52 protein-coding genes and 1 pseudogene (1 of these 53 only partly in view) are annotated in these 55,794 nt (G+C 72.3%); 31 read left to right on the forward strand and 22 right to left on the reverse strand.

What is annotated here, in order from left to right; all coding sequences use genetic code 11:
• Positions 1-204 (forward strand): alpha/beta hydrolase (locus ACIPFH_RS15855; protein ID WP_401826921.1); only part of this gene is annotated, 204 nt, incomplete at its 5' end.
• Between the two features lie 109 nt (positions 205-313).
• Here ACIPFH_RS15855 and ACIPFH_RS15860 read toward each other — a convergent pair.
• Both ACIPFH_RS15860 and ACIPFH_RS15865 read right to left on the reverse strand, forming a co-directional pair.
• Positions 314-1,873, reverse strand: a complete 1,560-nt coding sequence (locus tag ACIPFH_RS15860) for a mucoidy inhibitor MuiA family protein (RefSeq protein WP_401826923.1) — start codon at positions 1,871-1,873, stop codon at positions 314-316.
• Positions 1,874-1,881: 8 nt separating this feature from the next.
• On the reverse strand, positions 1,882-4,038 hold the full coding sequence (locus ACIPFH_RS15865; RefSeq protein ID WP_401826925.1) for a DUF4139 domain-containing protein: 2,157 nt from the start codon (positions 4,036-4,038) through the stop codon (positions 1,882-1,884).
• A gap of 354 nt (positions 4,039-4,392) precedes the next feature.
• Here ACIPFH_RS15865 and ACIPFH_RS15870 point away from each other — a divergent pair, with 354 nt between their 5' ends.
• Positions 4,393-5,112, forward strand: a complete 720-nt coding sequence (locus ACIPFH_RS15870; protein WP_401826927.1) for a DinB family protein — start codon at positions 4,393-4,395, stop codon at positions 5,110-5,112.
• 119 nt (positions 5,113-5,231) lie between these two features.
• Here ACIPFH_RS15870 and ACIPFH_RS15875 read toward each other — a convergent pair whose 3' ends face one another.
• Entirely contained in the window at positions 5,232-5,825 is a 594-nt protein-coding gene (locus ACIPFH_RS15875) for a TetR/AcrR family transcriptional regulator (RefSeq protein WP_401826928.1), read from the reverse strand.
• Positions 5,826-5,967: 142 nt separating this feature from the next.
• Here ACIPFH_RS15875 and ACIPFH_RS15880 point away from each other — a divergent pair, with 142 nt between their 5' ends.
• The 4 genes and pseudogenes from ACIPFH_RS15880 to ACIPFH_RS15895 all read left to right on the forward strand — a co-directional run bounded on the left by ACIPFH_RS15880 (position 5,968) and on the right by ACIPFH_RS15895 (position 10,170).
• Positions 5,968-6,954 carry a patatin-like phospholipase family protein gene (locus ACIPFH_RS15880; RefSeq protein ID WP_401826930.1) on the forward strand — a complete coding sequence of 329 codons (987 nt, stop codon included), beginning with the start codon at positions 5,968-5,970 and terminating at the stop codon, positions 6,952-6,954.
• Between the two features lies 1 nt (position 6,955).
• Complete coding sequence (locus ACIPFH_RS15885; RefSeq protein ID WP_401826931.1) at positions 6,956-8,497, forward strand: flavin-containing monooxygenase; 1,542 nt, start codon at positions 6,956-6,958, stop codon at positions 8,495-8,497.
• A 15-nt stretch (positions 8,498-8,512) separates the two neighbouring features.
• Positions 8,513-8,845, forward strand: a pseudogene (locus ACIPFH_RS15890) (alpha-L-rhamnosidase); the annotation flags it as partial.
• Positions 8,846-9,018: 173 nt separating this feature from the next.
• The gene (locus ACIPFH_RS15895) at positions 9,019-10,170 is read left to right on the forward strand and encodes an acyl-CoA dehydrogenase family protein (protein WP_356247839.1); all 1,152 of its coding nucleotides are present in this window, start codon (positions 9,019-9,021) and stop codon (positions 10,168-10,170) included.
• Here ACIPFH_RS15895 and ACIPFH_RS15900 read toward each other — a convergent pair.
• The 4 genes from ACIPFH_RS15900 to ACIPFH_RS15915 are packed head-to-tail and all read right to left on the reverse strand — an operon-like array spanning position 10,164 to position 15,265.
• The gene (locus ACIPFH_RS15900; RefSeq protein ID WP_401826934.1) at positions 10,164-10,721 is read right to left on the reverse strand and encodes a PaaI family thioesterase; all 558 of its coding nucleotides are present in this window, start codon (positions 10,719-10,721) and stop codon (positions 10,164-10,166) included. The two genes, ACIPFH_RS15895 and ACIPFH_RS15900, sit on opposite strands and share 7 nt — an antisense overlap.
• A gap of 16 nt (positions 10,722-10,737) precedes the next feature.
• The gene (locus tag ACIPFH_RS15905; protein ID WP_401826937.1) at positions 10,738-11,712 is read right to left on the reverse strand and encodes an LLM class flavin-dependent oxidoreductase; all 975 of its coding nucleotides are present in this window, start codon (positions 11,710-11,712) and stop codon (positions 10,738-10,740) included.
• Positions 11,709-14,129: a GNAT family N-acetyltransferase gene (locus ACIPFH_RS15910; RefSeq protein ID WP_401826939.1), complete on the reverse strand. Its 2,421-nt coding sequence runs from the start codon at positions 14,127-14,129 to the stop codon at positions 11,709-11,711. The genes ACIPFH_RS15905 and ACIPFH_RS15910 overlap by 4 nt, the downstream gene beginning before the upstream one ends.
• Before the next feature lie 56 nt (positions 14,130-14,185).
• Positions 14,186-15,265 carry an amidohydrolase family protein gene (locus ACIPFH_RS15915; RefSeq protein WP_401826942.1) on the reverse strand — a complete coding sequence of 360 codons (1,080 nt, stop codon included), beginning with the start codon at positions 15,263-15,265 and terminating at the stop codon, positions 14,186-14,188.
• A 185-nt stretch (positions 15,266-15,450) separates the two neighbouring features.
• Here ACIPFH_RS15915 and ACIPFH_RS15920 point away from each other — a divergent pair, with 185 nt between their 5' ends.
• The 7 genes from ACIPFH_RS15920 to ACIPFH_RS15950 are packed head-to-tail and all read left to right on the forward strand — an operon-like array spanning position 15,451 to position 22,386.
• Positions 15,451-16,773, forward strand: a complete 1,323-nt coding sequence (locus ACIPFH_RS15920) for a phenylacetate--CoA ligase family protein (protein ID WP_401826944.1) — start codon at positions 15,451-15,453, stop codon at positions 16,771-16,773.
• On the forward strand, positions 16,773-17,492 hold the full coding sequence (locus ACIPFH_RS15925; protein ID WP_401826945.1) for a hypothetical protein: 720 nt from the start codon (positions 16,773-16,775) through the stop codon (positions 17,490-17,492). Before ACIPFH_RS15920 ends, ACIPFH_RS15925 begins: the two co-directional genes overlap by 1 nt.
• A 14-nt stretch (positions 17,493-17,506) precedes the next feature.
• The gene (locus ACIPFH_RS15930; RefSeq protein WP_401826948.1) at positions 17,507-18,418 is read left to right on the forward strand and encodes an SDR family oxidoreductase; all 912 of its coding nucleotides are present in this window, start codon (positions 17,507-17,509) and stop codon (positions 18,416-18,418) included.
• Position 18,419: 1 nt separating this feature from the next.
• Positions 18,420-18,863 (forward strand): Zn-ribbon domain-containing OB-fold protein, encoded by a 444-nt coding sequence (locus ACIPFH_RS15935; RefSeq protein ID WP_401826951.1) that lies wholly within the window; start codon positions 18,420-18,422, stop codon positions 18,861-18,863.
• Complete coding sequence (locus ACIPFH_RS15940; protein ID WP_401826953.1) at positions 18,860-20,008, forward strand: thiolase family protein; 1,149 nt, start codon at positions 18,860-18,862, stop codon at positions 20,006-20,008. The genes ACIPFH_RS15935 and ACIPFH_RS15940 overlap by 4 nt, the downstream gene beginning before the upstream one ends.
• Before the next feature lie 30 nt (positions 20,009-20,038).
• Positions 20,039-21,274 (forward strand): acyl-CoA dehydrogenase family protein, encoded by a 1,236-nt coding sequence (locus tag ACIPFH_RS15945; RefSeq protein ID WP_359123269.1) that lies wholly within the window; start codon positions 20,039-20,041, stop codon positions 21,272-21,274.
• Positions 21,271-22,386 (forward strand): acyl-CoA dehydrogenase family protein, encoded by a 1,116-nt coding sequence (locus tag ACIPFH_RS15950; RefSeq protein WP_401826956.1) that lies wholly within the window; start codon positions 21,271-21,273, stop codon positions 22,384-22,386. Before ACIPFH_RS15945 ends, ACIPFH_RS15950 begins: the two co-directional genes overlap by 4 nt.
• A 78-nt stretch (positions 22,387-22,464) precedes the next feature.
• Here the strand turns inward: ACIPFH_RS15950 and ACIPFH_RS15955 are convergent, their stop codons facing one another.
• The 7 genes from ACIPFH_RS15955 to ACIPFH_RS15985 all read right to left on the reverse strand — a co-directional run bounded on the left by ACIPFH_RS15955 (position 22,465) and on the right by ACIPFH_RS15985 (position 30,058).
• Positions 22,465-24,555, reverse strand: coding sequence for a protein kinase (locus ACIPFH_RS15955; RefSeq protein WP_401826958.1), 2,091 nt, complete (start codon positions 24,553-24,555; stop codon positions 22,465-22,467).
• 104 nt (positions 24,556-24,659) lie between these two features.
• The gene (locus tag ACIPFH_RS15960; protein WP_356247865.1) at positions 24,660-25,817 is read right to left on the reverse strand and encodes an acyl-CoA dehydrogenase family protein; all 1,158 of its coding nucleotides are present in this window, start codon (positions 25,815-25,817) and stop codon (positions 24,660-24,662) included.
• A gap of 22 nt (positions 25,818-25,839) precedes the next feature.
• Positions 25,840-26,397 carry a DoxX family protein gene (locus ACIPFH_RS15965; RefSeq protein ID WP_401826960.1) on the reverse strand — a complete coding sequence of 186 codons (558 nt, stop codon included), beginning with the start codon at positions 26,395-26,397 and terminating at the stop codon, positions 25,840-25,842.
• Entirely contained in the window at positions 26,394-27,305 is a 912-nt protein-coding gene (locus ACIPFH_RS15970; RefSeq protein ID WP_401826962.1) for an SDR family NAD(P)-dependent oxidoreductase, read from the reverse strand. Before ACIPFH_RS15970 ends, ACIPFH_RS15965 begins: the two co-directional genes overlap by 4 nt.
• 17 nt (positions 27,306-27,322) lie before the next feature.
• Complete coding sequence (locus ACIPFH_RS15975) at positions 27,323-28,489, reverse strand: CaiB/BaiF CoA transferase family protein (RefSeq protein WP_401826964.1); 1,167 nt, start codon at positions 28,487-28,489, stop codon at positions 27,323-27,325.
• Between the two features lie 32 nt (positions 28,490-28,521).
• Positions 28,522-29,301, reverse strand: coding sequence for an enoyl-CoA hydratase/isomerase family protein (locus tag ACIPFH_RS15980; protein ID WP_401826967.1), 780 nt, complete (start codon positions 29,299-29,301; stop codon positions 28,522-28,524).
• A 1-nt stretch (position 29,302) separates the two neighbouring features.
• On the reverse strand, positions 29,303-30,058 hold the full coding sequence (locus ACIPFH_RS15985; protein ID WP_401826969.1) for an SDR family NAD(P)-dependent oxidoreductase: 756 nt from the start codon (positions 30,056-30,058) through the stop codon (positions 29,303-29,305).
• Between the two features lie 85 nt (positions 30,059-30,143).
• Here ACIPFH_RS15985 and ACIPFH_RS15990 point away from each other — a divergent pair, with 85 nt between their 5' ends.
• From ACIPFH_RS15990 to ACIPFH_RS16015, 6 genes are all read left to right on the forward strand, one after another.
• Positions 30,144-31,286, forward strand: a complete 1,143-nt coding sequence (locus ACIPFH_RS15990) for an acyl-CoA dehydrogenase family protein (RefSeq protein ID WP_401826971.1) — start codon at positions 30,144-30,146, stop codon at positions 31,284-31,286.
• 106 nt (positions 31,287-31,392) lie between these two features.
• Positions 31,393-32,883 carry an aldehyde dehydrogenase family protein gene (locus ACIPFH_RS15995; protein WP_401826973.1) on the forward strand — a complete coding sequence of 497 codons (1,491 nt, stop codon included), beginning with the start codon at positions 31,393-31,395 and terminating at the stop codon, positions 32,881-32,883.
• Positions 32,884-32,911: 28 nt separating this feature from the next.
• Complete coding sequence (locus ACIPFH_RS16000) at positions 32,912-34,486, forward strand: AMP-binding protein (RefSeq protein ID WP_401826975.1); 1,575 nt, start codon at positions 32,912-32,914, stop codon at positions 34,484-34,486.
• Between the two features lie 4 nt (positions 34,487-34,490).
• The gene (locus ACIPFH_RS16005; RefSeq protein WP_401826977.1) at positions 34,491-35,642 is read left to right on the forward strand and encodes a thiolase family protein; all 1,152 of its coding nucleotides are present in this window, start codon (positions 34,491-34,493) and stop codon (positions 35,640-35,642) included.
• Positions 35,639-36,043: a Zn-ribbon domain-containing OB-fold protein gene (locus ACIPFH_RS16010; RefSeq protein WP_401826980.1), complete on the forward strand. Its 405-nt coding sequence runs from the start codon at positions 35,639-35,641 to the stop codon at positions 36,041-36,043. The genes ACIPFH_RS16005 and ACIPFH_RS16010 overlap by 4 nt, the downstream gene beginning before the upstream one ends.
• 17 nt (positions 36,044-36,060) lie before the next feature.
• A complete protein-coding gene (locus ACIPFH_RS16015) occupies positions 36,061-36,810 on the forward strand; it encodes a FadR/GntR family transcriptional regulator (RefSeq protein WP_401826982.1) in 750 nt (249 codons plus the stop codon).
• Positions 36,811-36,835: 25 nt separating this feature from the next.
• Here ACIPFH_RS16015 and ACIPFH_RS16020 read toward each other — a convergent pair whose 3' ends face one another.
• From ACIPFH_RS16020 to ACIPFH_RS16030, 3 genes are read right to left on the reverse strand one after another with little or no spacing between them, the layout of a single operon-like run.
• Positions 36,836-37,858: a TIGR03617 family F420-dependent LLM class oxidoreductase gene (locus tag ACIPFH_RS16020; protein WP_401826984.1), complete on the reverse strand. Its 1,023-nt coding sequence runs from the start codon at positions 37,856-37,858 to the stop codon at positions 36,836-36,838.
• Complete coding sequence (locus ACIPFH_RS16025) at positions 37,855-39,039, reverse strand: acyl-CoA dehydrogenase family protein (RefSeq protein WP_401826987.1); 1,185 nt, start codon at positions 39,037-39,039, stop codon at positions 37,855-37,857. Before ACIPFH_RS16025 ends, ACIPFH_RS16020 begins: the two co-directional genes overlap by 4 nt.
• 3 nt (positions 39,040-39,042) lie before the next feature.
• Positions 39,043-39,861: an enoyl-CoA hydratase/isomerase family protein gene (locus ACIPFH_RS16030; protein WP_401826989.1), complete on the reverse strand. Its 819-nt coding sequence runs from the start codon at positions 39,859-39,861 to the stop codon at positions 39,043-39,045.
• 80 nt (positions 39,862-39,941) lie between these two features.
• On the opposite strand from ACIPFH_RS16030, the gene ACIPFH_RS16035 reads away from it, so the two are divergent.
• Both ACIPFH_RS16035 and ACIPFH_RS16040 read left to right on the forward strand, forming a co-directional pair.
• Positions 39,942-40,796: a crotonase/enoyl-CoA hydratase family protein gene (locus ACIPFH_RS16035; protein ID WP_401826992.1), complete on the forward strand. Its 855-nt coding sequence runs from the start codon at positions 39,942-39,944 to the stop codon at positions 40,794-40,796.
• A gap of 195 nt (positions 40,797-40,991) precedes the next feature.
• Entirely contained in the window at positions 40,992-42,410 is a 1,419-nt protein-coding gene (locus ACIPFH_RS16040; RefSeq protein ID WP_401826994.1) for a glycoside hydrolase family 1 protein, read from the forward strand.
• Here the strand turns inward: ACIPFH_RS16040 and ACIPFH_RS16045 are convergent.
• Together ACIPFH_RS16045 and ACIPFH_RS16050 are read right to left on the reverse strand one after the other, a co-directional pair.
• On the reverse strand, positions 42,389-42,892 hold the full coding sequence (locus ACIPFH_RS16045; RefSeq protein ID WP_356247900.1) for a MaoC/PaaZ C-terminal domain-containing protein: 504 nt from the start codon (positions 42,890-42,892) through the stop codon (positions 42,389-42,391). The two genes, ACIPFH_RS16040 and ACIPFH_RS16045, sit on opposite strands and share 22 nt — an antisense overlap.
• A gap of 48 nt (positions 42,893-42,940) precedes the next feature.
• Entirely contained in the window at positions 42,941-43,762 is an 822-nt protein-coding gene (locus ACIPFH_RS16050) for an enoyl-CoA hydratase/isomerase family protein (protein WP_401826996.1), read from the reverse strand.
• Positions 43,763-43,869: 107 nt separating this feature from the next.
• On the opposite strand from ACIPFH_RS16050, the gene ACIPFH_RS16055 reads away from it, so the two are divergent.
• The 4 genes from ACIPFH_RS16055 to ACIPFH_RS16070 are packed head-to-tail and all read left to right on the forward strand — an operon-like array spanning position 43,870 to position 47,499.
• Positions 43,870-44,988 carry an acyl-CoA dehydrogenase family protein gene (locus tag ACIPFH_RS16055; protein WP_401826999.1) on the forward strand — a complete coding sequence of 373 codons (1,119 nt, stop codon included), beginning with the start codon at positions 43,870-43,872 and terminating at the stop codon, positions 44,986-44,988.
• Between the two features lie 32 nt (positions 44,989-45,020).
• Positions 45,021-46,199, forward strand: coding sequence for an acyl-CoA dehydrogenase family protein (locus ACIPFH_RS16060; RefSeq protein WP_401827001.1), 1,179 nt, complete (start codon positions 45,021-45,023; stop codon positions 46,197-46,199).
• Positions 46,196-46,711: a nuclear transport factor 2 family protein gene (locus ACIPFH_RS16065; protein WP_401827004.1), complete on the forward strand. Its 516-nt coding sequence runs from the start codon at positions 46,196-46,198 to the stop codon at positions 46,709-46,711. The genes ACIPFH_RS16060 and ACIPFH_RS16065 overlap by 4 nt, the downstream gene beginning before the upstream one ends.
• Positions 46,711-47,499 (forward strand): SDR family NAD(P)-dependent oxidoreductase, encoded by a 789-nt coding sequence (locus ACIPFH_RS16070; RefSeq protein ID WP_401827006.1) that lies wholly within the window; start codon positions 46,711-46,713, stop codon positions 47,497-47,499. Before ACIPFH_RS16065 ends, ACIPFH_RS16070 begins: the two co-directional genes overlap by 1 nt.
• Positions 47,500-47,864: 365 nt before the next feature.
• On the opposite strand, the gene ACIPFH_RS16075 is transcribed toward ACIPFH_RS16070, so the two are convergent.
• Positions 47,865-49,076 (reverse strand): CaiB/BaiF CoA transferase family protein, encoded by a 1,212-nt coding sequence (locus ACIPFH_RS16075; RefSeq protein WP_401827008.1) that lies wholly within the window; start codon positions 49,074-49,076, stop codon positions 47,865-47,867.
• 145 nt (positions 49,077-49,221) lie between these two features.
• Between ACIPFH_RS16075 and ACIPFH_RS16080 the strand changes: the two genes are divergently transcribed.
• From ACIPFH_RS16080 to ACIPFH_RS16105, 6 genes are all read left to right on the forward strand, one after another.
• Positions 49,222-49,737: a PaaI family thioesterase gene (locus ACIPFH_RS16080; protein ID WP_401827010.1), complete on the forward strand. Its 516-nt coding sequence runs from the start codon at positions 49,222-49,224 to the stop codon at positions 49,735-49,737.
• A gap of 4 nt (positions 49,738-49,741) precedes the next feature.
• Entirely contained in the window at positions 49,742-50,587 is an 846-nt protein-coding gene (locus ACIPFH_RS16085; protein ID WP_401827012.1) for an enoyl-CoA hydratase-related protein, read from the forward strand.
• A 93-nt stretch (positions 50,588-50,680) separates the two neighbouring features.
• Positions 50,681-51,133: a MaoC family dehydratase N-terminal domain-containing protein gene (locus ACIPFH_RS16090; RefSeq protein ID WP_356247918.1), complete on the forward strand. Its 453-nt coding sequence runs from the start codon at positions 50,681-50,683 to the stop codon at positions 51,131-51,133.
• A complete protein-coding gene (locus ACIPFH_RS16095) occupies positions 51,130-51,552 on the forward strand; it encodes a MaoC/PaaZ C-terminal domain-containing protein (RefSeq protein WP_356247920.1) in 423 nt (140 codons plus the stop codon). The genes ACIPFH_RS16090 and ACIPFH_RS16095 overlap by 4 nt, the downstream gene beginning before the upstream one ends.
• Positions 51,549-53,030: a class I adenylate-forming enzyme family protein gene (locus tag ACIPFH_RS16100; RefSeq protein WP_401827015.1), complete on the forward strand. Its 1,482-nt coding sequence runs from the start codon at positions 51,549-51,551 to the stop codon at positions 53,028-53,030. Before ACIPFH_RS16095 ends, ACIPFH_RS16100 begins: the two co-directional genes overlap by 4 nt.
• Complete coding sequence (locus ACIPFH_RS16105) at positions 53,020-54,147, forward strand: serine hydrolase domain-containing protein (protein WP_401827017.1); 1,128 nt, start codon at positions 53,020-53,022, stop codon at positions 54,145-54,147. The genes ACIPFH_RS16100 and ACIPFH_RS16105 overlap by 11 nt, the downstream gene beginning before the upstream one ends.
• Positions 54,148-54,201: 54 nt before the next feature.
• On the opposite strand, the gene ACIPFH_RS16110 is transcribed toward ACIPFH_RS16105, so the two are convergent.
• On the reverse strand, positions 54,202-55,383 hold the full coding sequence (locus tag ACIPFH_RS16110) for an amidohydrolase family protein (protein ID WP_356247926.1): 1,182 nt from the start codon (positions 55,381-55,383) through the stop codon (positions 54,202-54,204).
• A 160-nt stretch (positions 55,384-55,543) separates the two neighbouring features.
• Positions 55,544-55,794, reverse strand: partial view of a FadR/GntR family transcriptional regulator gene (locus ACIPFH_RS16115; protein WP_401827020.1) — the end only. Its footprint extends 553 nt past the window's final position; 251 of the gene's 804 nt are visible here — the last part of the coding sequence; its start codon lies off the right edge, out of view; the stop codon is at positions 55,544-55,546.

The following is a 55,794-nucleotide window of genomic DNA, read 5'->3' on the forward strand; positions in this document are numbered from 1 at the left end:
ATCACCGGCGAGGCCGATGTGCTGCGCGACGAGGGCGAGGCCTACGCCAACAAGCTCCGCGAGGCCGGCGTCCCCGTCACCGCGGTGCGTTTCCAAGGCATCATCCACGACTTCGTGATGCTCAACGCCCTGCGCCCGACATACGCCGCCGAAGCCGCCATCAGGCTGGCCGTCGGCACCCTGCGCGACGCCCTGCACGTCTGACTCTCCGTCGGCCCTCAGCCGGACGGCGTCCGCCCCGGCCCGGCGGCTGCCTGGCCGGGGGCGGTGCGCCGGTTCGCCGTGCCGGGGCGGGCCGCGACGGAGGCGGGAATCAGAGCCCGGCCACCTTGGCGCTTGCCGACAGCTCGTAGACCAGGGTGACGGTACGTCGGCCGCCGGGTGGGAGGGCGAGGTTCCAGCAGGCGATGCCGTCCGCGTCGACCGTGTCGGGAGCGGGAGAGCAGAACTCCTTGCGCAGGCGTACGTCCACCGCCGAGACCTCGGAGACCGGGATCCGTTCGCGGAGGGCGATCACCCGTTCGCCGTGTTCGCCGGGGGTGGAGAACCGGGACAGGTGGAGGCGGACGGTGCGGGTGACCACCGTGCGTTGGGTGATCGCCGCGGTGTCGCGCGTCTCCTCGGTGTCCCGGACGACCCGGTGGTCGTCGCGACTGCCGTAGGCGAGTTCGACGGCGGCGTGGGGAGCGGTGAAGTCCAGTGTGCCGCGCCCGGTGAATCCGCTGCCGCGGATGAGGTCGACGGGTCCGGCGAGCAGTGCGTGGCCGGACAGGTTGTCGAACCGCGCCACCTGGGTGACCAGCGGGGACAGCTCGGGTGCGCAGGAGTACTCGATGCTCGCGGTCGTGGTGAAGGCGGAGAGCGGCACACGGTGCGCGCGGCCGTCCGCGGGCACGAGCACCGGTGTGGGGGAGTGCAGCACCCGTACCTCGCCGGCGTCGTCCACTCCTGGCAGCCCGAGCACCGGGGCCGGACCGAGATCCGCGATCTCCTCCTCGCGCAGTTCGACGTCGACGGTGCGGCGCTCAGCGGCGGAGCGGTCCTGGAGCGTCAGCCGGTCCTCGCCCAGCCGGGGCGGATCGGTGGACAGCGCCGAGCGTGCCGTCGACAGCGTCAGCCGCACGTCGGACCAGTCCTCGCCGGTCCGCTGCCAGACCATCGCGTCGGTCTCCAGCGTGAGGGAGTCGCCGTCGAGCACGGCCCGGTAGGCGGGCCGCCACAGCGCACACGGAGTGAGGTGGCTGAGGCGCAGCCCGGCCGGCCCGGCGGCCGCGGCCTCGAGGGTCAGTTCGATGTGGCCGACCAGCTCGGCGGGCTGCTCCTCGGAGAAGTCCATGACCCGCCGAGCCTCACCGAGTTCGGATGCCATGGCCGCCAACCGGGCTTCCACGGCGCGCAGCCGCTCGCCGTAGGAGTCGCGCTCATCGTCCACACGGTCGAGTTCGCGCGTCCAGCGGGGTCCTTCGCTCTCGCCTGAGCCGGCGCCCTCGCCGATCTCCCGCAGCAGATCGGCGGCGAGTCGGCCGAGTGCGTCGACGCGCGCGTGCAGCCGGTCGCGCCGCCGCTCCAGGGCGAGCCGTTCCTCCTCCAGAGTGTGCACGCGCCGGCGCAGCTCGGAGTCGCTGTCGGTGGGCCGCGGCCCGCGCGGCGTCCAGCTGCGGACGATCCGCACGTCGAGCACGGTCGCCGGGTGTCCGGCGGTCAGCTCGGCGTGCAGCGTACGGTCGACGGCCAGCGCGCTGACGGGCCCGAGACGCAGCCTCTGGACTCCCGCCGTCAGGTCGAGCACGGTGGTGCGCTCGACGTGGGCGCGGTCCTCCAGGCAGGTGACGGCGGTGACGGGAAGGGGGATCGGCTCCGGTGCCGTGGACATGGGGTGTGTCAGCTCCTGCGGTTGCCGCCGGCCAGGGACTTGGCGGACGCGATACGGATCTCGTAGCCGCCGTCGAGGGCGGTCGTGGCACCGGCGGGCAGGTCGACCCGCCAGATACGGGTGCCGGGTGCGTGATGCTCCGGGCCCGCGCCGTCCTGCGGCGGTGCCGTCCAGTCGGCCCGCTCGTCGATCCGGATGTCCGCGTCGGAGGTGACCGGAACCCGCTCCCGGACCTCGACGGTGACGGGTCCGGCGAGCAGGTTGGCCAGCTCCACGTGGACCCGGTGGTCGAGCACGGTGGTGGAGTTGCGCAGACCCGCGGTCGACTCGTGCAGGTTCGTGCGGCGGGTGACCCGGACGCCCTCGGCCGGGCCGAGCCCGACCCGGCACACGCCGCCGGGGGCGAGCGTGGGCAGTGCGGTGGTCAGCAGGAAGTCGTCACCGACGGTGACCTCGACCGGACCGGCCAGCAGAGCCTGGTCGGTGGAGTTGGAGAGCACCAGCGTGGCGTAGACGGTCTGTTCCACGGACGGCACACAGAGGTACTCGGTGTGCAGACCGACCGGGATCTCGCCGACGGTGACGGTGTGCCAGGCGCCGTCCGAGGGAATGTCGGCGCGGGCCACGGCATCGAAGCGGTGGTCGAAGGAACCGGCCGACTCGCGGGGCCGCACGGCGTGTCCGGGCAGCGGCAGCGCGGCCACCCCTTCGGCGCGGCGGCGGTGCTCGGCCGCCACCGGGTCGAAGGCAGAGTCCGGGAACAGCCTGCCCCGGCGAGCGCCCGCCTCGTCGGGACCGCACAACACGAGCGCCGTGTAGTCGAGTTCGGCGCCGCTCGGCTGGGGCGGACCCGCCGCCGGGGCCGCTGTCGGCGCAACGCCGCCGGGAGCCGCGGGCGCCTTGGGCATCGGCGGTGCCGCCAGGCCCGAGGCCTGGGGCGCCATGGCCGCCATGGCCGCGGGAGCCGCGGGCGGCATGCTGCGGGCCCTCGGCCTGCCTCCCGGTCGTGCGGGGACCGGTTGCGCGAGGTCTCCCGTCGGGCTCCCGAAGACCTTCGGGTATGCGCTCTCGGCGCTGCCCGGCAGGGGCACGGGGGGCGGCGCGCCGTACCCCGGCGGCGCCGCGGTGAGCGGCTCCGGGTGACCCGGCGGTGTCGGCCGCATCGGCGGAACGGGTCCGGGCCCGGCGCCGGCCGCCGCGGCCACGGGACCGCTTCCGGCACCCGTCGGAGCGGCGGTCCCGGCCGGCCGCGGACCCGCCACGTCGTACCCGGCGAACAGGTCGGCCAAGCCCGTCGGCGGCTCGCGCCAGCCGGACGGCACGGGAGCGGGCTGACGGCGTCCGATCCGGATCGAGCGGATCCTGGGCAGGTCGGTACGGCGCCGTAGGTCTGCGGTGGCCAGGGCGACGCGCACCCCGGTCCAGTCCTCGCCGGTGCGCTGGGCGACCGAGGCGCGCAGCACCAGACGGCCACTGCTCTCGCCCTGACGGTGGGTCAGGCGGTAGGCCGGCACCCAGACCGCGCCCGGTACGCCGTACTCCAGCTCCACTTCCGCGTCACCGGCGCCGTCGAGGGTCAGAACCGCCGAGACCGTGGTCTCCACGTGCGCCGACGGTGCGTCGCTGGAGGCGCGGGCGAGCTGGTCGGCGGCGACGGAGAACGCGTGCTCGGCAAGGCCCACCGCCTCCTCCAGCTCGACGAGACGGGCGTGCAGTCCGGTCAGCCGCTCGTCGACGAACTCGGCGAGCTCCAGCCACGCGTCGACCGGGGTGCGACGGTGCGGGTCGTCCCGCTTGCGGGCCGGGGGGGCCGGGCGCAGCGCCCCGACCTCCTTGATCCGACTCAGTTGCCGGTCCCGCCGTCCCTGTGCCGCCGCGTACTCCTCGTGCAGCCGTTCCACCTCGCGCCGCAACGCGTCGGGGACGGCCGTGACGGTCGGTTCGGCCTCGACCTCCACCCGCGCCTCGGTGACGCGTACCTCGGCGGCGCCCGTGACGCGGGCCCGCAGGGACCCCGGGTCCAGCGAACGGGGCAGTCCCGACACCCGCACCCGGCCGTCCGGCGGCACACTGCCCCGGGCCAGACGGCGGCAGACCGCGCCCCGCGCGTACACCACCACCGAATCCAGGGTGGACCCCCACCGCTGTTCCGTCCGAGCCGTCATACGCTCCGCCCCCCGCCGAGTCCGTGCTGAGCGAAGCCTACGCCCGGCCGGTCCGCGCAGCCCGAAGAAGCCCCAGGCAGGGAAGGCCAGGTCCCGGCCCGGCCCCTGCCCAGTCCCGGCCCGGCCCCTGCCCAGTCCCAGCCCGGCCCCCGGCCCGGTTCCTGGCCGGTCCCCGTACCGGCGGCGGTCGCGATTCCCTTCACGCCGTCCATGGTCACGTGACAGAACGCTGCCACGCCGCCGTCGAACGGGACACCGTGGACCGCGGAAACCGGTGGCGCCCCGGGCGGTGAGCCGTTAACTTCCGCCTGAGCGCAGTGAGTCGGAAGGGCGCGGCCGCGAGGGGAGCCAGGCATGGAGATCGAGGGCCCGCGGACGGATCGGCTGGGCTTGCTGCTCGACCAGTTCGACCAGGCCAGGGAGATGGCCCAGGTGCGGCTGGCGGGGCTCGGTGACGAGGAGTACCTGTGGGAACCGGTGCCCGGGTCCTGGTCGATCCGGCGCCGGGGTGAGGCGCCGACGCCCAGGGCGTTCGGACCGGGAGAGTGGGTGCTCGACCTGGGTGCCGCGGACATCCCGGCAAGCGAGTACGCCGAGGTGGCCCGGCAGGCGGCCGGCGGGATGACCGTCGACAAGATCGCCGATGACTGGAGCGTGAGTGTCGAGCGGGTCGAACAGGTCCTCGCCCACACCGGCACTCCGGAGGCCGACGACGTGCCGGTCACGACCATCGCGTGGCGGCTGGGGCACCTGCACTTCCACTTCGCGGGCCCCTGGGAGTGGACCTTCGGTGAACGGCGCCGGGAACCGAAGCTGCTGGTCGACTTCACCCCCTCCGCCGCCCTGGCGCTCGAGCGGTTCTGGGCGGCGATCGACCGCTGGCGCGACAGCGTCGCCACCGTCACCGAGGAGCAGCTCGACACGGTCGGCTTCTCGCAGTACCCGTACAGCAACGACGCCGACCACCCGTTCGTCTCCGTACTGGCGGGGGCCAACCTCGAATTCATCCACCACATGGCCGAGATCGCGCTGCTCCGCGACCTGTGGCGGACCCGCTTCACCACTCCCGGGTAGGCCCGCGCCGACGGTGACCGCGCTGCCGGCCGCCCCGGGCGGCCCAGGAGAGCGGTCGACGGCGCTTTCCGGGCCTCGTCTGCCGCGCGTGATCAGGAGCGACGGCGAGTGCCGCGGCTTCACAGCTGCAGGTTCAGAACCAGACGCAGCGTGTCCGTGAGTACCGTGGTGGGGACTTCGGGGTCGGCCACCCGCTGGATTCCGAGGCCGATGCCCAGGCTGAGCAGCGTCATCGCCGCCTGGTCGGCGGGCATGGCCAACCGGGCGCCCAGTTCCCGGGCCAACGCGTCGAGAAGCTGGGCCAGCGCTTCGCGGACGGCGGTGACGCGCGCCGTGATCTCACGCCGGAGCTCGTCGTCATGACGGGCACGCGTGAGGAACTCGACCTCGAGCGTGGTCCACGCCTCGTCCCCGATGTGCGCTTCGCCCCAGGCGGAGAACGCCGCCAGGCGGACTTCGAACCGGTCGTCACCCGTGACGGAGTCCGTGAGCAGCCTCAGCTGTTCGGCACGGATGTCGTCGATGGCGGCGAGGCACAGATAGTCCTTGTTGCGGAAGTTCGAGTACACGGCCCCCTTGGAGTATCCGGCCGCTTCCGCGACGTCGGTGAGGGACGTGGCGGCGTAGCCGTTGCGCAGGAACAGGTCCCTGGCGGTGATGACGAGCCGCTCACGAGTGCGTTCCTGGCTCTCGACGCGGCTGAGGCGGGCCATGGTTCCGTTCCCTTGTCCGTCCTGTGCGGCTGTCCCGCGACGTGCGGAAGCTCTCGGATCCTATCCCCGGCAGACCTGTTCCCAGATTTCGGATACCGCTAGTATCCGGATCTCGTCGGTATCGCAAAGGGCGGAGACTTCATTGACCACGACCGGCAAGCGAACGACCCCTTCCCGAGGGCTGGTGCTGGGCTGCGGCGGAACTCTCGGTGCAGCCTGGACGATCGGCGCCCTGCACTCCCTTCAGGAAGCTCTGCGGTGGGATCCGCGCGAGGCGGACGTTCTGGTCGGCACCTCGGCCGGCGCCGAGGTGGCCGCCATGCTGGGGAGCGGCATCGGCGTGGCGGAGCTGCTGGCCGCACAGCTCGCGAGTGAGGAGGCCCCTCCCGAACTGCTGCGTCACTTCGCGACGCCGCCCCGAGGTGTCCCGCCCCGGCCCGCGGCCCTCCTCGGATCACCGAGGCTCGCGCGCAGGGCGCTGGGCGGCGCCCTCCCCGCACTGACCGGTCTGTCCGGCTTGCTGCCGCGGGGCCGCGGCGACGCCGCCTGGCTGGCGGCCGCCGCCGACTTCCTGGCGCCGGACGGAAAATGGGTCGCGCATCCCGCGACCTGGCTGGTGGCGACCGACTTCGACTCGGGCCGCCGCACGCTGTTCGGGCATCCCGACACTCCGCCGGTCGCCCTGCGGGACGCGCTCCGCGCATCCTGGGCCGTCCCCGGCTGGTTCCCGCCGGTGCGCATCGGTGGCCGACGCTATGCCGACGGCGGCGTCAGTTCCCCGGCCTCGGCCGACCTTCTGGTGCCCTGCGGGCTCGACGAGGTGTACGTCGTGGCTCCGATGAGTTCGCCCTCTCCCGGAAGGCGCGCGGGACTCGGCCGGGCCGAAGCGGTACTGCGCCGCGTCATGACCCGCACTCTGAGCGCCGAGTGCGCCGCACTGAGCGCCGTGGGCACCCGTGTGATCCGCATCGAGCCGACGGCCGCCGATCTGACCGCCATGGGCGGCAACCTCATGGACCCGCGCCGCCGCCCGGCGGTGCTGGAGACGTCTCTGCGCACGACGCGGGCGCTCGTCCGTGATCGCCTGCACGAGCCCGCGCCGCGTCCCCACCCGCGTACAGGAGCCTGACATGTCCCGACCCGACGGCACCAGCGCATCCGTCACGCGCGAGACCCACGAGGTGGAGGCGTTGATCATCGGCAGCGGCCTGTCCGGCATCGGAGCGGCTGTCAAACTGCGCGAAGCGGGCCTGCGTGACGTCGTCCTCATGGAGAAGGCGGACGAACTGGGCGGCACCTGGCGGGACAACACCTACCCCGGCTGCGCCTGCGACGTCCCCTCCGCCCTGTACTCCTACTCCTTCGCCCCCAATCCCGAGTGGACGCGGGCCTTCGCCACCCAGCCCGAGCTCCGCGCCTATCTGCACCGCGTGGCGGCCGCATTCGGGATCACCCCGCTCGTCCGCTTCGGCACCGAGGCCGTCCGTGCGCAATGGCACCCTGCCGAAGCGCGCTGGCACGTCGAGACCAACCGCGACCGCTACACGGCCCGATTCCTCGTCTCGGCCGCGGGCCCCTGGCACGAGCCGCTGGTCCCCGACATCCCCGGGCTGGCGGACTTCCCCGGTGAGGTCTTCCACTCCTCGCGCTGGCGCCACGACCACGACCTGGCCGGCGCACGGGTGGCCGTCGTCGGCAGCGGCGCCTCGGCCGTGCAGTTCGTGCCCGCCATCCAGCCCCGGGTGGCTCGACTGGACCTGTTCCAGCGCACCGCCCAGTGGGTCCTTCCCAAGCCCGACCACTATGTGCCGGGTGTCGAACGCCGCCTCATGCGTCGCTTTCCCGCGGCACAACGGGCCCTGCGCAACGCGGAGTACGCGGCGATGGAGACCCTGGGCATCGGATTCCGGCATCCGGCCCTCCTGCGCGCGGTGCAGAAGGTGGGCACCCTCCACCTCAGGGCCACGGTCCGGGACCCGCGGCTCCGCCGTGCGCTGAGCCCCGACTACACGCTCGGGTGCAAACGGCTGCTGCTGTCGAACGCGTACTACCCCGCACTGACCCGGTCCAACGTCACGGTCCACGCCACAGCGGTCGAGGCGGTCCGCGGCAACCGGGTCGTCGGCGCGGACGGCACCGGCGCCGACGTCGACACGATCATTCTGGGCACGGGGTTCCACATTCTGGACATGCCCATCGCCCAACGCGTGTTCGACGCCGACGGTGTCCGTCTGGACGAGCACTGGAAGGGCAGTCCGGACGCCTACCTGGGCACCACCGTCAGCGGATTCCCCAACGCGTTCATCCTCCTGGGTCCGCACCTGGGGACCGGGCACTCGTCGGCCTTCATGGTGCTCGAAGCCCAACTGGATTACCTGGCAGGCGCGGTGCGGCACTTCCGTTCGGCGGGCTGGGCCGGCATGGACGTCCGTCCGGAGGTCCAGGCCGCGTTCGCCGCCGAGGTGCGGCAGGCCCTTCCGTCCACCGTCTACAACTCGGGTGGGTGCTCGAGCTACTACCTCGACGGCAACGGCCGCAACAGCTTCAGCTGGCCCTGGTCGACGGGCCGGATGCGCCGACGGCTGGCCGAATTCGACCCTGAGGCGTACGACGTCACCCGGGAGAACTCCGGACGGCTGCCGGCGCGGTCTCCGGACGGCCCCCGGTCCTGACCGGCCGGCGGTGGGCGGAGCACCGCGGGAGACCGCCTGGCCGAACTGGTCGCCTCGGGCGGGCACACCATCCAGACCGGTTTCATCGGCACACCGCTCGCGACGCCCGCGCTCAGCGCCACCCATCACGTCGACACCGCCTACGCCCTGCTCCTCCAACAGGAGTGCCCCTCCTGGCTGTACGCGCTGAAGCACGACGCCACCACCGTCTGGGAACGCTGGGACAGCATGCTGCCCGACGGCACCGTCAACCCGGGCGACATGACCTCCTTCAACCACTACGCGCTCGGCGCCGTGGCCCAGTGGCTGCACACCACGGTCGCGGGGCTGAACCCCGCCTCGCCCGGCCCCCTCGACGGCATGAGCCGTACTCCCCGACGGCTCACGGCCGGGCCGGGCGCCCGGCCCGGCCCACCGGACGTGCAAACCGGCGAAGGTGCGCCTCTACTGCCACCACCGATCCATCAGCTAACATAGAATAATTAGATAGATGAATAGGCTGATGGTGGCGAGGAGTGGCCGTGGACTTCGGGCTGACCGACGAGCAGGACCTGTTGCGCGCGACGGCACGGCAGTTCGTCGCCGACGTGTGCCCGGCCGAGAAGGCCAAGCGGTGGGACGAGGAAGGTGTCGTACCGCCCGAGCTGTTCCGTGGGATGGCCGCGATGGGATGGTTCTCGCTGCCGTTCAGTGAGGAGGAGGGGGGCGACGGCGGGGGTCCGCTGGAGCTCGTCCTCATCGCCGAGGAACTGGGCCGGGCCAGTTTCGACGTGGCCATGTGCTACATCGGCGTGCTCATCCCCGGCATCACGGTGTTCCGGTGGGGCGACGAGGCGCAACGCGACTTCATCCGCGAGCAGGTGATGACGGGGCGCCACCGGCTCGCCGTCGGCCTCAGCGAGCCGGACAGCGGGTCCGACGCCGCGGCGCTGCGCACCACCGCCGAGGACCGCGGGGACCACTTCGTCGTCCGCGGCCAGAAGGCCTGGTGCACGGGCGGCGGGCTGCCCGACACGACCATCGCCACCTATGTGCGCACCGGCCCCCGTGAGCCCAAACACGGCGGCATCAGCCTGCTGCTCGTCGACCCCGCGACCGAGGGCGTGGAGGTGCGCCGGACGCCGACGCTGGCCCGGCACATCCTGGGCACCAACGAGGTCTTCTTCAACGACGCCCTGGTGGCGAAGGAGAACCTGGTCGGCCCGCGCGACGAGGGCTGGAAGGTGATGCTCTCCAACATCGAACTGGAGAAGGTGATCATCAGCGGCGGCTATCTGGGCGCGGCTCAGGCCACCCTCGACGAGATGCTCGCCTACGCCCGCGCCCGGCACGCCTTCGGGCGTCCGATCGGCACCTTCCAGGCGCTCGCGCACGCCATGGCCGACCTCCAGACAGAGATCGACTCCGCCCGGCTGCTCGCCTATCGCGCCGCCTGGCTGCTCGCCCAGGGCAAGCCGTGCACACGGGAGGGGTCGATGGCGAAGCTCAAGGGGTCGGAGACGTATGTGGCGGCCGCCCGGCTCGGGATGCAGGTCTGCGCGGGCCACGGTTTCTCGACGGAGAGCGTGATGAGCTTCCGCTACCGGGAGTCCATCGTGGCCACGATCTCCGGGGGCACCAGCCAGATCCAGCGCAACGGCATCGCCCGCAGCATGGGCCTGCGGTCCTACTGACCCGTCCCGTCCGTCTCCCGCTCGGCGAGGTCCGTCTGCTGCCCGGCGAGCCACGCCGCGTGGCGTGCGAAGTGGCCCGGGTCCCGGGTCACCCAGATCCCCGACGCCCTGGCCAGCACGGCACGCGTCGGCAGCAGCACCATCTCCCCCGCGATGTACCAGCGCGAGCCCTCCCGCCGCTCGACCCAGGCCCGCACCTCCAGCGGCCGTTGCACCGGCACGGGCTTGACGAAGCTCACGCTCAGCTCCGCCGTCACGCTCAACACCCGGTGCAGCAGGGGGAGGTGGCCGAGGCAGTCGTCCAGCACGGCCGCCGTCCAGCCGCCGTGCGCCACCTCGGGACCGCCCTCCTGGTCACGTGGACAGGAGAGTGCGAACCATGCCGCGCCGTCCTCGTCGAGCCGCTCGCGCCGCACGCCCAGCCGGCAGGCACCGGCGCCCCGGCACGCGCCGCACAGCGCCACACCGCCGGGGGTGCGGGGCGGCTCCTGGAAATCCGCCCCCGCCCAGTGGCCGGCCGGGGTCGCCGCCCCACCGCTCGTGCTCGTCATGCCGCTCCTCCTCGGGTCAGACATCGGCAAGCAGCGGGCGCAGCTTCCCGGCGATCAACTGGACCTGGCGGGCCACCATCTCCTCGGGCATCCCGGCCAGTGAGGCCCACAGGAAGACCCCCTCGACCGGCAACCCTGCCACGTACGCCCTGATGGCATCCGCGGTCTCCTGCGGTGTGCCGTACAGGAACTGGCCGACGCCGGTCGCGTCCAGCCCCGTCTCCCGCCACTTCTCGGGGTCGATCGGGCGGGGGGCGGGCCGGTCGGTTCCCTCCACCATGTAGCGGCGGTAGCTGTCCCACTGGTACGCGAGGTGTCGGCGCACCACAGGCCAGTCGGCGTCCGGGTCCTCCGTCACGAAGGTCGTGAACGAGCCCTGCATCCGGCCCGCCGACACGTCGTACCCGCTCTCGGCGAGCCCCTCGTGGTACGGCGTCAGCAGCGCGGGGTTGAGCGACAGCAGACCCGTGCCGAGCCGGCCGGCCCGCCGGGCGCCCTGCGGGCCCTGGTAGCCGAGCCAGATCGGCAGCGGATCCTGGACCGGGCCGGGGACGACGCGGGACTCGGCCCACAGGGCGCGGATCTCCCGTACCCGCTGGTCGGTCGTGGTGTAGCGCCTGGCGAGGTCGGCTCCGTACAGCCGGTACTCGGGCACCCGGTAGCCGGTGCCGAGCCCGAGGTCCAGACGGCCGTCGCTGATGATGTCGACGATCGCCGCCTGTTCGGCGATCTCGGGGGCCGCGTGCAGCGGTGCGGGGATGACCGCGGTGCCCAGCCGGAGCCGGCGGGTGCGGGCCGCTGCCGCGGCGGCCATGGTGAGAGGCTGCGGGAGATAGCCGTCCTCGAAGCCGTGGTGCTCGGAGAACCAGACCGAGTCGAGGCCGAGGCGGTCCGCCTCCTCGCACATCTCCAGCGCGAACCCGTAGACCCGGGACCAACTCTGCCGCCAGGCCGGGGGATTGCGCAGGTCGAAGTAGATGCCGACTCTCACGATCGGCCACCTCCCTTGGTGTGGTCCGCCAGCCGGATGGTCGCGTGGGTGACGGCGACCCCGTCCCCGGGCGGCAGCAGCCGTACCGGGCGCAGTTCCAGTGCCTCGATCTCGGGGAGGTCCTCGACCATGGCCGAGATCCGCAGCACGGTCTCCTCCAGGGCCGCGAGATCCACCCCACGGCCGCCCGCCCGGCCGTCCAGCAGCGGGGCCGCCCGCAGCGAGCGGACCATCTCCCGCGCGTCGCGGTCACTGAGCGGGGTGACCCGGTGCGCGACGTCCGCCATCAGGTCGGCGTAGTCCCCGGTGAGTCCGAAGGCGACCACCGGGCCGAAGACCGGGTCGGAGCGGACCGAGAGGAACGCGTCCGGCCCGGGGCCCGGGCCGGTGTCGCGTACGGCGATCCCGTACGAGTCGAGCAGTTCGGCGGCGACCGTCGCGGGCACCGGGCCCGGCGCGCGGGCCGCGAGCAGCGACCGGGCGCGTTCGGCGTCGAGGCCCGCCAGGTCCGGTACGACGCCTGCGGGCGTGCCGCGCCAGGCCTGGTAGGCGGCGGCGTGTCCGAGCGAGGAGGCCGCCGCCTCGGGGAACGTGTACGTCGGTACCACCAGGTCGCCCCGGCGCAGGACGTCGGCGACGCCCGCGCCGCCCAGGAAACTGGCCAGCACCGGTTTCTCGGGCCGGGCCGCCGCCGCGTCGAGGATCGCCGACGCCACCTCGTCGGGCTTGTCGGCCAGCGGTGGCATGAACAGCACGACGGCCGCGTCGATGCCCTCGTCGGCCAGGACGGCGTCCAGCGCCCGCCGGTAGTGCGCGGCGGTGGCCGTCGGCGTCAGATCGACGGGGTTGGCGACGTCCGCGCGGGGCGCGAGGGCGGGGCGGAGCGCCTGCCGGGTGCGCTCACCGAGCGGGGGCACCCGCAGACCGCTCGCCTCGCACGCCCCGACCGTCAGCGCCGCCGGGCCGCCCGCGTTGGTGACGACGGCAACCCGGTCACCGGGCGGGGGAGGCTGGTGGGCGAGCAGCAGCGCGACGTCGAACAGTTCCTGGAGGCTGCGGGTGCGGATCACGCCGGACTGGGCGAACAGCGAGCTCACCGCCGCGTCCGCGTGGCCCGGATGGACGGCGACGATCGGCTTGCGCGGCGCGATGCGGCGGGCGACACGGGCGAACCGGCGGGGATTGCCGAAGGTCTCGACGTGGAGCAGGATCACCGAGGTCCCCGGGTCCTCCTCCCACCACTGCAGCAGGTCGTTGGTGGAGACGTCCACGGCGTGCCCCACCGACACGAAGCCCGAGAACCCGAGCCGCAGCCGCTTGGCGAAGTCGAGCACCGCGAGCCCGAGCGGCCCGGACTGGCTGGACATCGCCACCCGGCCGGGCGTCGGGAGGGCGGGCGAGAAGGTCGCGGCCAGCCGTGCCGGGGGAGTCGTGTTGACCACTCCCATGCAGTTCGGGCCCACCAGCCGCATCCCGGACGCACGGGCGAAGCGGGCCAGCTCGAGCTCGGTCGCCCGTCCGCCGACGCCCGTCTCGCCGAAGCCCGTCGAGACGACGACCACGGCCCTGACGCCGGCGTCCGCGCACTCGCGCACGACCTCGGGCACCGCCTCGGCCCGTACGGCCACCAGCGCCAGGTCCGGCGGCTCGGGAAGGTCCCGGACGCTCGCGTACGCCCGCACCCCGGCGATCCGATCCGCTCGCGGGTTGACCGGGAACACGCTGCCGCCGAAGCCGCCCCGCAGCAGGTTGGCCACGATCTCGTGACCGATCGTCAGCGGGTCGCGGTTGGCGCCGATCACGGCGACCGAGCGCGGTTCGAGCAGCGGCCGCAGGGACCGTCGTACGGCCGTCTGCTCACGGCGCTCGGCCCGGGCCACGGCCTGGGCCTGCGGGTCGATGGCGATCTCGAAGTGGATGATCTGACCGGGCGGCCCGGTCTCGATCCGGTGGCCGGAGCCGGCGAACACGTTGATCATCCGGGTGTTGTCGGCGAGGACGTCGGCCTCCAGCACCCGGATGCCCCGCGCGCGGGCGGCGGCGGCGATGTGCTCCAGCAGCAGCCGGCCGAAGCCCTCGCTCTGGTGGTCGTCCCGGATGGTGAACGTGACCTCGGCGTGTTCCGGTTCCTCGGGGTCGCGGACATAGCGGACCAGGCCGGCGATCTCGTCACCGGCCAGCGCGACGAGCGCCAGCTCGTCGAGGTAGTCGACGTGGGCGCCGCGTCGGATGACGTCGTCGCGGGCACGGACCACCGGGCCGAGCGAGCGGTAGGCGAGGGTGGCCCGGGACAGCCCGCCGACGAAGGCGACCAGGCGGTCGGCGTCCTCCGGCCGGATCGGCCGGACGAACGTCGACCGCCCGGTCCTGACGAGCCCGGGCCGTTCCAGGTCCTCGGGGTACGGGGGAGCCGGCACGGGCGATCCGTCCGGGGGGTGCGCGCCGCCCGTGAGGTCCGTGTCGTCGGCGCCGTTCAGACGGCCGCCTCCTGGGGAGTCTGCTCCGGCAGGCCGAACAGTTCGTTGAAGGTGCCGCGCGTGACGCGGTCGCGGATGTCGTCGGACACGCCGTCGAACAGCTCGTGCAGCGTGGACTGGGTGTGCCCGTAGGTGCCTTCGAGGTGCGGGTAGTCGTCGCCCCACATCACGTTGCGGTAGCCGGTCGACTCGACGATCTCGACCGAGCTCTTGTCGTGCTGGAAGGAGGCGTACACCTGCTGTCTGATGATCTCGCTGGGCAGCCGGCTCAGTTTCGGCCGGACGAACATGCCGTGCTGGCGGTAGGCCTCGTCCATCCGGTCGCCGATGGCCGGCACCCATCCGGCCCCGCCCTCCGCGATGAGGATCCTGAGGTCCGGATGGCGGTCGAGGGCGCCGCCCGCGACCATGTGGGACACCACGCGCATGCCCGGGTAGGTCGTCTCCATGTAGTTGACGACCGCGCCGCCGGGCCCGCGGAAGACGACGTTCTGACCGCCCGTGCCGATGTGGAAGCCGAGCACCAGACCGGCCCGCTCCGCCGCCGTCCACAGCGGCTCCCAGCGGTCCAGGGCGTATTCCTCGCCCTCTCGTGTCGCACACGGCAGGAAGATCGCCTTGAAGCCCAGTTCCGCCACCCGCTCGACCTCGGCCACCGCGTCGTCGATGTCGGCCGTCGAGACGCAGGCGGTGGTGATCACGCGCTTGTTCTTGCTGAGGATCTCCGCGTGCGCCCAGTCGTTCCAGGCCCGTACGGTCTCCCGGGCGAGCTCTCGATCGGTGATCGACACGAGCCAGAACCCCATGGAGGGGAAGGCCAGTTGGGACCAGACGCCTTCCTGGTCGAGATCCTTCAGCCGGACCTTCAGGTCCCAGGCGCCCGGCGGACGCATGGCGTCCATGAAGTCACCGAGCTGCCGGTCGATGCGTTCGCCGTCGATGTAGAGCATCTCGTACTTCTCGCCGCGCTCGCTGCGCGGTGCGCGCGCGCCGAGCCGCGCGGGAAGCCGCTCGGTCCACACGTCGGCGGGCTCCATCACGTGGGAGTCCCCCGAGTTGACCCAGATCTTCGACATGCCGCTCCTTCGGGGCCAATGGATGTAATCAGTTAGCGATTTTAGTTGTATTGGTGAGCGAAGGGAAGGGCGGCGGGGTCCGGATCGACGGCGCGCCGGTCCTGCCGCGCGGCTAATCCGTCCAATTGGTTGACTGATTGCGCTGATAGCTGCAAGATCTGGGCACTGAGCCGCGAGGAGGCGCCATGGTCGAAGACAGGGACACCGAGGACAGGTACTTCGAGCCCCAGGTGGAGACCATGCCCCGGGAACAGCTGCGGGCGCGGCAGGAGGAACAGGTCCTGGAGCTCGTCGACTACGCCTACCGGAACTCGCCCTTCTACCGTGAGCTCTGGGACGAGCACGGGGCGCACCCGCGCGACATCCGGAACCTGGACGACTTCCGCGCCCGGGTGCCGTTCATCACCAAGGACATGGTGCGCGCCTACCGGACCCGCACCAAAGACCCCTTCGGCGGTCTGCTCTGCGTCCCGGTCGAGGAGCTGACCTCGGTCTCCTCCAGCTCGGGGACCACCGGCGACCCGGAGTTCTTCGCCGAGATCTGGCAGGACGCGCCGCCCCTGGTGACCGCGCAGGTGCGCGACCTGTGGGAACTCGGCCTCAGGCCGGGCGACCGGGTGCTGAGCCCGCCCGGCACCTTCCGCAACCTCATGGACCCCGGATATCAGGCCCTGGGCGCGGTGGTCATCGAGGTGGACACCTGGCTCGGGAAGATGCACGAGGTCGTCGAGGCACTGCGCACCTACCGGCCGGCCTACCTCCAGATGATGTACCCGCAGATGGTGGAGCTGGAGCACCTGGCCGAGAAGACGGACCTGAGGGAAGCGTTCTCCTCCCTCAAGGGCGCCTCCTGCGCCGGTCAGCCGCTCAGCCGGAAGATGCGCGAGCGGATCCGCGACGACTGGGGCATCGACGTCTACGAGTACACCAGCGCGGCCGACACCGGCACCGCCTGGGAGTGCCGCGAGCACGACGGCTTCCACCTCTGGGAGGACACCGTCTTCGCCGAGTGCCTGGAGATCGGCGAGCACGGCTGGCGCGACGCCGCGGAGAGCGATCTCGGCGAGCTGGTCGCCACCGACCTGGACAACCGGGCCGCACCGCTGATCCGCTACCGCAGCGAGGACCTGGTCCGCCTGTCCCGGGACCGATGCGGCTGCGGCCGCACCCACGCCCGGATGTGGGTGGCCGGACGGCGCGGCGACGAGACGCTGGTCCAGGGGCGCTCCGTGGTGCTGCGGGACATCTGGCAGGCGGTCGAGGACCAACCGGAGACCGTCGCGGGCGTCTTCCAGATCGTCCGGGACGGACGCGAGGTCGACGAACTGCGGCTGCGCGTGGGTTATGACCCCGTGCTCACCGCCGACGTCGACGCCCTGTCCGGACGGCTGGGCGCGGCCGTGCGCGAGCGGACCGGAGTCGAGCCGGTGCTCGACCTGCGCACCGAGGAGGACCTCTTGAAGACCATGACCAGCGTCGCCAAGTTCCCCCGGGTGGTGAAGAACTGATGGCCCGCGCCGACACCCTGGCCCGCGCCAGGAAACTCGACCGGCCCGAACTCGCCTACCTGGTGCGCTTCCCCACCGCCGACGGAATCCGGGACATGGAACTGACCTGGGCGGAACTCGCCCGGGACACCGACTGGGTCACCGCCCGGCTCCGGGAGCACGGCCTGGACGGCGGACAGCGGGCGCTGCTGACCGCCTCCGGCTTCGAGGGCTTCTGGGGGCACGCGGTGATCGGCGCCATGCGCGCGCTCAAGGTGACGTACGGCATCGCCGAGGCGATGGGCTGGGACCACCGCCGCACGGCGGTGTTCCACCGCGAACTGAACCCGCACGCCGTGATCGGCCTCTCCGCGGAGACCCTGGAGGGGCTCGCCGGCGCGGCCGACCTGGGCGAGATGTTCCGGTCGACGCCGGTGGTGCTGGCCCGGCCCGCGGCCGTACCGCTGCTGCGTGCGGTGGGCACGTCGGCCGCCCAGATCTCGGCGGTGGGTCCGGCCCTCGCGCTGGAGTGCCCCGAGAAATGTGGTGCGCACGTCAACGCCGCCGAATGGCGGGTCGGCGAGCGGGACGGCCGGCTGTTCGTCGCCGCGGGGGAGGGGCGCGCCTCGCTGCTCACCGAGACACCGCTCGGCCTCGCGGGCCGTGTCGTCACCGCCCGATGCGCCTGCGGCAGCGAGGACCCGCGAGTCCTGCTCGCCGGGGCCGACCGGCTTTCGTGATCAAGGAGTTGAGGATGTCCGAAGCAGTGGTCGACGGCCGGATCGTGGTCGTCACCGGAGCCGGCAACGGGATCGGCCGGGCACACGCCCTGGCGTTCGCCGCGCACGGCGCGAGGGTCGTGGTCAACGACCTGGGCGGCGCGCGTGACGGGGCCGGCGCCTCGGCCGGGCCCGCGCAGAGCGTGGTCGACGAGATCGTCGCGGCCGGCGGCGAGGCGGTGGCCAACCAGGACGACATCTCCACCTGGGGCGGCGCAGGCCGGCTCGTCCAACAGGCGGTCGACACGTACGGCGGCCTGGACGTGCTGGTCAACAACGCGGGCATCCTGCGTGACCGGATGATCGTGTCGATGACCGAGCAGGACTTCGACAGCGTCCTCGCCGTTCATCTCAAGGGCAGCTTCGCCACCGTGCACCACGCCGCCGCCTACTGGCGCGAGCGCGCCAAGTCCGGCCGGCCCAACGACGCCCGGGTGATCAACACCACCTCGCCGTCCGGCATCTTCGGCAACCCCGGCCAGTCCAACTACGGCTCGGCCAAGGCCGGCGTCGCCGGACTCACGATCATCGCCGCGGCCGAGCTCGCCCGTTACGGCGTGACGGTGAACGCCATCGCGCCCACCGCGCTCACCCGGCTCACCGAGGACATCGAGATGATGCGGCGTGCCGCCGAGGCACAGGACCTCACCCCCGAGGCCATCTCGCCGCTCGTGGTGTGGCTGGGCTCGGCGGCCTCACGCGAGGTCACCGGCCGGGTGTTCGGTGTCGTCGGCAACCGGATCACCGTGCTGGAGGGCTGGGTCAACGGCCCCGGTGCGAGCACCGACTCCCGGTGGACGCCGCAGGAGCTGTCCTCGGTCGTCCCGAACCTGGTGGCCAAGGCGGCTCCGAACGCCGACGCCCTCGGCAACCGGAACGGGGCGTGACATGACGACCACTCAAAAGCCCGTGGCCGAAGGCCTGTTCACCTGGCCGCCGACCGAGTCCGCGCCCCTGCGGCTCATCGGCTCCGAATGCGCGCGATGCGGCCTGCTGAGCTTTCCGGCCGCCACGGACTGCGTCCGGTGCGCGAGCACCACGTCCGAGGAGCGGCTCCTGGCGGACCGCGGCACGCTCTGGACGTACACCACCCAGGGCTTCCGCCCGCCGTCCCCGCCGTACGACGGCCCCGAGGCCTTCGAGCCGTACGCCGTCGGATATGTCGAACTCCCCGGCGAGCTGCTGGTCGAGGCACGTCTCACCGAACCCCACCCCGAGCGGCTCAGGATCGGGCAGGACATGCGTCTGACGTTCGTGCCCTACACCGTGCGCGACGACGGCACCGAGGTGGTCACCTTCGCTTTCGCCCCCGTGCAGGAGGAGACGTCATGACGGAAGCCGTCATCATCGGAACCGGGCTGCACCCCTTCGGCCGGTTCCCCGGAAAGCCCGCGCTGGACATGGGCGCGGACGCGGTACGGCTGGCGCTCGCCGACGCGGGGGTTAACTGGCCGCAGATACAGGGTGGTTACATCGGCAGCTACGAGGTCGCCAACCCGGACGCCATCGTCGGCCGGCTCGGCCTGACCGGCATCGGGCTGCGCGGGGTCTTCAACGGCTGCGCCACGGCCGGTACGGCGGTGGCGCTGGCCGCCCGGGCGATCGAGTCCGGCGAGCACGACCTGACCATCGCGATCGGCCTGGACAAGCACCCGCGCGGCGCGTTCGCCGCCGACCCGTCCGTGGCGGGCATCCCCTCCTGGTACGGGCAGACGGGGATGTTCCTCACCACGCACTTCTTCGGCATGAAGATCAACCGCTATATGCACGACCACGGCATCTCCCACGAGACGCTCGCGCGCGTGGCCTCCAAGAACTTTCACAACGCGGCCGGCAACGACAAGGCGTGGCGCCGCACACCCCTGTCGGTCGAGGAGATCCTCGCCTCCCCGGTCCTCAACCACCCGCTTCGCCAGTTCATGTACTGCGGCCCGAACGAGGGTGCCGCGGCCGTCGTGCTGTGCCGGGCCGACCAGGCCCACAAGTACACGTCCACCCCGGTGCGCGTCCGGGCCACCGCCCTGCGCAGCCGCAGGCTCGGGGCGTTCGAGGTGCAGAGCCCGGCCTTCCCCGTCGGAGAGCCCGTCCAGAGCCCGACCGTGGACGCCTCGCGGGCGGCGTACGAACAGGCGGGCATCGGCCCGGAGGACGTCGACGTCGCCCAGCTCCAGGACACCGACGCCGGGTCGGAGATCATCCACATGGCCGAGAACGGCCTCTGCAAGGACGGCGAGCAGGAGCGTCTCATCGCCGAGGGTGTCACCGGCATCGGCGGCCGGCTTCCGGTCAACACCGACGGCGGGCTGCTCGGCAACGGAGAACCGATCGGGGCGTCCGGACTGCGCCAGATCCACGAGATCGTCCTCCAGTTGCGTGGCACGGCGGGCACCCGGCAGATCTCCGGCACGCCCCGCGTCGGCTACACCCACCTGTACGGCGCGCCCGGCGTGTCGGCGGTGACGATCCTGTCGACCTGAGAGCCCAGGGAACCGGTTATGCAACAGGACATGCAGGAATTCGCCGCCGAGGTACGCCGCTTCCTCGACGCGCACGCGACGAAGGCCCCCGACCGCGCCTCCGTCCCCTGGGGCGTGGGCGACGACTCGACGGCGTACTTCAGCAGTCTGCCGCCCGAGCAGGAGCACGAGCAGGTGCGGCGGGCGCGGGAGTGGCAGCGGATCCGCTACGAGAACGGCTTCGGCTGGATCACCGGGCCGGTGGAGCACGGCGGCCGGGGCCTGACCTTCGTCCACGACCTGCTCTACGACGCCATCGAGTCCGAGTACGAGGTCGCCGACACGGGCGTGATCGGCGTGGTCGGCCTGGGCATGATCGGCCCGACGATCCTCGCCCACGCCCAGCCGCACCTCAAGGACCGCTGGCTGCCCGCGATGTACCGCGGGGACGCCATCGCCTGCCAGCTGTTCAGCGAACCCGGCGCGGGATCCGACCTCGCCGGCGTGGCCACCCGCGCGGTCCGGGAGAGCGGGGGAGACTGGGTCCTCAACGGGCAGAAGGTGTGGACCTCGGTCGCCCAGCACAGCCGGATCGGTCTCGCGCTGACCCGAACGAACCCGGACGCGCCCAAGCACCGCGGGATCACCGCGTTCCTGGTCCCCATGGACACCCCCGGCGTCGAGGTCCGGCCGCTGCGGCAGATGACCGGCGGCGCGGACTTCAACGAGGTCTTCCTCACCGACGTCCGCATCCCCGACGACCACCGCCTCGGCGAGGTCGACGGCGGCTGGGCGGTCGCCCTGACCACCCTGATGAACGAGCGGGCCACGGTGGGCAGCGAGGGCGCGGGTCCGGTGGCCGCCGCCCTGTCCCCCGACCACCTCTCGGCCCTCATGCGCGCCACCTGGACCTGGGACGACCGCGCCCTGCGGGCCCGCCTGGCCGAACTCCTCGTGGACGTGCTCGCCACCCGGCACCTCAACGCGCGGGCCCTGCGCGGGCTTCGCGCCGGGGTCGCGCCGGGCCCCGAGATGTCCGTCTCGAAGCTGCTCCACGGAGCGAACCTCACCCGCGCCGCGCACTTCGTGTCCGAGGTCCTCGGCCCGCGGATCATCGCCGACACCGGTCAGTGGGGCACGTACGCCTGGACCGAACTGCTGCTGGCCACTCCGGCGCTGCGCATCCTGGGCGGCACCGAGGAGATCATGAAGAACATCCTCGCGGAACGCGTCCTCGGCCTGCCCAGGGAACCCGTGACCACCGCTGCCAAGGAGGTGCGGCCGTGACCGCCGAAGAGTCCGAGCTGAGTGAACTGCGCGCTTCCGTGCGGGAGTTCCTGGAGGTCAAGTCCTCGGAGGAGGCCGTGCGCAAGCTGATGGAGAGCGAGCCGCGCTTCGACCCGGCGGTCTGGGCCCAGGCGGCCGGCCAACTGCGCCTGCCCGGACTGGCCCTGCCCGAGGAGTACGGCGGCGACGGCTTCGGCATGGTCGAACTCGGCGTCGTCATGGAGGAGATGGGCCGCGCGCTGTTCTGCTCCCCGTTCTTCGCCACCGTGGTTCTCGCCGCTCAGACGCTGCTCGCCGCCGGCGACGCGCGCGCCTGCGCGCGCCATCTGCCCGGCATCGCGGCCGGACGGACCACGGCCGCCCTCGCCGTGGCGGAGGACGACGGCTCCTGGGACCCTGCCCTGGTCTCCGCGCGGGCCCTGCCCGACGGGAACGGCGGGTGGACGGTGCGCGGCCGCAAGTCCTTCGTCGTCGACGGTACGACGGCCGACCTGATCCTCGTCGTCGCCCGGACCGTCGCCGGCCCCTCGCTGTTCGCCGTGGACCGGGAGGCGACGGGGCTCACGGCCGAGCCCATGGAGACGCTGGACGCCACCCGGGCCATGGCCCGGCTGACGTTCGACGCCGTGCCCGCGACACCCGTCGGCGCGGACGGGGCCGGCGGCCGTGTCATGGCCAAGGTCCTGGACATCGCCTCGGTGGGACTGGCCGCCGAGCAGGCGGGCGGGGCGCGCCGCTGCCTGGAGGCGAGCACCGAGTACGCCCGCGCCCGTCACCAGTTCGGGCGGCCGATCGGTTCCTTCCAGGCGGTCAAGCACAAGTGCGCGGACATGCTCGTCCAGGTGGAGCTGGCGGAGGCGTCCTCCCGCGAGGCGGCGCGGCTGGCCGCCGAGGACGACCCGGATTTCCCGGTCGCCGCGGCCGTGGCGCACGCGTGCGGCTCACGCGCCTACCTGTACGCCGCCACCGAGAACATCCAGGTCCACGGCGGCATCGGCTTCACCTGGGAGCACCCGGCCCACCTCTACTTCCGGCGGGCCAAGTCCTCCCAACTGCTCTTCGGCGGCCCTGCGGTGTACCACGAGCGTCTGCTGGACCGGCTGGGCATCTGAGAGCCGGGCGGGGCGCACGACCGGGGCGCGGCCGGCCGCCCCGTGCCGTAGGCGCCGCTTCCCCGCCCGCCCCTACCGTCAGCGCCAGGTCCAGGCCTGGTTGGTGCTGCCCGCGCAACTCCACGCCTGGACCCGCTGACCGTCCTGACCCGAACCGACGGCATCCGCGTCCATGCAGAAGCCGTCCGTGACGCTGACCAGGGTCCTGGCGCCGGACACGGCGGAGGTGCCCAGACGCCACCGTTGCGCGGCCTGCCCGTCGCACCGGGTGCCGCGGATCCCGTGACCGTTGCGGCCGACCCCCGCGGCATCCGCGTCCAGGCAACGGCGATTGCCCTGATTGACGACGACGTACTGGGAGGCCCGGCCCGGCACGGGGTACAGCGCCCACTTCTGATGGGACGCGCCCGTGCACTCCCAGACCTGGACCGTCTGGTTCGCGAGACTCGCGGTACCGCTGTCGGCGTCGAGACACCTGGCCACGTCGACGGCGTCGACGGACTCGGTCACCGTGACCGTGCCGGTGCGGACGGCACCGCCGGGTCGGCTGTACAGCAGTGCCTTGGTCTCGCTGCCGACCCTGCCGTCGGCGGTGAGGCCGGCCTCGGTCTGGAAGACCTTGACCGCGGCGAGGGTCTGCGCCCCGAAGCGGCCGTCGACCGTGACGTCCAGGCCGTAGCCCGCGAGGAGGTGCTGGAGCGCGGCGACGCACTTCCCGTCGGTCCCCGAGACGATCTCCGCGAGGCATTGAGCGGCCCTGAGGTCCAGCTTCCCGGCGTCGTCGGCGGCCGTCGTCCCGGACGGCGCGACGGTCGCGGCCTCGGACGCCTTCGCCGTGGGTGCGGGGGACGCCGTGTCGGACGAGACGCCGGGCGCCGGGGCCGGGGGCCCGCTCACGGCGGCGGGCGTGGACGTCGGTTCCGGTTCGGCCGTCGCCGGGGCGCCGTCCCGGCCCGGCAGCGCCACGGTGAGGCCTCCGGTGACCAGCGCGGCCACGGCCGCCGCCAGCACGATGTTCCTGCGGTGACGGCCGGGCGGAGCGGCCGTGGCGGTGACGGCGCCGGGCGGAGCGGCGGGCGGTTCACGGCGCCGGTCCGACGGCGGACCGTCAGGGGCGGGGACACCGGGCGGGGCGGAGCCGGGCTGCGGGGCGGAGGCGGCACGAGCGGCGGAGGCGGGACGAGCGGCGGGGGCGGGCCGTGGGGCGAAGGCGGGGAACGCGGTGGCGGCGGCCGACGAAGGGGACCGCCGAGGGCCCTCGGCGGGCGCGGACAGCTGGTGTCCGATGGCTGTCCGGAACACCACGTCCGGTGCCGGTCTCAGCTCGGGATCCTTGTCCAGACACTGGCGTACGAACGCGGCCAGTTCGGCGTCGACGGCCGCCACCTTGTCGAGGACGTCCTCGTGCGGTGGGTCGAAGGCGACCCGGTGCAGCACGTCGACGCCGGTCCCCTCGCCGAACGGGGCCTCGCCCGTGACCGCGTACGTCAGGGTGGAGGCCACCGTGAACACATCGGACGCGGCGGTCACCTCCTTGCCCCGTACCTGTTCCGGCGACATGAAGGCGATGGTGCCCACGTTCTGGCCGGTGGTGGTGATGGAGGTGCCGTCGGACGCCTGGACGATGCCGAAGTCGATGACCCGGGCGCCGTCGGCAGCCAGAATCACATTGGACGGCTTGAGGTCGCGATGCACGATCCCCGCCCGCCACATGGCCTCGATCGCCCGGCCCAGATCGGCCATCAGCCGCCAGGCCGCCTCGGCGCCCAGTGGCCCGCGCTTCTCGACGGCGTCCTCGAGCGTGGGCCCCGGTATGTACTCGGTGGCCACCCACAGCAGATCCTCGTCGCTGCCGCTGCCCAGCAGCCGCACGATGTGCGCCCCCTCGACGCTGCCCAGCGCGCCGACCTCCCGCGCGAAGCGCTTGCGGAACCGCGGGTCCTCCGCGTACTCGGGGCGGATCACCTTGACGGCGGCCGGCCCCGGGCCGCCCTCGGAGTTCCGGCCCAGATAGACGCGGCCCATCCCGCCACTGCCGAGCACCGAGAGGAGGACGTACGGACCGACCCGTACGGGGTCGCTCTTGCGCAGTGGCGACGGGAGCGGCGGTTCCATGCCGGCTGCCGTGTACGCGAGCGCGTGGGACCGACTGTGATGGGGGTCAGACATGGGAATTCCGGTCTCTCGCGTGACATGTGCGATGTGTGCGACTGGTGTCGGTCAGCGTGAGACTATCGCAACGTCTTTGCGGAAAAGGCGAGTTGGTGTTCGATTCAATGGCGTGCCGCCTCGCCCAGCAACGCCTTCGCGATGATCACCTGTTGGATCTGACTGGTGCCCTCGTAGATGCGGAACAGCCGGGCGTCGCGGTAGAAGCGCTCGACGGCGACGCCGCGCATATAGCCCGCTCCGCCGTGGATCTGCACCGCGCGGTCCGCGACCCGCCAGACCATCTCGCTGGCGAAGTACTTCGTGCAGGAGGGGCCGATCTTGGTGTCCGTACCGGCGTCGAAGGCGCGGGCGGCTTCCAGCACCGTGGCGCGTCCGGCGTAGTAGTCCGTCATCGAGTCGGCGATCAGGCCCTGGACGAGCTGGAAGGAGCCGATGAGCCTGCCGGACTGGCGGCGGGTGCGGGCGTACTCGACGGACTCGTCGACCAGCCGCTCGGCCATGCCCACGCACAGGGACGAGATGTGCACCCTGCCGTGCGCGATACAGCCCATCGCCGTGCCGAAGCCGCGGTTGAGGCCCTCCTCGCCGCCCACGAGAGCGGAGGCCGGCACGCGCACGTCGTCGAAGTACACGTCGGCGGTCCAGGCGCCGAACTGGCCCATCTTGTGGTCCTTGGGGGCCACGGTGAGCCCCGGGGTGCCCGCCGGGACCAGGAAGGTGGAGATGCCGCGCGTGCGCGGGGCGTCGGGATCGGTGCGGGCGAAGACCATGAAGACATCGGCGAGCGGCGCGTTGGTGATGTAGCGCTTGGCGCCGTTGATCACCCACTGGTCGCCGTCCGGGTACGCCTTCGTGGTGAGAGTCGAGGGATCCGAGCCCGCGTCCGGCTCGGTGAGCGCGAACGAGGCCAGCACCTCACCCGAGGCGATCCTCGGCAGCCAGTCCGCCTTCTGCTCCTCCGTGCCGCCGACCATCAGGACGTGCCCGGCGATGCCGTTGTTCGTGCCGAACATCGAGCGCAACGACGGGGTCGTATAGCCGAGTTCGAACATCAACCGGGCTTCCTCGTACATCGACAGCCCCAGCCCGCCGTACTCCTCGGGCAGCGCGAAGCCGAACAGTCCCATCTTCCTGGCGGCCTCGCGGATCTCCGCGGGCATCTCGTCCTTCTCGTCGATCTCCGCCTCGAGCGGTACGACACGGTCCCGGACGAAGCGCCGGACCCCGGACAGCACCGCGCTGAAGTCAGCCGCGTCCATGTCGACTCCCTTGTTGCTCTGATTACCCTTGGTGGCCTTGCTGGTCCTGGTGATCCGTCCTCGGGTCCGTCTGCGCCTCGTCCGGCTCCCGCGGCGGCCGATAGCAGACGGCCAGCAGCGTCGCCGCGCCCGCAGTGCCGAGTCCGGCCGCCGCCAACGCGGCTCCCACGCCCGCGCGTCGGCGGCGCAGCAGCCCGTCGAGCGAGTACCTGCCGTTGCCGAGCGCGGCCAGGGCGAGGGCGGCCCCGCCCACCACACCGACGTACTCCCAGCCGCCCTTGAAGACGAAGAAGCCCTTGCCCCGGTGGTCGGTGCGGGCCGCCACGGTCATCAGGCCGACGGCTGCCGCCGCGGGGAGCGGGTTGGCCGCGCCCAGGGCGATGCCCACGCCCGCCGCCATCTCGGTCCCGGCCGCCATCCGGGCGTGCGCCCCGGCCGGCCGCAGCCCGAGCGACTCGAACCAGCCCGTCGTGCCCTCGAGTCCGCCCGGACCGTTGACCTTGTTCCAGCCGTGCGCGAAGAGCATCGGACCGAGCGTCGCGCGCAGCACCAGAGCGGCGACGTCGGGCCCCCTCTTCACTGGCCGACTCCCGTGGCCCGGCCGGCGGGGGCGACCCCGTACAACCGCGGTACCGCGTCGACGAGTTCGTCGTAGCCGAGGGCCTCGCCGGACCGGCCGGGGTGGACACCGGCGACGGTCCAGCCCTCCAGCCGGTTCAGCCGGTTGCCCTCGATCCGCAGGACCTGGCCGGTCAGCCACGCCGAGCTGTCGGAGGCCAGATAGACCACGACACCGGAGGCGTTGGCGGGGTCGCGCGGGTCGAAGCCGCCGTCTGCCCGGAGGGCCGCGCCGACGGACAGCCCGTCCGTCATCCGCGTGGCGGCGATCGGTGAGATGGCGTTCGCGGTGACACCGTAGCGGCGCATCTCGAGGGCGGTGAGGACGGTGAGCCCGGCCACCCCCGCTTTCGCGGCACCGTAGTTGGACTGTCCCTGGTTGCCGAACAGCCCGGTCCCGGACGTCGTGTTGATCACGCGGCCGGCCACCCGTTCACCCCGCTTCGACGCCTCGCGCCAGTACGCGCAGGCGTGCCGGGTCAGGGCGAACGTGCCCTTGAGGTGGACGGCGATCACGGCGTCGAACTCGGCCTCGCTCATCGAGAACAGCATGCGGTCGCGCACGATCCCGGCGTTGTTCACCACGATGTCGAGCCGCCCGAACTCCGCGACCGTGGCCGCGACCAGCGCCTCGGTGCCGGACCAGTCCGTGACCGAGGCATGATCGGCGACCGCCCGGCCACCGCGCCCGGTGATCTCGGCCACGACCTCGTCGGCCGGCGAGTCACCGGTCCGTTCGCCGTGCACTCCCGAACCGAGATCGTTCACCACCACGGTCGCGCCGGCCTCGGCGAGCGCCAGACAGTGCGCCCGGCCCAGCCCCCTGCCACCGCCGGTCACGATGGCGACCTTGTCGTCGAGGATGCCCACGCCGTACCTCCTGAGCTTCATCTGTCGGGTCGGTTGAGTTCGTCGAGCACTTCTTCGGTGTGCTCGCCGAGGGTCGGAGCGCCGCCGCGCGGCTTGTCCTCGACGCCCCAGAAGCTGACGGGCGTCGCCACCGTCCGCAGCGGCGGCGCGTCGCCCATGCCGGGCTGTTCGACGAACGCCCCGACGGCCGCCGCCTGCGGATCGGCCGCCACCTCGGCCAGCGTCTGCACGGGCGCCCACCACACACCCACGGCGTCGAACCGCGCCGCCCACTCGGCGAGCGGCCGCTTCGCGAACTCCTCGTCGAACACGGCGATCAGCTCGCGTACGTGGCCCCGCCGCGCCTTGCCGGTCGCGAACCGTTCGTCGGTCGCCAGGTCCGTGCGCCCGAGCGCCTCGGCGACACCGGGCCAGTGGCGGTTGCCCTCCAGGCCGACCAGCCAGAACCAGCGGTCGTCGGCGGCCCGGTAGGAGTTGTAGAGCGGGGACTCGTGCTCGGTGCGGTGCCGGGTACGGCCGCGTCGGCCGAAGAAGTTCTGCAGGGCCAGGTCGTTCCCGTTGGCGTAGGTGCCGGACCGGAGCAGGGACACGTCCACCACCCCGCCCTCGCCGGTGCGCTCCCGGCGCAACAGCGCGGCCAGCACGCCCGCCACCAGGTTGGACGCGGCCGTACGGTCGCCGAGACCGGGCCGGATGCCCGGCGGCGGCTCCCCGGCCGGGTTGAGCATGGCGGCGATGCCGGGCCGGGCCCAGAACGCGGAGACGTCGTATCCCGCCCGGTCCCGCTCGTCCCCGGCCCAGCCGTACCCCGTCAGCGTGCCGACGACCAGGCGGGGATGGCGGGCGCGGAGTTCGTCCGGTGCGAGCCCGAGCCGCTCCAGGGCGCCGGGGCGCAGGTTGGTGACGAACACGTCGGCACGCTCCAGCAGCCGTTCCAGTACGTCCTTGCCGTCCGCGGAGCGCAGGTCGAGGACGATCCCGCGCTTGCCGCGGTTGTCGGTCTCGAACGGGGGCGCGCTGTCGATGTCCTGGCCGACGTGGCGCAGGGTGTAACGGTTGGGGTCGCCGGTCGGCGCCTCCACCTTGACCACGTCAGCGCCCCAGTCGGCGAGCATGGTGGCCGCGGCCGGTGCCGCCACCCACATGCCCAGCTCGACGACGGCAATGCCCTCAAGTGGCCGCACGGCCCACCTCCACATCTGTCGGGGACGGTTCGCTACTCGCCGCGGAACTCGCCCGGTCGGCGCTCACGGAACGCCTTCAGCCCCTCGGTGCGGTCCTCGGTGCAGAACAGCACCGAGACGGTCTCGCGCTCGTACGCGATCGCCGCCTCCAGGTCCATGCCGAGGCCGTAGTCGATCAGGCGCTTGCCCGCGGCGAGCGCCAGCGGGGCGCCGGCTGCCAGGCGGGCCGCCAGCGCCTCCGCGGCTCGGAGCCCGCCGCCGGGTTCGGCCAGTTCGTTGACCAGCCCCAGCGCGTGACCCCGTGCCGCGTCGATCGGCTCGCCGGTGAGGATCATCTGTTTGGCGACCGCCGGCGGCAGGAGACGCGGCAGTCGCTGGGTGCCCCCCGCGCCCGGCAGCACCCCGAGTTTCATCTCCGGCAGGCCCAGCAGGGCGCCCCGCTCGGCCACCCGCAGGTCGCAGGCGAGGGCCAGTTCCAGACCGCCGCCGTAGGCGAACCCGTGGACGGCCGCGACCGAGGGCTTGGGGAAGTCCTCCAGGAGCGCGAACGCCTCGGTCAGCCGCCCCACGAAGGCACGGAACTGGCCGGGCGCGGTGAAGGACTCGATCTCACCGAGGTCGGCGCCGGCCGAGAAGGCCCGGCCGGCCCCGGTCAGCACCAGGGCACGGACGTCGTCGTTGTCACGGAGGTCGTTCAGTGCCCGGGTGAGCCGCTCCACCGTCCCGGAGCCGACGGCGTTGAGCCGCTCGGGCCGGTCCAGGGTCAGTACGGCGATCCGGTCGCGTAGTTCGACGCGCAGCACGGTGCCCACCTCAGACCATCGTGAGGCCGCCGCTGACCGAGAGCGTCTGCCCGGTCACGTAGGCGGCGCTGTCGGAGACGAGGAAGGCCACCATGTCGGCGATCTCGGTGGGCCGGGCGACGCGGCGCAGCGGGATCGCCCGCACGGTCGCGTCGTACATCTTCTGGCTGTACTCGGCGACCTGACCGAGCAGCGCGGTGTCGGTCGGCCCGGGACAGACGCTGTTCACGGTGATGCCGTGCCGGGCGACCTCCCGGGCGAGCGCCTTGCCGAAGGCGATGACGCCGCCCTTCGTCGCGGAGTACACGGCCTCGCCGGAGGAACCGACGCGGCCGGCGTCCGAGGCGATGTGCACGATCCGGCCGCCGCCGCGTTCGATCATCGGGTCCAGGACGGCCCGGGTCACCGTGATCGTGCCGCGCAGATTGACGGCGATGATCCGGTCCCAGGTCTCCTCCGCGCTGTCGACGAAGCGGCCGACGACATCGACGGCGGCGTTGTTGACCAGCACGTCCACCGGCCCGAGCGTGGCCGCGACCCGCTCCACGGCCGCTCGTACGGCCGCGCTGTCGGAGATGTCCGCGCCCACCGCCGTCGTCCGTGCCGCGTAGCGCTCCGCGAGCCGGGCCGCGACCTCGCCTGCGGCCTCCGGGTCCAGGTCGCAGACGGCGACGGCGGCTCCCTGGGCGGCGAGCCGCTCGGCGATGGCCTCGCCGATGCCCCGCCCCGCTCCGGTGACGAGCGCCACCTTGTCCCGTACGCTCACGCGCCCTCCCTCGCCCGGACCTCGATACAGCGCTATCGTATAACTACTTCAGCTAAATAAGCGAGATGCATGAGCGGAGCCGAGTATGCGCCGTACGATCTTCACCGAGGAGCACGACCTGTTCCGGGAGACCGCCCGCACCTTCTACCTGCGAGAATGTGCCCCGCACACCGAGCAGTGGGAGCGCGACGGGCAGGTGAGCCGGGCCGCGTGGGCGGCGGCGGGCAAGGCCGGACTCATCGGCTGGCAGTTCCCGCAGGAGTACGGCGGCCAGGGGATCTGGGACTTCCGCTACAACGCCATCATGGCCGAGGAGATGGCGGCCACCAGCTCGGTCGGCATCGGGCTGGGCCTCCAGAACGACGTCATCCCGCCCTATCTGGCGCGCCTGACCACCCCGGAGCAGAAGGCCCGTTGGCTGCCCGGGGTGATCAGCGGCGAGACGGTCTGCGCGCTCGCGCTGTCGGAGCCGTCCGCCGGATCCGACCTCAAGGCCATCCGCACCACCGCCCGCCGGGACGGCGACGAGTGGGTGATCGACGGCTCCAAGACCTTCATCACCAACGGCATCCTGGCCGACCTGGTGATCGTCGCCTGCAAGACCGACCCGGACGCCGGTCACAAGGGCATCAGCCTGATCGTCGTCGAGCGGGGCGCCGAGGGCTTCGAGCGCGGACGCAAGCTCGACAAGGTCGGGATGAAGGCCCAGGACACCGCCGAACTCTTCTTCCACGAGGTGCGCGTGCCCGCCGGCAACCTCATCGGACAGGAGGGGCGCGGCTTCTACCACATGATGGGCAACCTGCCGACGGAGCGGCTCGCCATCGCCGTCACCTCGCTGGCGGCGGCCGAGCGCGCCTTCGCGCTGGCCCTGGAGTACGCCAGGACGCGTACGGCGTTCGGTCAGCCGATCGGGCAGTTCCAGGCGAACAGGTTCGCGCTCGCCGACGTCAAGGCGAAGCTGGGCGCCGCCCGGGTCTACCTGGACGGCTGCATCATGGCCCTGTTCCAGGGCGACCTGACGGCCGAGGAGGCCGCCGCCGCGAAGTACTGGACCTCCGAGACCGGCTGGGAGGTCATCGACCGCTGTATGCAGCTCTTCGGCGGCTACGGCTACGTCAACGAGTACGAGATCGCCCGGATCTGGCGGGACAGCAGGGTGCAGCGGGTGTTCGGCGGGACCTCGGAGATCATGCAGGAGATCGTCGGCCGGTCGCTGGGCCTGTGAGTCCGGCGGCGGGGGCCGGTGTCCCACTCATTGACTAGCTTCGATAAATAGGTTAGCTATTTAACCTGGATGCGCGGACGGCGCCGCCAGGTTCAGGGAGGCATCCGTGGTCACGGTCGATGTGAAGCTCCACCAGGACAGGGCCGAGCGGGATCTGCCGCGGCCGCGGCTGGTCATCGGCGGCAAGGACGTCACCGATGCCAGCGGCGGAGTCCACGAACACCGCAACCCGGCGACCGGCCTGGTCCAGGCGCGCATCCCGCTCGCGGGCCCCGCCGAGGTGGACCGGGCCGTCGCCGCGGCCCGCCAGGCCTTCGAGGTGTGGGGCACCATGCGGCCCGCCGAGCGCCGCCGTCTGCTCACCCGCTTCGCCGGTCTGCTCCGCGACCACATCCCCGACTTCGCCGCCATCTGCCCGTTGGAGAACGGCGTCTGCATCGGAGGGTGGGCGGACAACGTCGGACCGCACGTCGCCGAGTGGACCGAGTACTACGCGGGCTGGGCCGACAAGATCGAGGGACTGGTCGGCGCGGCCTACAGCCCGCACGAGAACCTCGAGTACACCATCGCCGAGCCGTACGGCGTCATCGGCCACATCATCACCTGGAACTCGCCCGCGCTGTCGCTGGCGATGAAGGTCCCGCCCTCGCTCGCCGCCGGGAACACCGTGGTCATCAAGCCGGCCGAGGCCACACCGTTCTCCGCCCTGCTGTTCGCGGACCTGGCCCACGAGGCGGGCATCCCCGAGGGCGTCGTCAACGTCGTCACCGGACTGGGCGACGCCGGCGCCGCCCTGGTGACCCACCCCGGCGTGGACAAGATCTCCTTCACCGGCGGTCCCGCCACCGCGCGCCGCATCATGGCCGACGCGGCACGGAGCCTCAAACCCGTCGTCTTCGAGCTGGGCGGCAAGTCCGCCAACCTGCTCTTCGCCGACTCCGACCTGGACACCGTCGTCCCGTACTGCGCGGCCTTCGCCATGAGCAACACCGGCCAGGGCTGCGCGCTGCCCACCCGGCTGCTGGTGGAGCGCCCGGTCTACGACGAGGTGATCGCGCGCGTCGCCGGGGTGGTCGCCCACCTGCCCGTCGGCGACCCGCTCGACCCGACGACGTACATCGGCCCGCTCGTCGACGCGGCCGCCCGCGACCGTGTGCAGGGCGTGATCGACAAGGCGGTCGAGGGCGGCGCGGGACGGCTGGTCACCGGCGGGGACCGCATCGACGCCGACGGCTACTTCGTCGCCCCGACCGTGTTTGCGGACGTCGACAACCGCAGCGACCTCGCCCGGCAGGAGATCTTCGGGCCCGTCCTGGCCATCACCCCCTTCGACACGGAGGACGAGGCCGTGGTCCTCGCCAACGACACCGAGTACGGCCTGTCCGCCTACATCCAGAGCCGCGACATCGCACGCGTCAACCGCCTGGTGCCGCGGCTGCGGGCCGGGACGGTCTACGTCAACCCCGGCCCGAACCCGATCACCTCTCCGGCCACACCGTTCGGCGGCGTCGGCATCAGCGGGTTCGGCCGGGAAGGCGGCAGGGCGGGGCTGGACGAGTTCATCAACGTCAAGGGCGTAGGCGTCGGCCGTGTCTGACGACCATTCACCTCCTGGAGCCAACAGCATGCATCCCGCCCGCCGCCTGACGTTCGGCGACATCGTCCGTGAGCACCGAAGGTCCTTCCCCGGCACCGTCGCCCTCGTCGACGGTGAGGTCCGGCTGACCTGGCCGCAGCTGGACGAGCGCACCAACCGCCTGGCCCATGCCCTGGCCGACTCGGGCGTCGGGCCCGGCGACCGGATCCTGTGGCTCGGGCAGAACTCCTTCCGGATCTGGGAACTGCTCGGCGCCGCCGCGAAGATCGGCGCCATGGTCTGTCCCGGCTACTGGCGCTGGGCCGCCCCCGAAATGGCTTTCGCCGTGCGGGACTTCGATCCCCGCGTCGTCGTCTGGCAGGACGAGGAGATCGGCGGCACGGTGGACAAGGCGCGCGCCGAACTGGGCGACGACCAAAGGGCGTTGTGGCTGCGCCACGACACGGAGGAGCCGGGCGGCTACGAGTCCTTCCTGGCCGGCGGATCGCCCGAGGACCCGGCCGTCGACGTCGACCCGGACTCCGCGCTGCTGGTCATCTACACCGCCGCCATCTCGGGACGGCAGTCCGGCTCGATGCTGTCCCACCGCAACCTGCTCGCCATGGGCGTGAGCGCCGCCTGGATGGGCGACATCGGGGCGGAGACGGCCTTCCTCGGCGCGGGACCGATGTTCCACATCGGCAACTACCAGTTCTGGGGTGTCCCGGCCTTCGTCCACGGCGGCAAGAACGTGATCGTCCGCCGGGTGGTCGCCGAGGAACTGCTTCCGCTGCTCGCGGAGGAGCAGTGCACCCACGCGTATCTGATGCCCCCGACCATCGCTCAGCTGGTCGCGCTGAACCGCGAGGCCGGCCACGACCTCTCCCGGCTGCGGGCGAGCGTCGCCGCACCCCTGTGGCAGGGCACCGTGCCCACCGACCGGAGCCGGTTCACCCGCAACGGCGGGGGCGAGGGCCGCGGCTACGGACAGACCGAGGTGACCGGCTTCGCCGTGACCGGCGCCTACGGCGGTACCGGCGCGGGCAACGCGGGCCGCCCCGGGCCCGGCACCGCCGTACGCGTCCTGAACGGCGCCGGCGAGGAGTGCGCGGTCGGCGAGGCGGGCGAGATCTGCGTCCGCGGCGACCTCGTGCACCTCGGCTACTGGAACCGGCCCGAGACCAACGAGGAACGCTTCCGCTTCGGCTGGTGGCACACCACCGACCTCGGCCGCCGCGAGCCCGACGGCACGATCGGCTTCCTCGGCACGACGACCCGCATGCTCAAGTCGGCGGCCGAGAACATCTTCCCGGCGGAGGTGGAGAACTGCATCGAGTCCCACCCGGCCGTCAGGGAGGCGGCGGTGATCGGGGTGCCCAACGAACGCTGGGCGCAGGACGTCAAGGCCGTCGTGGTGCTCCACCCGGACGCCGGACCGGTGACCGCGCGGGACGTCGTCGAACACTGCCGGGCGCGGATCGCCTCGTACAAGAAGCCCAAGACGGTGGAGTTCGTCGAGGCGCTGCCCCGCACCAAGGACTTCGCCAAGGACTACGAGGCGCTCGACGAGCGCTTCGGCGGGGGCGGCTACCCCGGCGGCGACACGCTCGGCGCGGGGCGGTGACCTCGTGAACGGCCGCCAAGCCGTCGTCGTCGGCGTCCACGCCACCGAGCAGGCCCTGTCCCTCCCGCACCGGGACGCCATGGACCTCGCCCTCGAAGCGGTGCGCGGCGCGATCGCGGACGCCGGGCTCTCCCCGGCCGACGTCGACGGCGCCCAGGTCGACTGGCCCGGCCCGGGCGGCGTGCCCGGCGAGGGCAGCTCCTGGGCGCGGATGCTCGGCCGGGACCTGCGCTGGACCAGCGACTCCATGCTCGACAACGCCGGCTCGCGCGGTCTGCTCAAGGCGGCGGCAGCCGTGCAGGCCGGTTTCGCGGACACGGTCGTGGTCGGCGGCTGCCGACTCGTCTCGCGCGGGGCCGGTCCCGTCGGGGCCGGGGTGCCGCTGGAGTTCGCCGACGTGTGGGGCAGCTATGTCGTCGCCCAGTTCGCGCTGGTGGCGGCACGGCACATGCACGAGTACGGGACGACCCCTCGCCAGCTCGCGGAGGTCGCCGCCACCATCCGCAACAACGGCACCACCAATCCCGAGGCGATGATGTACGGCCGCGGCCCCTACACCGCCGACGACGTGCTCGCCTCCCGCATGGTGGCCACCCCCTTCCACCTGCTGGACTGCTGCATCGTCGGCGAGGGCGGCGCGGCGCTCGTGGTGACCACCGCCGAACGGGCCCGCGACCTGCCGAACCCGCCCGTCGCCGTACTGGGCGGCGGGATGGAGTACCACCAGGCCGCGTACGCGAACCCGGCGCTCCACCGGGAGGTCGGGCAGCTCGGGCGGGACGCCGCGGCACGCGCGTACGCGAGGGCGGGGATCGGCGCGCACGACGTGGACGTCTTCTCGCTCTATGACCCCAACTCCTTCGAGATCATCAGGCAGTTGGAGATTCTCGGACTGTGCGGGGAGGGCGAGGGCGGACCGCTCGCGGCCGCCGGCACGATCGCCGTGGGCGGCAAGCATCCGGTGAATCCCGACGGCGGCTGTCTGTCCTACGCGTGGAACGGCACCCAGCAGATGACGCTCAAGGTCGTGGAGGCCGTGAGGCAGTTGCGCGGTACCGCCGTGCACCAGGTCGAGGGCGCGGAACTGGCGGTCGTCGGCAACGCCGGCTCCGGCGCGCAGCACTACGAGATGAGCGTGCTGGGGAGGATGCGATGAGCGGGAGACCCGTGCCTGTCCCGACCCCGCTGTCGGAGCCGTTCTGGGCCGCGGCCCGGCGCGGTGAGCTGGTCGTGCCGAGCTGCTCCGCCTGCGGCCTGCGCTTCTTCGTGCCCGAACCGGCCTGCCCGGGTTGCCTGTCCGCGCAATGGCGGTACCGGCCGAGCGAGGGCCGGGGGACCGTCTACTCGGTGACCGTGGTGCACCGGGCACCCGGCCCCGGGTTCGACGCACCCTTCGCGCTGGCGGTGATCGACCTGGATGAAGGGGGCACCATGCTGTCCCACGTGGACGCCGGTGATCCGGACCGGGTCGCCATCGGGCTGCGCGTCCGCGTGGACCTGCGCGCGCTCACCGACGAGATCACCCTGCCGTACTTCGTACCGGACACGAGCGCATGAGGGCGGAGGCGGGTGCGGTGGCGAACACACCGGTACGGGTCCCGAAAATGGCCGAGCTGGTGGCGGCACAGCTGCGCCGCAAGATCGTGCGCGGGGAACTGGCGGAGGGGGAGGCCCTGCCGGCCGAGACGGCCCTGATGGCGGAGTTCGCCGTCTCCCGGCCGACCCTGCGCGAGGCGTTCCGGGTGCTGGAGTCGGAGTCGCTGATCTGCGTGCGCCGGGGCGCCCGGGGCGGCGCGCGGGTGCAGGTCCCGGAGGGCACCGTGGCCGCCCGCTACGCGGGAGTGGTCCTCGAGTACCGGGGCACGACCCTCAAGGACGTCTACGACGCCCGCACGGTGATCGAGGCGCCCTGCGCCGGTCTGCTGGCCGAGCGCCGCACGGACGGGGACCTGGAGCGGCTGCGGGCCGCCGTCGCGGAGGCCGAGGGGCTGATGGACGACCCGTCGGCCTTCATCCGCGCCCACATGGAGTTCCACGCCCTCGTCGTCGAACTGGCGGGCAACGAGACGCTGAGCGTCCTCAACGGCATGGTCCGGCACATCATCGACCAGGCGAACTGGTCCCACGTCGACCTGGACGCCGGCAGCCCCGAGAACATCCGGGCCAACCGCCGGGGCTTCGGCGCCCACCGGGCGCTCGTCGAGCTGGTGGCCGACCGCCGGTCCGAGGCGGCCGAGAAGCTGTGGCGCCTGCACCTCCAGGAGGCGGAGGACTATCTGCTGCGGAACAGGTCCATGACCACGGTCCTGGACCTGTTCGACTGACTCCGCCGTCCCCGCCCGCCCGGCGTCAGCTCCCGCGCAGCTCCGCCACGATCGGTTCCCACACCTCGGCGCCGATCTCGTAGGCGGTGTAGAAGGACACCCGGTCGACCAGCGACCCGTACCGTCGCCGGATCTCGTCCGCCACCCGCGCCGGCTCCGCCACGACCGCGAAGGTGTGCAGCACCTCGTCGTCGACGAGCCCGCTCATCGCCTCCCACTTGTCCTCGCGCCGTGACGTCGACAACGCGTGCAGCTCGTCACCGAGTGCGCCCCAGCCGTGCAGCTCCAGCACCCCGCGATAGGCGGGCGTGCTGCCGTAGAAGGCGATCTGGGCGCGGGTGCCGTCGATCGCGCGGGTCATCTCCTCCTGCGTGCGGCCGGTCGCGGTCAGCAGCAGATGGGACACCGAGAAGTCACCCCGCGTACGGCCGGACGCGGCCAGCCCCGTCGCCACGGTCGGCAGGGTCACCTCCCGCAGATACCGCTCGGTGGTGAAGCCGTGGGCGAGAAGCCCGTCGGCGACCTCGCCCGCCACCCGGGTCATCGCCTCACCCACCGCGGCCACGAACACCTTGGGCGCGCCGCCCGGAGCGGGGGGCGGGGAGAAGAAGGGCGGCATCAGCGTGTGCGAGTAGAAGTCGCCGCGGAAGTTCAGCCGTTCGCCCTCGTTCCAGGCGGCCCAGATGGCGCGCAGCGCGCTCACGTACTCCCGCATCCGGGCCGCGGGCCGGCTCCACGGCATGTCGAAGCGCCGCTCGATGTGCGGCTTGATCTGGCTGCCGAGGCCGAGCGAGAAGCGGCCGCCGGAGTAGCTCTGGAGGTCGTGCGCGGTGTACGCGAGCTGCATGGGGGAGCGGGCGAAGGCCACCGCGATGGCCGTCCCCACCTCGAGCCGCTCGGTGTGCTCGGCCGCCAGCACCAGCGGAAGGAAGGGGTCGTGCTTGGACTCCGACGCCCACAGGCCGTCGTAGCCGGCCTTCTCGTGGTGCCGGGCCTCCTCGACGACCTCTGCCGTGCCCCACACGTTGAGTTTGCCGTCAACCTTCATGCCGCTCCTCCGACCGTGCCGATGTGTGTGTCCGTGCCCGGCTTCGAACCCGTGTCCAAGCCGATGCGCCGCGCGAGCAGTTCCCGGTGGTACGCCGGGTCGCCGAACATCAGGTGCGACGTCTTGGCCCGCTTGAGATACAGGTGGGCCGGGTGTTCCCAGGTGAAACCGATACCACCGTGGACCTGGATGTTCTCCGCCGTAGCCTGGAGACAGGCCTCGGAGCAGAACGCCTTGGCCAGACTCGCCACGGCGGGCAGGTCCGGGTCCTCGCGCTCCGCGGCGAGCAGCCCGTAGTGGGCGGCGGCGCGCGCGGACTCCACTTCGAGCAGGACGTCGGCCAGGAGGTGCTTGACCGCCTGGAAGGAGCCGATGGGCCGCCCGAACTGGTGCCGGACCTTGGCGTAGCCGACCGCCATGTCCAGCGCGCGGGAGGCCACGCCGACCTGCTCGGCGGCCAGCGCCACCGCGGCCCGGTCGAGCACCTCCGAGACGGTGTCCCAGCCGGCGCCGCGGGTACGCAACCGGGTCGCCGGCACGTCGTGGTAGTCGAGGCGCGCCTGGCGCCGGGTCGGGTCCATGGTGGGCAACGGGGTGCGGTGCAGTCCGCTCGCGTCGCCGTCCACCCGGAAGACGCCGATGCCGTCGCCGATGCCGTCGTCGGTACGGGCGACGGTGAGGACGACATCGGCGGTGGCACCGTCCAGGACGAACATCTTGTGTCCGTTCAGCAGCCAGCCTCCCGCCGATTCACGCGCGGTGAGCCCGATGCCGGAAGCGTCCCACCGGGCGGAGTCCTCCGTCAGGGCCAGCGTCCCGACGAGTTCGCCGGAGGCCAGCGCCGGCAGCAGTTGCTTGCGCGCCTCCTCGTCCGCACAGCGCAGCAGCGTCGTCGTCGCGAGCACGGCCGAGGCCAGGTACGGCGCGCAGAGCAGCGCACGGCCCATCTCCTCCATGACCACGCCCACTTCGACCGGACCGCATCCGGCACCGCCGTACTCCTCCGGTACGGCCAGCCCCTGGAGGCCGAGCTCCGTCCCCATGCGGCGCCACAGCGGCCGGTCGAAGCCCTCCGGGGTCTCCATCAGACGCCGCACCTCGGTCTCGGGTGAGGTGTCCGCGAGGAACGCCCGCACCGTGCGCCGGAGTTCCTCGTGCTCGTCGCTGAACGCGAAGTCCATGCCTCAGCCCTCCCCGCCGGCCCGGCGACGGCCGCGGGCCTCGATGATCTTCTCGACGAGCGCGATGTGGTCCGCGGAGCACATGGTGTCCCGCTCGGCGAGCAGGGCCGGTTCCAGTACGTGGGCGAGGGCCTGCTCCAGGTGCAGGTTCACCGCTCGCTTGGTCTCGCGCAGCGCCCGCGCGGGCAGGGCGGCCAGCCGGCCGGCCAGGTCCATGGCCTCGTCCATCAGCCTGTCCCCCGGGACGGCGCGGTTGGCGACGCCCAGCCGGACCGCCTCCTGCGCGCTCACCCGGTCGCCGAGGAACAGCAGTTCCTTGGCACGGGTCAGGCCGACCAGCAGGGGCAGCACGAGAGCGCCCCCGTCGCCCGCGACGAGACCGACCTGGACGTGCGGGTCGGCGAGATAGGCGTCGTCGGCGATCAGCACCAGGTCGCTCAGCAGGGCCAGACTGCACCCGAGGCCGACGGCGGGCCCGTTGACGGCGGAGATCACCGGCAACGGGCAACGGACCATGCCGTGGACGATGCGCCGGGCCTCGTCGATGTTGCGCTGCCGGAAGGCGGCATCGATCTGCACCCGGGTCATGATGTCGAAGTTGCCGCCGGCGCTGAACGCCCGGCCGCGCCCGGTGAGCACGACGACGCGTGCCTCCGGGTCGGCGGCGAGTTCGTCCCACACCGAGGCGAGACCCGCGTGCAGTTCCTCGCTCATCGCGTTGAGCTGCTCAGGCCGGTTCAGCTCGACCAGCCGGACCGGCCCGACGGCCGTCACCACCAGATCCGTCATCTCCACCGCCGAAAGCAAGGAAGGGAACCGCATGAATGAGTCAGTAGAGTTGAATGCTATAACTAATTAAGCTGTCTGGAAACCAGGCCCGCCCAGTGACGGAGGACGCCCCCATGTACGAGACCGTGCGCACGGAAGTGGCGGACCGGATCCTCACGGTCACCCTCGACCGGCCGGAGAAGCTGAACGCCTTCGGCCCTCAGATGATGAGCGATCTGCTCGACGTCCTGGACGCGGCCGACGCCGACGACGACATCCGGGTGATCGTGGTGACCGGTGCCGGGCGCGGGTTCTGCGCGGGCGCCGACGTCAGCTCGGGCGGCTCGTCCTTCGACCACCGTGCGGCGGGTGCCGGGCACCGGGACACCGGCGGCCGGGTCGCGCTGCGCATCTTCTCCTGCACGAAGCCCGTCATCGCGGCGATCAACGGCCCGGCGGCGGGGGTCGGAGCCAGCATGACCCTGCCCATGGACATCCGGCTCGCGTCGACCTCGGCCAAGTTCGGCTTCGTCTTCGCCCGGCGGGGCATCGTGCCGGAATCGGCGGCGAGCTGGTTCCTGCCACGGGCCGTCGGCATGCAGCGGGCCATGGAGTGGGTGGCGACCGGTCGTCTCTTCGGGCCGGAGGAGGCGCTGGCGGCCGGACTGGTCCGCTCCGTCCACCCGCCGCAGGAGCTGCTTCCGGCGGCCCACGAGCTCGCCCGGGAGATCGCCGAGAACACCTCCCCGGTCTCGGTGGCCCTCGCCCGGCAGATGATGTGGCGGATGCTCGGCGAACCCCACCCGATGGCCGCGCACCGCCTCGACTCGCGGATCATGGGCCAGATCGGCGGCGGCCCGGACCCCGTGGAAGGCGTCGAGTCGTTCCTGGCCAAGCGGCCGCCGGAGTTCCCCGGCCGGGTCAGCGAGGACATGCCCCCGGTCTACCCCTGGTGGCAGGAGGAGGAGTTCCGGCCACTCGAGCCGTAGCGGCCGCGGTCACCCCTGCCGCTGTGGCCGCCGCGCCGCTGGGGCCGCCCCGCCGCCGTGGCCGCCCTGCCGCCGCGGCCGACGCGGCCGGGGAGATCTGGCCGAAACATTGTCGTGGTCTGCTCGAAGTGTTAGCGTCCGGACGGCGGGCATTCAGTTGAATGCGCTAAACCATTTACCGCCTGGACGGTAACCATGAGCGATGGTTCCCTGCACGAATCCCTTCGTGGCGTCGACTGGGGCGTCGCCACCGCGGACGCCATCGCGGCCCCGCCGCCGCCCCCGCCGGAGCGGGGCGGGCACTTCCGGCAGTGGACCGACGACATCCGGCAGCTGACCGGCGTCGCCGCGGACACGCATCGCATGGTCGCCGGGTGGCCGCAGCTGCAGCCCGCCGGCCCCGGCAGCTGGGACCGGAACGCCCTGGACCGCTGCGACCGCGCGCTCGACGCCCTGCTCGCGCAGGGGGTCCGCCCCGGCCTCACGCTCCTGGACCGCTCGCTGCCGCCGTGGCTGGACGCGGCCGGCGGCTGGCTCGCCCGCGACACCGCCGAACACTTCGCCGAGTACGCGGCCGAGCTGGGCCGCCGTTTCGGCGACCGGGTGGAGCGCTGGATCACCTCGAGCGACCTCGCCGGTCCCACGCTCGCCGACCACGTGGCCGGAATGTATCCACCGAACCGGGGCGCCGGCCGGGCCGGGCTGCCCGCGGTCCATCACATCCTGCTCGCCAACGGGCTCGCCGCCCGGGCCCTCAGGGCCGTCGGCGCGCGGGGCCGGATCGGGACCACGGTCACCCTCGTCGGGGGCTACGCGGCCACCGACGACCCCTACGACCGCCTCGCCCTGGAGCGCCTGGAGAGCTGGACCAATCGCCTCTTCCTGGACCCCTTGCTGCTCGGCACGCACATGGTGACCGAGGACGACGTCTCACCGGTCGAGGCCACCGGCTGCGTACGCCCCGGCGACCTGGAGGTGATCGCCACCCCCCAGGACCTGCTGGGCCTGTCCTGGCACACCCCGTTCCGGGTCACCGCGCCGGAGAACCTGCCCCGGGTGCTGCCGACCGCGTCATGTCAGGGCGGCGCCCTCAACGAGGTGAACCGCCTGCTCGTGGGCATCGGCTTCGCGATCGTCCCGTTCGAGGACGTGGAGACGACCGCCTACGGCTGGCCGATCATCCCGGAAGGACTCGCCGACGCCGTCGCCGGCCTCTACGACCTGTACGGGGATCTGCTGCCACCGCTGTCCGTGGTCGACAACGGCATGGGCGACCTGGACCTGGTCGACGAGAGGGGACGCAGCGACGACGCCCGGCGGGTGGCGCTGCTGCGCGCCCGGCTCTCCTGGCTGGCGGGACTCGTCGCCGCCGGTGTGGAGGTGTGCGGCTACGAGTACTGGTCGGTCCTCGACAACCTGGAGGCCAAGTTCCGCTACACCCGCCTGTACGCGATGGCGGTCCCGGACCACGAGCCGCCCCCGCGCCCGCCGATCCCCTCCGACTGGCTGCACCGCGGCGCGTTCGCCGGCGCCGCCGTGCCCGACGCGCGCGGCGCGGCCCGGCTGAGTCTGGTGCCGGCCGCGTCCCGGACTCAGGTCGCCGAGGACGCGTAGTCGCGGCCCCGGATCAGCCGCACCGGGGTGTAGACGAGCACCTCCTCGTCCCGCTGGTTGCGCACGGTGATCCGGCTGGTCACCACGCCCCGCCCCGGCTTGCTCGACGGGCGGCAACCGGTGGTCTCCACGACGGCGTACAGCGTGTCGCCGACGTACACCGGGCCCCGGACGGTCATCTCCATGTGCAGGAAGGCCAGGCCGGTGCCGTGCAGCACGTTCGTCTGGAGCACGAGTCCTTCGGCGATGCAGTAGGTCAGTGCCCCCGGGACCAGCCGGCCGGTGTAGCCGCCCTGCGCGGCGTGCGAGGCGTCCCAGAAGAGGGGCTCGTTGAAGCCGCCCCAGGTGACGAAGTTGACCAGGTCGGTCTCGGTGACCGTGCGGCGGGCGGTGCGGAAGATCTGCCCGACCGGCATCTCCTCGTAGGTGAGTCCCCGCACGAGGGGGGCGGCTTCGGTGGTGGTGGAGCGATCGGCGGTCATGGCGGAGTCCTGTCCGTATACGGAAGCGGGGGCGGTCGGGGTGCGGGGTCAGAGTGCGAGCGGGTGCTTGTCGCCCACGCCCTCGAAGTCCGGAGTCCGCTTGTCGCGGTGGGCGGCCAGGCCCTCGACGACCTCGTGTCCCGCGAACCCGAAGAACTCCAGCCCCAGCGAGGCCTCGAAGATCGGCTGGGCCGTGCGGTACCAGTGGTTCAGGGACCTCTTGGTCCAGCTGATGGCGCTGGCGGGACCGGCGGCCAGGGCGGTCGCCACCCGCAGGGCCTCGGAGTGCACCTCCTCGTCGTCCACGCACTTGGACACCAGCCCGATCCGCTCGGCCTCCTCGCCGGTGAGCGTCTCGCAGGTCAGCAGGTAGTACTTGGCCTTGGCCATGCCGCAGAGCAGGGGCCAGCAGATGGCCGCGTGGTCGCCGGCCGCCACCCCGAGCCGGGTGTGCCCGTCGACGATCTTCGCCGTGCGGGCGGCGATGGAGATGTCCGCGAGCATGCCGATCACCAGGCCCGCGCCGACCGCCGGACCGTGGATCGCGGAGACCACCGGCTTGGAGCAGTTGAGCACCCCGTAGACCATGTCCCGGGCCTCGCGCATCACCCGGGCGCGGACCGCGTACTCCCCGGTCATGGCCTCGATGGAGTCGAAGGTGCCGCCCGCCGAGAAGGCCCGGCCCGCACCCTGGACCAGCACCGCACGGGTCTGCTCGTCCCGGTCCACGACGGTCCAGACGTCGGCGAGCTCACCGTGCATCCGCGGATCGACCGCGTTGAGGTGGGGGGCGTCGAGCACGATGCGCAGCACACCGGGCGCGGGCCGCTCGAAGGTCAGGCTCGTGAACGGGTCGTAGGGATCGGTCACGTCGCGCTCCTGGTGTATTCAGTGCGGATACTATAATTATCTAACTGTATCGAGCGGCGAGCAGCAAGCGGGCGACAGGCCTCTTGCCCGAGGACGGGAAGCTCGGCATGGATCTCACCTTCAGCGGGGAACAGGACGAACTGCGCAAGGTCGTACGGTCGTTCCTCGCCAAACACTCCGACGAGGCGGACGTGCGCCGCCTGGCCGCCGATCCGAGGGGTCACGACCCGGTCGTCTGGCGCAGGATGGCCGGCGAGCTCGGCCTTCAGGGGCTCGCGGTACCCGAGGAGTACGGCGGCTCGGGCTTCGGCTACGTGGACCTCGGCATCGTCTTCGAGGAGGCCGGCCGGGCGCTGCTGTGCGGGCCGTACTTCGCCACCGTCGCCCTGGCCGCCGAGGCGCTGCTGCGCTGCGACGACGAGCGGGCCCGACGCGAGCTCCTGCCGGGCCTGGCGTCCGGCGACACGGTGGCCACCCTGGCGCTCACCGAGGACGACGGCCGCTGGGACGAGGCCGGTATCCGGCTCACCGCACTCGACACGGCGGACGGCTGGCGGCTGACCGGCACGAAGACGTACGTCCCCGACGGACACCTCGCCGACCTGCTCCTGGTCGTCGCCCGGACCTCCGCGGGCGTCAGCCTCTTCGCGGTGGACGCCGGCGCACCCGGCCTGACCCGCACCCCGCTGCCCACCCTCGACCAGACCCGCAAGCAGGCCCGGGTGCGTTGCGCGGACACCCCCGCCCGCCTGCTGGGCGTCGAAGGCACGGCCTGGCCCGCCCTCGCGCGCACCCTCGCCACCGCCTCGGTGCTGCTGGCCGCCGAGCAGGTGGGAGGAGCCGCGGCCGCCCTGGACGCCGCCGTGGCCTACGCGAAGATCCGCGAGCAGTACGGCCGGCCCATCGGCTCGTTCCAGGGGATCAAGCACAAGTGCGCCGACATGCTGATGGAGATCGAGTCCGCGCGCTCGGCCGCGTACGGCGGACTGTGGGCCCTGGACGGCGGCGACGAGACGGAGATCGCGATCTCGGCGGCCCTCGCGCGGACCTACTGCTCGGAGGCGTTCACCCAGGTCGCCGCCGACAACATCCAAGTGCACGGCGGTATCGGCTTCACCTGGGAGCACCCCGCGCACCTGTACCTCAAGCGGGCCCAGAGCTCCGAGGCACTGCTCGGCAGCCCGTCGTACCACCGGGAACTGCTCGCCACCCGACTCGGAATCTGAGAGCCACCCCTCGACCCCAGGGAGAAGCAGACATGGAGCTGGACTTCGGGCCCGCCGTACGCGACTTCCGCGACGAGCTGCGGGACTGGCTGGCGCGGCACCTCGTGGGGGAGTTCGCCGAGCACCGGGGCGTGGGCGGACCCACCGACGGCGAGGCCTGGGACGTCCGCCTCGCCTGGGACCGGGAGCTGGCCGCCGGGAACTGGCTGGGCGTCGGCTGGCCGCGGGAGTACGGGGGCAGAGGGCTCGGACTCCTGGAGGAGATCGTCTTCGCCTACGAGTACGCCCGGGCGAACGCCCCCTACCGGGCCACCGTCAACGCGCTCGACCTGCTCGGCCCGATGCTCCTCGCGATGGGCAGCGAGGAGCAGAAGAAGCGCTTCCTGCCACCCATCCTCGCCGTCGGTGAACTGTGGGGCCAGGGCTTCAGCGAGCCGGGCGCGGGCTCCGACCTGGCGTCGGTCCGCACCCGGGCCGAACGCGACGGCGACCAGTGGGTGGTCAGCGGGCAGAAGGTGTGGACCTCGTTCGGCGTCCACGCCGACTGGCTCTACGTCCTCACCCGCACCGACCCGGAATCGGCGCGGCACAAGGGCCTGACCCTGCTGCTCCTGCCCACCGACCAGCCGGGCGTGGAGATCCGCCCCATCCGCAACCTCGCCGGTCAGGACGAGTTCGCGGAGGTCTTCCTCTCCGAAGCGCGCACCGACGCGGACCTGGTAGTGGGGGAGGTCGGGCAGGGCTGGCGCACGGCGATGGCCACGCTCGGCATCGAGCGCGGCACCACGCTCCTGCCCCAGCAGCTCACCTTCGAGCGGGAGGCCGAGGCGCTGATCGGTCTGGCCCGGGAACGCGGCGCGCTCGACGATCCGATGCTGCGCCGCCGGATCGTCGACGCCTGGATCTCCGTCCGCATCATGCGCACCACGAATCTGCGGACCATCGCCGAACTGACCGCCGGCCGTACGCCCGGCGCGCAGGCCACGACCGCGAAGCTGTACGCCTCGACGCGGCACCAGCGACTCGGCCGGCTGGCCATGGAGCTGGCCGGACCCGCCGGGCAGATCGTGGGGCAGGACTACGGCCTGGACACCCGGCAGCGCTCCTTCCTGCTCTCGCTCGCGGAGACGGTCTACGGCGGGTCGAGCGAGATACAGCGCAACATCATCGGGGAACAGGTCCTCGGTCTGCCGAAGGACCCGCGGCCATGACCTCCCTCGAGGAACGCGTCGACCGCGTCGAGTCGCAGCTCGCCATCCAGCAACTGCCCATCCGCTACGCGCTGGCCGTGGACGGCCGTGACCTGGACGCCTGGGTCGGCTGCTTCCGGCCGGACGTGGACATGGGGCGTCACGGCAGCGGGCGGCACGCTCTGCGCCGCCACATCGAACCCCTGCTCCGCGGCTTCTACCGGTCCGTCCACCAGATCTGCGGGCACCGCGTCGAGTTCACCGGCCGCGAGACGGCGACCGGCGCGGTCTACTGCCGGGCCGAGCACGAGGTGGGGGACCGGTGGATCGTGATGGCGATCTGCTACCGGGACGACTACGCGCGCGTGGACGGCGAGTGGTACTTCTCCCGCCGCCGTGAGCAGCACTGGTACGCGGCGGATGTGACGGAGCGCCCGCAGGCGGTGGGCTTCGACGGCTGGGAGGGCGCCGGAGAGCCGGCGCTGCCGGAGGCGTTCCCCTCCTGGGCGGCTTTCTGGAAGGAGACGACGTGATGGGGCGGGACGATCAGTCAGGCACCCGGCGAGGCACCCGGCTGGCCGGGCGGACGGCTCTGGTCACCGGCGGCGGACAGGGAGTGGGCCGCGGCATCGCGCTCGCGCTGGCCGCGGAAGGGGCGTCGGTGGTGATCACCGGCCGTACCGAGGGCAAGCTGAAGGACACGGCCCGGGAGGTCGTCGAGCGCGGTGGGCGGGCCCGCACCGTGGTCGGGGACGTGGGGGAGCGGGACGACGTCGAGCGCATGGTGGCCGAGACCGTACGGGAGTTCGGCGGCCTCGACGTGCTCGTCAACAATGCCCAGTCCTCGGTGCAGCGCCGCTTGGAGGAGACGTCGTACGACGATGTCGAACTGGCCTACCGCAGCGGCCCGTTGGCGGCCTTCCATGCGATGCGGGCCGCCCTGCCGCACCTCAGGCAGAGCCGCGGCAGCGTCGTGAACCTCGGTTCCTCGGCCGCGGTCCAGGGCGAGGTCACCTTCGCGGCGTACGCGATGGCCAAGGAGGCGATCCGGGGCCTGACGCGGGTCGCCGCGCGGGAGTGGGGCGCGTACGGGATCCGGGTGAACGTCATCTGTCCGGCCGCACTGAGCCCGGCGGCGGAGGACTATCTCGCCGCACACCCGCAGAAGGCGGCGGAGCTGGCCAGGGAGATCCCGTTGGGGCGGCTCGGCGATCCGGAGGCGGACATCGGCCGGGCGGTGGTCGCGCTGGTCAGCGACGACCTGGCCTACCTGACAGGTGCGACGCTCATGCTGGAGGGCGGCCGGACCCTGCTCGGGTGACACCGGCACCCGCACCCGCACCCGTCGGCCCGTCGCACGCACCTGTCGGCCCGTCGTACGCGTGCCGCCGCACGCCGGCCCGTACCCCGCCGCGCGCCCGCACCCGCACCCGCACCCGTCGGCCCGGCACCCGCATCCGTCGGCCCGTCGTACGCGTGCCGCCGCACGCCGACCCGTACCCCGCCGCGCGCCCGCACCCGTTACCCGCACCCGTCGGCCCGTCGCACGCACCCGTCGGCCCGTTACCCGCACCCGTCGGCCCGCCGCACGCACCCGTCGGTCCGTCGCACGTATGCCGCCGCACGCCGACCCGTACCCCGCCGCGTACTCGCCCGGTCACCCGCGCCCCGCCACCCGTCCACCCCTCACACGACACCCCGGGCCCGCAGCTCCGCGAGTCGCTCCGGCGTCACGCCCAGCAGCCCGGTGAGTACTTCGGCGGTGTGCTCGCCCAGGGCGGGCGGTGGCGCGTATCCCTCGACCGGCGTCGCGGTGAACCGGATCGGGTTGGCGAGCAGCGCCAGCCGTCCGGACAACGGGTCCTCGACCTCGACCAGCATCTCCCGGTGCCGTATCTGCGGGTCGGCGAAGACCTCGGGCAACTCGTTGTACGGACCCGCGGGGACGTCGTGCCGGTCGAGCACGACCAGCCACTCGTCCCGGGTCCGGGTGCGCAGGATCGCCTCCAGCACCGGCACGATCTCCTCACGGTGGGCGATCCGGGCGGGGGTGGTGGCGAACCGGGGGTCCTGGAGGAGGTCGGCGCGGTCGGCGGCCGCGCAGAAGGCGGCGAACTGCTTGTCATTGCCCGCGACTAGGAAGAGCGGCTTGTCCTCGCACTGGAAGGCCTGGGAGGGGATCCCGCCGTACCCGCCGTTTCCGCGCCGGCGCGGAACCTCCCCTGAGACGAGGTAGTTCATCGCGAAGTGCGACAGCGAGGCGAGGCCGCAGTCCAGCAGGGACAGATCGATGAACTGGCCCTCGCCGGTGGCGTCCCGGTGCCGCAGGGCGGCCAGCACGGCCGTCGAGGCGTAGAGCCCGGTGAGGATGTCGACCATGCTGACGCCGACCTTCATCGGCTCCTCGGGGTGCCCCGAGACGCTCATCATCCCGGACATGGCCTGGAAGATGCCGTCGTAGCCGGGGCGCGAGGCGTACGGGCCGGTCTGGCCGAAGCCCGTCACGGAGAGATAGACCAGCCGCGGATCGCTCTCCCGCAGGCTCTCGTGGTCGAGCCCGTACTTGGCCAGTGTTCCGGCACGGAAGTTCTCGACCACGACGTCCGACCGGGCGGCGAGGGCGCGGATCAGCCGCTGTCCCTCGGCGGTGGCGTGGTCGACGGTGACCGACCGCTTGTTGCGGTTGCAGGAGAGGTAGAAGGCGGCGGTGTCGGTCCGGTCGCCCTCGGCCCCGGGTGCGAAGGGCGGCCCGTACGTCCGTGAGTCGTCCCCCGTGCCGGGCCGCTCGACCTTGATCACCTCGGCGCCCAGGTCGGCCAGCATCTGGGTGGCAAGCGGCGCGGCGAGGACACGGGACAGATCGAGGACGCGGATCCCGGCCAGGGCGGTCGACGGCATCTGGTTCTCCCTCTGTTCATCAACGGTGAATCAGTTATATAAATAATACATCTAGGGCGCCGACTGCACCCCGACTGATTGCTCAACTATCCAATTCATGTAACTATATGGATCGGCTGACAGGCCGAGACCGGAGGGCGTGCTGATGACCGTCGCGGCGAGGACCCTCAGCGATCAGGAACAGCGCGAACGCCGGGCGTGGTTCCGTGCCCGCTGGGAACGCGGGGTCGCCTTCAACCGACGTTGCCGCATGCGGGTGACGCGCTGGGACCCGGACGCCGTCGAGATCGTGCTTCCCTACACCGAGGCGCTCTCGGCGCACGAGGGGATCTTCCACGGCGGGGTGATCTCGGCGCTCATCGACACCGCGGGCGCCGGAGCCGTGGTCGCCGGCCACGACTTCCAGAAGGGGAGCCGGGTCAGCACCGTCTCGATGTCGGTGCAGTACCTCGCGCCTGCCGAGGGCCGGGAGGCCGTCGCCCACGCGCGCTGCGTCCGGCGCGGCCGCAGGCTGCACTTCGCCGACGTGGACGTCATGACCGACGGCCGACTCTGCGCCCGGGGGCAGGTGGTGGTCTCCATCTCCGGGGAGCGCCCGGGCGTCGGTGAGCCCATCGAGCCCCTGGCCGAGCAGTTGGCCGAGCCCTTCGCGGAGGAGTGACGTGATGCCCGAGGAACCCGCCCAGGACCTGGTGCTGTACGAGGTGGACGAGGACGGCGTCGCCGTCCTCACCCTCAACCGGCCGGAGCGCAGGAACGCGTGGAGCATCCCCATGGAGCGCCGCTTCTTCGCGCTGCTCGACGAGGCCGCGCACGATCCGGCCGTCCGTGTCGTGATCGTCACGGGCGCGGGCAAGGCGTTCTGTCCGGGGATGGACGTCCAGCGGCTGGAGCAGAACGCACAGCCGGGCCAGTCCCTGAACCTCCGGGACCGTGTGCCCATGTACAGCAGGCGGCACCTGCCGAAGCCGATGATCGCCGCCGTCAACGGCGCCTGCGCGGGGATCGGCCTGATCCAGGCGTTGATCTGCGACATCCGCTTCGCCGCCCGCGGAGCCCGCTTCACCACCGCCTTCACCCGGCGCGGTCTGGCCGGCGAGTACAACCTGCCGTATGTGCTGCCGCGCGTCGTCGGCCTGGAGAACGCCCTCGACCTGCTGCTGTCCGGCCGCGTCTTCGAGGCCGACGAGGCGAAGGACCTGGGTCTGGTCAGCCGGGTCGTCGAGCCGGAGGACCTGCTCGACGCCGCCCGCGCCTACGCCCGGGACATCGCCCGCAACTGTTCGCCGCGCGCCATGGCCGTCGTACGCCACCAGGTGTACGGAGACCTGGACCGCACCTTCACCGACGCCCTCGCCCGCTCCTACTCCGCCATGGAGTTCTTCGCGGGTTCGCCGGACTTCCGTGAGGGCGTGGCGAGCTTCATGCAGAAGCGGGAGCCGAAGTTCGAGGGTCTGCCGCCGGACTTCGATCCGGACGAGGCCACCCGCGACGCGTTCCTGCCCTACTGACCCGGGACGTCGACCCGCCGTACCGGCCCGTCGCACGAACCTGCCGTACCGATCCGCCGTACCGACCCGCTGTATCCAACGAGGAGCACGACGATGACAGGGCAGCCGTTCCCCGTCGAGGCCGGGCACATCATGATGTTCGCCCGGGCCATCGGCGACGAGAACCCGGCGTACCGGGGCGGGGACGCGTTCGCGCCGCCCACCTTCACCATGGCGAGCGCCCACTACGACCCGGAGTACCACCTGCGGCCCAAGCCGGACGAGGAGTGGTTCGGTTCCGGCCGCGGACCCGGTGTGATGGCGGAGGGCGGCGGAGGGCTCCACGCCGAGCAGCACTTCGAGTACCACCGCCCGGTGCGCGCCGGCGAGACCCTCTACGCACACACCGTCCCCGGCCGCAGCTGGGAGAAGCGGGGCCGCACCGGCCGGCTGCTCTTCAGCGAACGCGTCACCGAGTACCGGGACGCCGACGGCGAACCGGTCGTCAGCGCCGTCACCGTGGCCGTCGTCCCCGAGGGCCCCGCGATCCCGAAGGACGCCCGATGAGCCCGAGTCCGGACGACGTCAAGGTCGGCGAGTCGCGCGAACGCGTCCTCGTCGAGGATCTCAAGCGCACCCGGATCGTCCAGTACGCCGGCGCCTCGGGCGACTTCAACCCGCTGCACACCGACGAGCGGTTCGCCGTCGAGGCCGCGGGATACCCGGGCGTCTTCGCCCACGGCATGCTGACGATGGGCATGGCGGGCCGGGTCCTCACCGACTGGGTCGGTCCCGAGGCGCTGCTGCGCTTCGGCGTGCGCTTCAAGGCGCAGGTCCGGCCCGGCGACACGCTGACCGCCACGGCCGTCGTCGAGTCGATCGAGGACACACCGGCCGGCCCGGTCGCCCACTTCTCGGTACGGACGGTCAACCAGGACGGCGTCGAGGTGGTCACCGGCGCCGCGACGGCCCGCCTGGAGCCGTGACGGCGGTGGGCGGCGCGCGGGAACCGGGGCGCGCGGCCACCTGGACCGCGATGGTGAACCGCGCCTACGACCATGCCCGCCCCGCCGTGCGCTTCGGCGACCTGAGCTGGACCGGGCGCGAGCTCCTCGACCGGGCGGCCGGCGCCGCCGACTGGCTGGACACCCTCGGCGCGGAGCCCGGCGTCCCCGTACCGGCCCTGATCGCCACCTCCGCCGACGCCCTCGCCCTGGTGGTCGGCGGCGCGGGGTCCGGTCATCCGCTCGCGCCGCTCGGCGTACGCATGACGGCGCACGAGATCGCCGCCGTGGTCGACGAGACGCGGGGGCAACTCCTGCTGGCGCAGCCCGAGTTCGCGGACCTGGGGCGACAGGTCGCCGAGCTGTCCGGCCGACGGCTGCGCATGGTGCCCGAACTGCGCACGGGCTCACGGGCGTTGTCCGCCGAGCCGAACGACCTCGCGGCCGTCCTGCACACCTCCGGGACTACGGGCCTGCCCAAGCCGGTCCCCATGAGCCAGCGGCGTCTCGCCGCACGCGCGCGGGTCAACGGACGCCTGTGCGGGCTCGACCCGGACAGCTTCTACGGCGGCAGTGCGCCCTTCCACCACATCGCGGGTCTCGGCAACATCGCCGTCGCCCTCGCCGCCGGCGCGCTGATCACCGGCCTGCCGCGCTTCACCGTCGAGGGCTGGACCCTGTTGCGGGAGCTCGGCACCACGCACACCAGCATGGTTCCGGCGATGCTCGAAACCCTGCTGGCGGCCGGACAGGCCCGGCACGGAACGCTGCGGACCCTCCAGTACGGAGGTGCGCCCGTGCGCCCCGGCACACTGCGCCGGACGTACGAGGCGATGCCCGGCGTCCGGATGCTCAACATGTTCGGCCAGACCGAGGGCTCGCCGATCAGCGTGCTCACCCCCGGGGACCACCGGGAGGCGGTCGCGGGACGCACCGAGCTGCTGCGGTCGGTGGGCCGGCCCGCCCCGGGGGTCGAGGTCAGGGTCCACGGCGCCGGCCCGGACGGCGTCGGCGAGATCCACGCCCGCGCCGACCACTTCTTCCGCACCGACGCCGAAGGCTGGCTGCACAGCGGTGACCTGGGTCGGGTGGCCGAGGACGGATACCTCTACCTGCTCGGCCGACGCACCGACATGATCATCCGGGGCGGCGAGAACGTCCACCCGCTGGAGGTGGAGACGGTCCTGGCCGCACACCCCGGGGTGGCGGACGTCGCGGTCACCGGCGTTCCCGACGAGCGGCTGGGCCAGACCGTGATCGCCTTCGTGGTCCCGGCCGATCCCGACGCGCCGCCCGAGCCCGCGGCGCTCAGCGGCCACACCCGCGCCCAGCTCTCCGGGTTCAAGATCCCCGTCCGCTGGTGGTTCGTGGACGCCCTGCCGCGCAACGCGAACGGCAAGGTCGTACGCGGCCGCCTGCGGGAGCCCGCCGTTCGCGAAGGAGAACCGCATGACGCCTGACCGCACGATCGTCGGCCCGGAATCCGCCGGTGTCGACCCGCACCGGCTGGACGTGCTGCTGCGCCGGATCCGTCTCGAGGTCGAGCACGGACCGCTGCCCTCCGCGCAGGTCGCGGTCGCCCGGGGCGGGCGGTTGGTGGCCTTCGAGACCTGGGGCGACGCCGAGCCCGGCACGCGGTACGTCCTCCAGTCCGTCGGCCGGTCGATCGTCGCCGGTGTCGTGTGGAAGCTGATCGGCGAGGGCCTCCTGGACCTGGGCGAGCAAGTAGCCGCGATCATCCCGGAGTTCGCGCCGAACGGTAAGGAGACGGTGACCGTCGAGCAGGTGCTCACGCACACCGCCGGCTTCCCCTTCGCACCGCTCGGCCATCCGAAGATGCTCGACCGCGAACAGCGGCTCGCCGCCTTCGGCCGGTGGCGGCTCGACTCCCCGCCGGGCAGCCGCTTCCAGTTCCATCTCACCTCGGCCGCCTGGCTGATCGCCGAGATCGTCGAACGGCGCACGGGCCTCGCCTTCGCCGCGTATCTGGATCAGCGGATCGCCCGGCCGCTCGGTCTGTCCTCCGTCGAACTCGGCGTCCCGGTCGACCGGCAGCCCGGCACCGTCGCCCCGATGACCGCCACCGACCGCACGAGTGCGGACCAGGCGGCCGACCCCTGGGGCCCCTGGTATCTGTCCGACCCGCGGGTGCTCGCGGCCGGGGAGCCGAGCCACGCGCTGGTCGCCACGGCCGCCGACGTGGCCCTGTACTTCCAGGCGCTGGAGCACTCGGGCCTGTGGAAGCCGGAGGCGGTGGCGGAGGGCACCCGGATCAGGCTCGTGGAGCACCCCTACGGGGAGCAGATCTACGGAGGCGGCTCCCACCGCCGTACCGCGATGGGCCTCTTCGTCACGGTGGCCGGACCGGACGCGGGCAGTGGACTGCCCTCCACCGGCTCGGCCGCTCTCTTCGGCAGCGCCGGAGCCGCCTACCAGCTCGGCTTCATGGACCCGGAGAGCGGCCTGTCCTTCGCGTGCCTCAGCAACGGCTACCCGCTGGCCGGGTACGACCACTCGCGGCGCGGCAGGGCGATGCTCACGAACATCGCGAACCTCGCCGCGGACCTCACCGACTGAGCCCGGTACCGCGATCCGGTACCGGGCTCCGTGCGATCCGCGCGACGGCGACGCTCAGCGGCTGATCAGCTGCTGTGCGTTGTTGAACATGATGTCGTCCTGGGCGGACTCGCCGAGCTCCGCGATGAGCTTGCGGAAGTCCGCCGGGGCGGCCAGGCCCTCCGCGTGCGGGAAGTCGGAGCCCATGACGATGGACTCGTGATAGCCGAGGCGCTTGACCACACCCACGATGTCGTCCTCCGGATAGGGCACCACGCGGACGTGCCTGCGGAAGACCTGGCTGGGCCGTTCGTCCAACTGCCCGCCGATCCAGGGCCCGTTGCGGCCCATGCCTCGGCTCTTGTCCATGTGGCGCACGAAGTGCGGCACCCACTCGGAGCCGAACTCCGAGACCAGCACGTTGATGTCGGGGAAACGGCCGAAGAGGTTGTCGAAGATCAGCGCGGAGAGCGTCTCCTCGATGGGCCGCTGTCCGTAGGTGTTCTGCCACTGCCAGGCCGACATCCGGAAGTGGATGGGGTGCGGGTCGTAGCCCCAGGAGGGCGCCACCTGCGAGTTGTAGTAGAACTCGCTGATGTGGTAACAGACGCTGGCCTTGGCCTCGTTGACCAGTTTCCAGAACGGGTCGAAGTACGGATCGCCCGGCGAGCGGCCGTACACCGGTCCGGTGGGCAGCAGGATGAAGCGGGCGCCCCGGTCGAGCACGTACTCCAGTTCCTTGACCGCGCTGTCCAGATCGCGCAGGGACAGCAGGGCCGGGGCGTAGATGCGGTTCTTGTGGTCGAAGCCCCACACCTCGTCCATGTACCGGTTGAAGGAGTGGTAGTTGGCGTAGAGCGGCTCGACGCCCTTCACGTACTCCTCGGCGACCAGGGCCCAGCCGCCCGGGTAGATGATCGTCTGGTCCAGTCCCTGCTCGTCCATGACCCGCAGCCGGGCGTCGCGGTTCTGGTACGACTCGTGCATGGCCTCGAACTGGTACGTCTCCTCGGGATTGCCCGAGGCCATCGCCTTGAGCATCTCCTTCAGCGAACCGGGACGGTAGACCTGCCCGAACTCCGGTTCCAGACATACGACGATCCGGTCCCCGGCGAGGATCACCTCCCGACCGTCGGGAAGGGTCACCGGTGCGACCGCGGCACCGAGGAATTCCTTCGGGAGGTAGCGGGTGAAGGAGTCCCGCTCCTCGTACATGTGCTGGTCGCAGTCGAAGATGCGCTTGCGCTGTTCGGCCATGGCCGTCGCCTCCGGACCCCAAGGAGCTATTCAGTACGCCTTCTATAATTATCTAACTGTTTAGCGAGCGCAAGGGGTAGCAGGACGGCAGTGGGCCGACGGTGCGGAGGCGACGGGTGTCCGGGGGTTCCGGGGTCTGTGCGGGTGCCGGGCGGGGCGGTCAGCCGAGGAGTTCGAGCACCGTCTTGGGCCCGGCCGCGTTCACGACGTCGTCGGCGCTGGAGATGTGCCGCTGCCACAGCTTCTCGGCCTCGTCGGCCTTGCCGGACTCGATCAGGCCGACGAGCCGCACATGGGCCCGGTGCCCCTTGAGGGCCTGGGCCTTCTGGGTCTCGGCGTCGGTCGCGGCCGCGGTGTACGTGGCGTTGGCCCGGTCGATGATGTGGCGCAGCATGCCGCACAGCAGGATCA

The sequence above is a fragment of the Streptomyces sp. NPDC088157 genome (genome assembly GCF_044741545.1).
In the GTDB taxonomy this organism is placed as follows: domain Bacteria; phylum Actinomycetota; class Actinomycetes; order Streptomycetales; family Streptomycetaceae; genus Streptomyces.

What these genes read in the sequence shown, in the direction of transcription:
- ACIPFH_RS15860 (WP_401826923.1), bottom strand. Translation starts at nt 1,873, where the DNA reads ATGTCCACGGCACCGGAGCCGATCCCCCTTCCCGTCACCGCCGTCACC.
- ACIPFH_RS15865 (WP_401826925.1), bottom strand. Translation starts at nt 4,038, where the DNA reads ATGACGGCTCGGACGGAACAGCGGTGGGGGTCCACCCTGGATTCGGTG.
- ACIPFH_RS15870 (WP_401826927.1), top strand. Translation starts at nt 4,393, where the DNA reads ATGGAGATCGAGGGCCCGCGGACGGATCGGCTGGGCTTGCTGCTCGAC.
- ACIPFH_RS15875 (WP_401826928.1), bottom strand. Translation starts at nt 5,825, where the DNA reads ATGGCCCGCCTCAGCCGCGTCGAGAGCCAGGAACGCACTCGTGAGCGG.
- ACIPFH_RS15885 (WP_401826931.1), top strand. Translation starts at nt 6,956, where the DNA reads ATGTCCCGACCCGACGGCACCAGCGCATCCGTCACGCGCGAGACCCAC.
- ACIPFH_RS15900 (WP_401826934.1), bottom strand. Translation starts at nt 10,721, where the DNA reads ATGACGAGCACGAGCGGTGGGGCGGCGACCCCGGCCGGCCACTGGGCG.
- ACIPFH_RS15915 (WP_401826942.1), bottom strand. Translation starts at nt 15,265, where the DNA reads ATGTCGAAGATCTGGGTCAACTCGGGGGACTCCCACGTGATGGAGCCC.
- ACIPFH_RS15920 (WP_401826944.1), top strand. Translation starts at nt 15,451, where the DNA reads ATGGTCGAAGACAGGGACACCGAGGACAGGTACTTCGAGCCCCAGGTG.
- ACIPFH_RS15925 (WP_401826945.1), top strand. Translation starts at nt 16,773, where the DNA reads ATGGCCCGCGCCGACACCCTGGCCCGCGCCAGGAAACTCGACCGGCCC.
- ACIPFH_RS15930 (WP_401826948.1), top strand. Translation starts at nt 17,507, where the DNA reads ATGTCCGAAGCAGTGGTCGACGGCCGGATCGTGGTCGTCACCGGAGCC.
- ACIPFH_RS15935 (WP_401826951.1), top strand. Translation starts at nt 18,420, where the DNA reads ATGACGACCACTCAAAAGCCCGTGGCCGAAGGCCTGTTCACCTGGCCG.
- ACIPFH_RS15940 (WP_401826953.1), top strand. Translation starts at nt 18,860, where the DNA reads ATGACGGAAGCCGTCATCATCGGAACCGGGCTGCACCCCTTCGGCCGG.
- ACIPFH_RS15945 (WP_359123269.1), top strand. Translation starts at nt 20,039, where the DNA reads ATGCAGGAATTCGCCGCCGAGGTACGCCGCTTCCTCGACGCGCACGCG.
- ACIPFH_RS15955 (WP_401826958.1), bottom strand. Translation starts at nt 24,555, where the DNA reads ATGTCTGACCCCCATCACAGTCGGTCCCACGCGCTCGCGTACACGGCA.
- ACIPFH_RS15960 (WP_356247865.1), bottom strand. Translation starts at nt 25,817, where the DNA reads ATGGACGCGGCTGACTTCAGCGCGGTGCTGTCCGGGGTCCGGCGCTTC.
- ACIPFH_RS15990 (WP_401826971.1), top strand. Translation starts at nt 30,144, where the DNA reads ATGCGCCGTACGATCTTCACCGAGGAGCACGACCTGTTCCGGGAGACC.
- ACIPFH_RS16000 (WP_401826975.1), top strand. Translation starts at nt 32,912, where the DNA reads ATGCATCCCGCCCGCCGCCTGACGTTCGGCGACATCGTCCGTGAGCAC.
- ACIPFH_RS16010 (WP_401826980.1), top strand. Translation starts at nt 35,639, where the DNA reads ATGAGCGGGAGACCCGTGCCTGTCCCGACCCCGCTGTCGGAGCCGTTC.
- ACIPFH_RS16020 (WP_401826984.1), bottom strand. Translation starts at nt 37,858, where the DNA reads ATGAAGGTTGACGGCAAACTCAACGTGTGGGGCACGGCAGAGGTCGTC.
- ACIPFH_RS16025 (WP_401826987.1), bottom strand. Translation starts at nt 39,039, where the DNA reads ATGGACTTCGCGTTCAGCGACGAGCACGAGGAACTCCGGCGCACGGTG.
- ACIPFH_RS16030 (WP_401826989.1), bottom strand. Translation starts at nt 39,861, where the DNA reads ATGCGGTTCCCTTCCTTGCTTTCGGCGGTGGAGATGACGGATCTGGTG.
- ACIPFH_RS16035 (WP_401826992.1), top strand. Translation starts at nt 39,942, where the DNA reads ATGTACGAGACCGTGCGCACGGAAGTGGCGGACCGGATCCTCACGGTC.
- ACIPFH_RS16040 (WP_401826994.1), top strand. Translation starts at nt 40,992, where the DNA reads ATGAGCGATGGTTCCCTGCACGAATCCCTTCGTGGCGTCGACTGGGGC.
- ACIPFH_RS16045 (WP_356247900.1), bottom strand. Translation starts at nt 42,892, where the DNA reads ATGACCGCCGATCGCTCCACCACCACCGAAGCCGCCCCCCTCGTGCGG.
- ACIPFH_RS16055 (WP_401826999.1), top strand. Translation starts at nt 43,870, where the DNA reads ATGGATCTCACCTTCAGCGGGGAACAGGACGAACTGCGCAAGGTCGTA.
- ACIPFH_RS16060 (WP_401827001.1), top strand. Translation starts at nt 45,021, where the DNA reads ATGGAGCTGGACTTCGGGCCCGCCGTACGCGACTTCCGCGACGAGCTG.
- ACIPFH_RS16065 (WP_401827004.1), top strand. Translation starts at nt 46,196, where the DNA reads ATGACCTCCCTCGAGGAACGCGTCGACCGCGTCGAGTCGCAGCTCGCC.
- ACIPFH_RS16070 (WP_401827006.1), top strand. Translation starts at nt 46,711, where the DNA reads ATGGGGCGGGACGATCAGTCAGGCACCCGGCGAGGCACCCGGCTGGCC.
- ACIPFH_RS16075 (WP_401827008.1), bottom strand. Translation starts at nt 49,076, where the DNA reads ATGCCGTCGACCGCCCTGGCCGGGATCCGCGTCCTCGATCTGTCCCGT.
- ACIPFH_RS16080 (WP_401827010.1), top strand. Translation starts at nt 49,222, where the DNA reads ATGACCGTCGCGGCGAGGACCCTCAGCGATCAGGAACAGCGCGAACGC.
- ACIPFH_RS16085 (WP_401827012.1), top strand. Translation starts at nt 49,742, where the DNA reads ATGCCCGAGGAACCCGCCCAGGACCTGGTGCTGTACGAGGTGGACGAG.
- ACIPFH_RS16090 (WP_356247918.1), top strand. Translation starts at nt 50,681, where the DNA reads ATGACAGGGCAGCCGTTCCCCGTCGAGGCCGGGCACATCATGATGTTC.
- ACIPFH_RS16095 (WP_356247920.1), top strand. Translation starts at nt 51,130, where the DNA reads ATGAGCCCGAGTCCGGACGACGTCAAGGTCGGCGAGTCGCGCGAACGC.
- ACIPFH_RS16105 (WP_401827017.1), top strand. Translation starts at nt 53,020, where the DNA reads ATGACGCCTGACCGCACGATCGTCGGCCCGGAATCCGCCGGTGTCGAC.
- ACIPFH_RS16110 (WP_356247926.1), bottom strand. Translation starts at nt 55,383, where the DNA reads ATGGCCGAACAGCGCAAGCGCATCTTCGACTGCGACCAGCACATGTAC.